Genomic DNA, 57,671 nt, shown 5'->3' with positions numbered 1-57,671 from the left:
CATCATGGGCCAGCGCCTGAAGCGCAGCCGGAGTGGTGGAGCGCACCGAGTCTGCCAGGCCAATGACGCCCAGAAGCTCCTGGGGAGTCCTCACTACCAGCGCCGTAGCGCCCTGAGCAGCTGCAGCCTTGACGGCAGCCTGCGCCTCGTCGCTCAGCGCTCCCTGCTCGGCGGCGAAAGCCGGTTTGCCAACGGAGAGTTCCAAGCCCTCTACCTGCCCCGTCATGCCGTTGCCGGCCTTCTCGGCCACCTGGGCGGCCACCAACGTGGGCGCACCCTCGTCTTTGGCGGCCTTCACCACAGCTTGAGCCAAGGGATGGGTGGAGTTGGCCTCCAGCGCCGCTGCCAAGGCCAGCAGACGCTGGCGCGACACCCTCTCGCTCAGCACCGCCACCGACACCAGTGCAGGCTCGCCCTGAGTCAGCGTGCCGGTCTTGTCAAAGGCGATGGCGTCCACCTTGGATCCAATGTCAAAGTAGGCGCCGCCCTTGACCAGCACGCCCAGATGGGCGGCGCGGCTGATGGCCGACACAAAAGACACCGGCGTAGAGATCACCAGCGCGCAGGGGCAGGCGATCACCAGCAGGGTAAGGGCGCGCCAGATCCAGGCAGACCAGTCGGGCATAGGCATGCCGAGAAGAGCAGCCACCACGCTAAGGCACACAGGGACCCCTAGGCCCACCGCGCAGGCGATGGCCACCACCGCCGGGGTGTAGACGGCAGCAAAGCGATCTACGAAGGCCTCATAGGGGGCCTTCTCGGCCTGGGCACCCTGGACCTGGGAGATGATGCGGGCCAGCGTGCCGCAGTCGGCGTCGGAGGTGACGCGCACATCCACCGCAGCGATGGTGTTGAGGGTGCCTCCAAAGACCTCTGCCCCCTCGCCTTTGTCCTGAGGCACAGACTCGCCGGTCACTGGCGCTTCATCAAAGCTGGAAGCGCCCGCAATGACGGTGCCGTCCAGGGGAACGCGCTCGCCGGGAAGCACTCGGACGACCTCGCCCTCCTCGACCTGATCAAGCTCCACATCCTTGGTGGTGCCGTCGGGACGCACCACATGGGCAATATCGGGCGCCAGCTGCGCCAGCGACTCCACCGAGCCACGGGTCTTGCGCATGGACCAGCCTTCGAGCCACTCGCCGATCTGGTCCAAGAAGATGACCACGGCGCCGTCTCTAAAGACATCCAGGTCTAGGTTGCCGTAAGCCCACTGGACAAAGCCCATGACGAGGGCCCCGGCCACTGCGATGCCCATGAGCAGGTTCATATCTGCGGTGTGGCGGCGCAGGCTGGCGACGGCCATGGGCCCTACAAAAGCCAGGCCCGCCAGAGCGGCCGCCAAATAGCAGCCAAGAGCGGCCAGCGAGGCAGCAAAGCCATACTCGGCAACAAGACCGCCCAGAATCCCAACGCCAGAGACTGCCATCAATGCCAGCTCGCGATGGGTCTCAAACCAGGAGCGCTCGGCATCCAGGCGGTCTGCCTGAGCTTGGGTAAGCTCCAAGTCTTCTCCGCAGGAGCGCACGCAGGAGAGCACGGCGCGCTCCACATCCACTGGAAGGGCGGCAGGATCGGCCACCACTGCCAGGGTGGCCGTCGCATAGTTCACACTGGCGTCTTTGACGCCAGGGGTCACCCTCACAGCGTTTTCCACCGCTTTGGCGCAGCTGGGACAGTCCATATCCAATACCTTGAAGATGAAGGTGGGTTCTTCTTGCAGCTGATGAGCGGTCGCTGCCTGATGGTGGTGACGATGCATCCCTGCGTGCTCATCCGCGCACGACCCGTCCGAGCAATGCCGTTCTTCATGAGCCTCTAGATCGCAGGCCTTAGCAGCTCCGCACGCCTGAGCCTCCAGCTCGCTGGGCTGGGAAGATGTGTTCACACTCATAACCTACGCTCCGATCTTCATCTCATTGGCGTGCTCCAAGCCCACAGCGATGAGCATGGCCACATGGTCGTCTGCCAGCGCGTAGATGGATCGTTGGCCCTCGCGGCGCTGAGTCACCAGTCCTCGATCCCGCAGAAGGCGCAGCTGATGAGAGATGGCCGATTGAGACACCGAGCAAATCTCCTGCAGCTCCCCCACTGACCGCTCCCCCACCATGAGCGCCGACAAGATTTGGAAGCGCGTGTAGTCAGAGAGGGCGTCGAAGATTTGAGTGGCGGTATAGACCACCTCTTCATCGCCCAGAAGATCCGAAAGCTCCAGGGGCTGCGCCAAAGGAGTCGGCGGGGTGAGGGGGAGTTGAGAATCGCTCATAGGGTCTCCTTGAGAACAATGGGCACGAGCAGCCAGGCTGCCGGGCAGCTAGTTTTGTGATCATATGTGCATCTGCTCATATGCTCACAGATAATCTAGCCCTTACCCTCTCTCAATGCAAGGAAAACTTGGCACAACCCGCAAAAAGGCGACTCAGCGGCACTTCTCCTATACTGAGAAGCGCCACGCTGACCTGAAGGGAGGGAGCCATGAAGCCGCACGTTCCCGCGTCTCACGCATTGAACGACTTCAAAAGCCGCCTGTGCGCCTTTGGGGCCTTCCTGTGCCTTATGGGTTTTGTGGGCTGTGCCAATGCCTCGACCCCTTCTCATGGGGCTGTCGCCCCTCTGGCCTTTTGGTCTCTGGCCATCCTTGGCGTCCTCTTGGGCGGCGCGGCGCTCTTCTATAGGGCGCGGCTCTCTGGCCAACCTGTCCCCAACGCATCATCAGGTGGCGCCCAGGCGCTTGACCCCCTGGCGCTGCACAGGGTCCAAGAGCTTCTGGAAGGGGCGCCCGCACTCCAAGAGGACTCCTTCGACCTCACCTCTTTCTTCCAGCAGCTGCTACAAGCCGCAGAGCCCCTGACCTTTTTGAAAGATGCCCTGGGAGACATCCGCACCCGCGAGGCTAAGGCAGACGGTCTCTTTGAAAATCCCGAGCACGCCAGCGCCCCCAGCGCCTACGAGCGTTTCTTGGCTCAAGAGCTGGAGGATGCCAAGCTGCTCGAGGCGGCTTCACAGCCCATACCCCTGCGCTTCGTGGCCCAGCCTACCCGGCATCTGGTGGGCTACCGCATAGACCTGGCCGCCTACCCCTTCAGCTATGAGGTGGCGGCCCAACGCCTCACCGCCGCCCTCAACCGGCTGCTCATGGCGCATCACCATTGCAAAAACAGCCCCTCCCCTACCTTTGAGCAGCTCTTGCAGGCCGCCACTTACCTGGAAGCCATGCCCCAGCGACAGTTGCGCGCCCTCGTCGACCCGGCAGCCCAAGAAGGCGCCTACCGCGAGTGGGACGCCCGCCATGCCATCGCTTGGGGCTTGGAGCGCCTGCGCACCCCCTATCCCTTCGAGGCCCAATTTCGCCTGAACCTCCAGGCAGGCCTCGCCGCCTTTGCCATTCCTGCCACAGATCCCGAGGTCATGGCCTCGCGCCGTTGGTCGTTCGATCTTGACCGCCAGGTGAGCGCCACTGCCTCCATGCGCACCCAAGCCTCCTTGGACCTTTGCTGCAAAGAAGCGCTCACCTGCGCCTCGCTGGCCTTCGCCCTCTGCCCTCAGCTTTCCTTTGTGTGGGTGCAGGGCTATGTAGACAACCCTCAGGGCCACTCCTGCCTCCTGTGGGCCAAGCTCTCCCGCAGGCAGATGAAAGAAGCTCATTTAAGCTCCTCTCAAGACGGCATCGACCTCTTTTGCCGCCTAGGAGGCACCGTGGGTTGGGACGGCGCCCAATGCACGCCAGTAGATGCCGGCTTCTCTTTGGAGGACCCTCAGCTCTCCCCCGCCTGGCGCACCCAGCGCCCTGAGTATTCCTGCCGAGAAATACCTGCTAGCTATCAAGGGCCTCTCAAGGCTCAGGAAGTGGCGGAGCTAAGCATCGATGAAAGCCAGCTGCGCTCCTCGCTGATGGAGCGGATCCTGCCCAGCTTGGGGCCTCGCTGCCAAGATGCCGTCTCCCAAGTGCTGGCGCTTGGCGGCCAACATCCCGAGCCCACGGTGGCCCAGGCGCGCACCCGCGTGGCCCAACACCTGGTAGAGGGCGAGCTCGACGTGACCAACGGCTGGGAGGTGCTGGCAGACTTTACCAGCCCGGACCCCGTGGAGCAGATGCTGGGGCACGCCATGGGCTCGCTGCAGCAGGAAGGGATCCCGGCTTTGGTGGCACGCCTTTCTCGGCAGCTCAAAGAACACCAGGCATCTTTAGAGGCTGCGGTGGACGACGGGCGTCCCTGGCGCTGTTTCGCCAACTACGCCGAGCGCAGCCTTTACAACCAGTTTTATGGCGACTTGGAGCCTGCGCCCCATTTGGCGCCGCTCTCCCATCTCCGGGGGCAGCTGGCCTTGAGCCTGCTGGAGAGCCAACAGGGCCGCCACGACCAGGCGCTGCTGTGGGCGCTCGATGCCAGGGACCTCGCCCCGCTCTACCCGCCAGCCCAGCTGCAAGTGGCCAGGGCCTATCTGGAACTGGGCGACGGCGCCATGGCAGCCCAAACGCTCACAGACCTTCTGGCTTCCACTTATGACCCGGGGGCGGCCGCCCAGGCCTATCATCTGTTGAACTCGGCGGCTATGGCTCTGGAAGACACCGAACTGGCGGTGGCCTGCCTGGCCATGGCCACCACCTATCCCACGCCGGTGGCGGCGCTCTCGGCCGTCTTTCTCTCAGGGCTTGTCGCCTCCCTCGACGATCCTGACGAGGCCGGGCGCATGATCCTGGAGACGCCGCGCATTTTAGAATCCCATCAAATACCTAAAGCGCCCACCCAAAAAGTTTTGGACGCCCTGCGTAAGGGAGCCCAGGCAGCCACCAATGCAGAGATCTTCTCGGTAGCCACCGACCTCACCGCGCTCTTAGCCCAGCTAGAAAGCGACCAAGTTATGCTTTCAATCTCTAAATCTATGGCCCTTTAAGAAGGCTCGGGGTCTTTTAGAGCATCACTATTTCATCTTCTATGCACCCTTTTGCATAATTTTGTGATATGCAGGGAAAAAAGCTGGACAAAAGCCACACAAGGAATTGGCATAGCTCAAAGCATCCTTAACGAAATTGAGGAAAATTAGGGGAATAGTAGAGATACCAGCCACGAAAGGGTGCGCACATGGTATCGATGCCCGTAAATTCCCACGACGCCCGAGAGGACGCCGGTTCCCTGCGCGCTACGTCGCCCAGCCTCTTCAACGCTGAGCGCGCGGCTCAGCGTCTGGTGGCAGACATCTATCCCATTGAGTCCCTCAAGGCCCAGGTTCACAGCCTTTGCGCCAGCGCCGCCCAAGATCCAGTGGCCCACTTCTTTTGCGAGTCCCTTAAAGACGCCGGGCTCTATGAGCTGCCTGACGACGCTCCTGTATGGGCTTCTTGGAACCGCATCTCCCACTTGCCTTGCTTAGACATCCAAGGGCGGGTCACTCCCGCCACCGTCAAGGGGGTGCGCAGGGTAGAGACCGCGCTCATCCGCAGCGTCTGGGCTTTTCGCGTGGCGATGTTCCAGGGCGTCTCTGACCCCGCGTTCTTCTATGAGGTGGCCACTCAGATGGACTGCCATCTGGCAAGCACCCTGGCGCCGGATCTGCATCCTGCCAGGACCCCTCAAAGCGAGTGGCAGTGCCGCTCCTCTGTGGCACAGATGCTCACCTCGCTGCCCATCTCTTTTCGCACAGACCCAGACTTTCGCCTCAATCGCGCCCAAGGCCTCATGGCCTTCTCCTTCACTGCCCCAGACCCAGAGCTTGTTCCCCGACGCCTTACCCCCACCGGCGAGGTAGCCACGTTTCCCGAGCGCGCCAGCTACGCCGCCCAGGTGAGCTGCAGTCTGGCACTGGCGCTCTGCGCCTTGGGATTCTCGATATCCTCCGACATCTCCCAGGTGTGGGTGGAGGCCAGAAACCCTGCCGACCCCGCATGCCCCTGCCTGCTCTCAGCAAAGATAGACAGGGCCGCATTTGATGCCGTCGATTTGGACAACTGCGATGCCCGCGAGGTCCTCGCGGGCTGGAATGCCGTCCATTTGGCTGCCGATAAGAGCCTGGCCCCCATTGCCGCCACCTTCTCCTTAGCCCATCCGGCCCTGAGTCCCAAAGATTGTCAGCGGGCTCCCCTACAAGCATCATCGCCCCTAGAAGGCTCACAAGCCCAAGGGCTCGGCACTTCCTGTGAAGCGGACCTTGCTTGTTCCAGCGACCCCGCTCGCGAGCTTGAGGCAGAGACTCTGTGCAGGCAGCTCACCGGCTCCTGCGCCCACGACGTCCATGTGATCCTTGCGGCTATCCACAAAAGCTCTGACGATCTGTTTTGCCAGGCAGGCGAGCATGTGGTGCAGTCCCTGATCGACGGCACGCTCGATGGCGACGATCCTGATGCCCTGATGGAAGCCTTCATGGGCGTCGACACCATCGCCCCGCTCCTCAGAGAGGCCCACCGCCTGCTCTGCACCCCTGACGCCAGCCCCAACCGCCTCAAGCAGCTCAAAGACGCCATCTATGGGCAGCTGCTGGCCCGGGGCGACCTCAATCAGCCAGATACTGCCAATGAGTGCTATCGCTGGTTTAGCACCTACGCAGAGCGCCAGCTCTACAACTGCCTCATCTCAGACGAACGCCAGGTGCACCTGGTCTCCAACCTCTCCTTCCAAGCATTGAGCATCCTCACCCGCCTGGCTATCCGCCTTAAAGACTTCGATCAGGCGCTTGCTTGGGGTCTGCGCGCCGTAGGCATCGCCCCTCTCTATGCCACTGCGTCGCTGCGTCTGGCTCGCATCTTGAGGATGACCGGCGATCAAAAGGCCGCCAAGACTACCCTGTGCTCTGCGCTCCTCTGGGCCCATGACCCCGAGGCCATCGGTGCCCTCTACTTGAGCCTTGGCTCGCTTTTGGCAGACATTGGCGCCACACAGCAGGCGCGAGCAGCCCTCAAAAAGGCTGCCCATCTGGGAGTCACCGTATCCGGCGAAGCACAGGTGCGCTTGTCCAACCTGGAAAAACTCCCTGCCCATGTACCCCATGCACAAAGTGTCGGGGACTACCCAGCGGCTGCCGTTGCCCAAGGCACGTCCTTCTCGGCGTCCGGGGACGCTGCTGCGCCAGACCCTAGGGATGGCTCAGATGCCCCCAGCCTCGCCGACGAGGAGATCTTGGAGTCCGCGGGCATTCCTCTCGCCCCTACACCCCAGGTAGACGCCGCCGTTGCCCATGGCGCAGAGGCTGCGGTGGACGCTGGCCTCTTTTGTGTGGGCCGCGACCTGGCAGGCCTTTTGGGCCTTATGCGCCAAGATCGCACCATGGTCTCCATGGTGAAGTCGCTGGTGTAGCGAGCCTGGGTGCGGCTCGAAGGACACGCGTGCCGCCGCTCCCGTTGGCACTCCGTCTCGCACGCTTTTGGACAGCAAAAAACTGCAGGAGCTTGTCCTGAGAGGCAAGCTCCTGCAGCTCTGGCGGTCACTTGGCGCCTTTAGACGCACGACATAAGCCTTAGCCCAAGGGTTAAGCGATTAGTCCAGATCCAGGTTCATGAGGCGTGCGATAGCATCGATGTAGATGGCCATGGAATCACGGAGCAGCTGCTCGGACACGCCCTCATTGGCGCCGTGCATGGGCCCCACCCAGTCAGGGGTAGGCACGCCGCGCTCCTCGGGGCCAAAGGAGGCCGCGTTCTTGAATTCGCGGGCATAGGTGCCGCCGCCAATGGTGAAGGGCTTCTCGTTCTTTCCGGTGTGGTCGTTGTAGGTTTGAATGAGCGTCTGGATCTCAGGGCTCGAGGGGTCCACATAGAAGGGTGGGAGCATGAGGTCCACGGTGAGCTTGCAGCCGTAGCGCTCGCCCAAAGGACGCACGCGAGCCTCGATTTCCTCGCCAGTGATGGACTTGGGGAAGCGGGAATCGATGGTCTGCACGAAGCTGCCGTCTTGAGTGCGCACGGTGCCACCAATGCAGGTGAGGGGCTCAAACACGTCGTCGGTAGCGGCGATGTCCAGCGTGGAGCCGTCTGTGGAGCCCATGATGAGGCGCTCCAGCTCCATAAAAGGCGCCTGGTCGGGGCTGTAAAGGCCGTTATCCCAAAGATAGTCGACGAGCATGCCGATGGCGTTGCGGGTGCCCTCGGGCAGCGAGGCATGACCGCCAATGCCGTGAGCCGTGAGTTTTACCAGGCCGTCACCAGCATCCTCGATATCGATGTTGTCTGCTGCGGGCAGATCCGCCACAGAGGCGCGGATCACTGCAGTGGCCAGCGCAGGGATGGCGTTGCCTGCCGTGCCGCCGTCCAGCTCGACGATGGTGCCACCGGCCACAGGCTCAGAAGTGAAGGTGGCGGAGAAGCCCCCCTTCTCGCCGCAGCATACGGGGAACTCGGCATCGGGGGTGAACAGGAAGGCCGGCTGCTCAAAGTGCTCGTTGTAGTAGTCGACGTCGCCTAGACCGGTCTCCTCGTTGGCGCCCACGATACAACGGATGGTATAGGGCATCTTTTGGCCGCGCTCTGCAAAGAAGTGGGCAGCCCAAAGGGCAAGCACCAGCGGTCCCTTATCATCCAACGTGCCGCGGCCCAGCAGGTAGCCGTCCTTTCTCACCATGGTGAAAGGATCGGTGTCCCAGCCCACGCCCACGGGCACAATGTCCACGTGGCCAATGACGGCCACTTGCTTTTGAGAGTCGCCCGGCAGATCGGCATAGCCAATGTAGCCGTCGCAATCGTGAGGCTCCATGCCCAGGCGCTCAGCGATGTTGAGCGTGGCGTCCAGAGCTGCCTTAGGACCAGGGCCCCAGGGGGCGCCAGGAGCCGCCGCATTCAGATCCTCTACCGAGTCGATGGACACCAGCGTCGCAATGTCTGCGAGCACCTCGGGCCATACGCGCTCGACATAGGCCTCAAGCTCTTCTTTGGTGACAGAGATCTTCTCCATACCAATCCTTCCATTTCAAAGATCGGCCCGCCTCTTCTCAGGGCACGCATCCGATCACCACATATCCCTTCTACCATAGCCTTCCCACAGCTCCCTGAAGCTTTTGTATACTGCCTTCAGCATCTTCCCATCGGCAGAAGGCAATGTGCATAACGATGAATCTCACTCCCCGCTCCCAGGCTACCGCTCGCTCCGCTTCTCATAGGCTGGCTCCTTTGAGGCCCGCCGCTGCCGAGAAACCCCGCCCTCTGTCCCTGGACGGCCTGCGCCCCAGCTCCTTCGCCTTTGACGGCGCCATCTTTGACTTTGATGGGACCTTGGCCAATTCATGGAACGTATGGCACCAGGTCGACGACCTCTTCTTGGCCCAACACGGCTTTGAGCGCCCCACTGACTTCTCCAAGCAGATGGCCGGACGAAGCTTTATTGAAGGGGCTCGCTGGGTGGTTGAGACCTTTCGCCTTAAGGAGACTCCCCAGGAGGTCTGCGACCAGTGGAATGCCCTGGGCCAAAGGCTCTACAAAACCCAAGTCTCCCTGCTTCCCGGCGCGCTAGACTACCTGCATGCCCTCAAAGCCGCCGGCGTGCCCATAGCCCTGGCTACCACCAACGATCCCGAGGTGCTCTCTTCGCTGGCGCACCTTATCGATTTCGAGAGCCTCTTCGATGCCCGCCTCTACGGCTGCGACGTCGCCCGAGACAAGCGCTTCCCCGACATCTACGAGGCTGCCGCCCGCAGGCTCAACATCTCTCCGGCGTCCACCGTAGTCTTCGAAGACATTCCCCAGGGCTTGCAGGTGGCCTCCTCTGCTGGCTTCACTGCCGTAGGCGTCCTCAACGAAGATCCCGAGCAGCACCAGTCTGAGGTGCGCCAGGCCGCCCACCTCACCCTCTCTCACTGGGACCAGCTCCTCTGACGCTTGTTGCCCCTGACCGAGAAACCCTTGCCTCGCGCTCCCCGTTTTTCGAGTCGCAGAACCCCGCAGAAAGAAGGAATTGTGCTTGTCAGTTGCATGGTGGTAGGAATTGGCGGCTTTGTAGGCTCTATCCTGCGCTACCTTTGCTCTTCGCTGGCTCCCTCCGCTCCCTTGGGCCTTCCCACGCTCCTCATCAACACAGCGGGCTCCTTTGCGCTTGCCGCCCTTACCACCTGGACGCTCAAAGGGGCGCTTGGCAACGAGCAACTCTCCCTCATGCTGCGCGTGGGCCTCTGCGGCGGCTTCACCACCTTCTCTACCTTCAGCGTCGAGGCTCTGCAGCTGCTAGAGGGAGACAAGCCCTACCTAGGCCTCATCTACCTGATACTTTCTTGCGTCTTGGGCCTGGGCGCCGCCTATCTGGGGAGCGTCCTGGCCCGATAACGCCGATTCCATCGCAGTGCGCACCTGCTGCTCCAGCACCTCCACCGCCTCTTTGGAAAGCCGTCCGTGAGGCACCGCAACAGGTTCGCCAATGTGCACCTCGAAGGCCGGGCGCCCCAAAAGCCTGTTGATGCAAAAGCGCGTTTGCTGCTTTAACACCACCGGCACCAGCGGGGCTTTGGTCATGGCCGCCAGGCGAAAGGCTCCTGTTTTAAAAGGCAACAAGCCCGGATGATAGGGCTCCAAATCCCCTGAGGGGTAGATGGCCAGCAGGTCGCCCGCCCCTAGCACCTCTTGGGCGCGCCTGAACATCAACCGGGTCTCGCTCAGCGTCTCCCCAGTAAACACTGAGCCCAAGTGCGCCACCAACGGCCCATAGACGGGCGCCATGCCATTTTCTGGCAATGTCAAAAAGTGCACCTGATGAGGCCACAGCGCGATGGCCACCATAGGGGCATCCAGCAGACTTACATGATTGATGCAAAGGATGCATCCTTTGAGGAGGCTCTTATCGGCAACTTCCGAGGTAACCCTGAGCCCAAACCAAAGCTTGCAGTGGAGCCTTACTATGGGCAGCACCAGCCGATAAAAGCGACGGTCTGCGGCTGCGCGTTGAGAGGTAGGCTCTTGGTAGAGGGCCTTGGCGCGCCGCGCTTTGAGGGTCGCCGTCAACCTCTTTATGGGGTTAGGGCGCGAGAAGATGCCAAAAGGCCGGGCTTTGACAAGCGGACCCATAACCTTAGGAAACCTCCTCATGTGCTGGAGCCTCGCGTACAAAGGTATTGGGCACCACCATGCTGATGGGCACCTTGCCGTAGGCCGACAAATCATCAAAGATCGCATGCTCCTCCATAGCAAGGAACTCTTGGATCACTTTTGGCAAGCGCAGACTATCCGCCTCTTTGAGATAGGCGGGGCGCCAGGCAGCCATGGCCTCGGGTTGGCTCAACCAACTGTCTATGCGCGCTGCCAATGCCGAGGCATCTTTAGCGGGAAAGAGGCTCTGAGGGCATAGGGCAAACTCTGAGGGAGCGCTCAAGGGAGCCTCGCCGATAATAGGGATGCACCCTGCAGCCACTGCCTCGATCACTGATATGGCCTCGATATCTGCGACCGACGCATGGAGGTAGAGAGGGCAGCGATGCTCCAGCGCGATGAGGGCATCGTGGTCAAGAAAGACAAAGTGGCAGCGCACGCCCTCCTTTTGAGCCAGCGACTCCAGCCGTCTCCTTTCAGGACCCGCACCGCAGACATAAAGCTCCACCTGATCGCGGTAACGGGACCTCCCCACGGCCTCAATGATGGTGCGCTGGTTTTTCTCGGGAGCCAAACGGCCCACAGTCACAAGCGGAATGAGCCCTTCCGGCTTTTTAAACAGCAGCGATTGGCTTGCAGCGCCGGCGCCGTCGGCCACTTGGGCGATGGGCTCGTAGGGGCCGTTGATCACGCTGTCAGGCAATGGCTGGAACTCTTGAGGCACGCCGTTGGAGATCACCGAGAGCCGAGCTTCATAGTGATGGTCTTTGAGCTGCCGGGCAATCATGTGGCTAGGGCAATGGATGTGGCGCACCTGACCGTACACCCAGCGGCGAAAGAGCCTAAAGACGCCATCGCACACCAAAGGCGCAGCTCCAATACCCGCGTTATAGGTCACGTTTTGGGGTTGGAGGTGGAAGGCCGCCGAGACAGGCACCTCATGGGAGCGCGCCCAAGCCAATGCCTGCTGCTCTAGGGCGAAAGGCAAGAAGAGATGCACGATGTCGGCATCCCAAAAGGCGCTGTCAAAGACCTCGTCATTGGGGGAGGCGAAGGTAAAGCCGTTATGCTTGGCGACGGCGGAGACCAGAGGTATCTTGTGCTCTGGCACAGGATAGGCATCTTGCCCGGATGCCTCGCAGCCTACCAGTCGCACTTCGTGGCCCGCCTGGCGAAGCGCCTGAGCATAGCGCAGCGCAGTCACACTCGTTCCGTTCGAATGGACGCCCAGAGAGTCCATTACGAAAGCAATGACCATGGTTGCACCTCGGCTTTCCTCACAAGTAAGTCCCTTTTTTACTTACTTGCCTATACCCATCTTGGGGAGAAAGCCGGACTCGCCCATCCACTGAAATGTAAGCATGGGGGCTTCGACACCCCGCCTGACCAGAAAAAAGGCCCGCCTCTCCATGAGATGCGGGCCTTGGGTGTCTATCAGGCGAGTGCCGGATTAGAGCTTGTGAACGTTGGAAGCCTGGAGCTTGCCGTTCTGACCGGTGGTGATGTCAAACTCGACGACCTGGCCCTCGTCGAGGGTCTTGAAGCCGTCCATCTGAATCTCGGAGTAGTGCACGAACAGATCGTCGCCGTCCTCACGAGAGATGAAACCGTAGCCCTTGTCCGGATTAAACCACTTAACAGTACCCTGAGCCATGACGTGCCTTTCTATCTGTCGCCTCCTGGAGGCGACGCTGGTGCGCGCTGGGTGGCGCGCTTGTACAACACTGGCCGAGAGCTCCTCTCAGCACAGCAAGAGCTAGTGTACCTGATTGGCTCGCCTCCTTGGCTACCAATCTGGCCACCAACGACGCCTTTGGAAAGAAAAACGGCTCTTTTGGCTCAGACACCTGCAGCTACACGGATACTGCAGCGATCTCTGACACCTTAAAAACCCTTCAACTTTTGCCGGAGAGGCGCATCTCCCTACGAGATCTTCACTGAAAATCTCCTGATAATGATAATGCCACATCTATCGATGTATTGGCACCAGAGCTTTCGCTAAAGGCTCTTCTCGTAACGCCCTAGAAAAGGCCGAGAATGACTCCCTCGTCGGTAACGTCGATTTTCTCGGCTGCAGGACGCTTGGGAAGACCCGGCATAGTCATGATGGCACCTGTGAGCGCCACCACAAAACCAGCACCGGCATCCACCTTGACCTCGCGCACGGTGATACGGAAGTGCTCTGGGGCGCCAAGCTTGGTCTGATCGTCAGTGAAAGAATACTGGGTCTTGGCGATGCAAACCGGCAGAGAACCAAAACCGTTTTTCTCCAGCTCTGCCAACTGACGAGTGGCCCCAGGCGTGAAATCGACGCCGTCTGCGCGGTAGATGCGTTTGGCCACTGCCTCGATAGCGCTCTTGACCGGAGTGCCCGTGGCGTAGCAAAAATCGAAATGGTTGGGCTCATCCACCAGGCGAAGCACCTCTTGCGCCAGCTCCTTGCCGCCAGCCCCGCCCTTGGCCCACACCTCCGAAAGGCGTACGTTGACGCCCTGGGCCTTGAGAGTATCGGCCACCAGCGCAAGTTCTGCCTCGGTATCTGTGGGGAAGCGATTGATGGCAACCACGCAGGGCAGGCCATAGACGTCCGTCATGTTGGAGACGTGGCGGGAAAGGTTGGGGATGCCTGCTGCCAGCGCATCCAGGTTCTCCTCGCCCAACTGGTCCTTGGGCACGCCGCCGTTGTATTTGAGAGCACGAACCGTGGCCACCACCACTACCGCATCGGGCTTGAAGCCACCCATGCGGCAGGTGATGTCCAAGAACTTCTCCGCGCCTAGATCGGCTCCAAAGCCAGCTTCGGTAAGGGCGATGTCTCCATAATGCATGGCCATACGCGTGGCCATCACAGAGTTGCAGCCGTGGGCGATATTCGCGAAGGGGCCGCCATGCACAAAGGCGGGAGTGCCTTCAAGGGTCTGCACCAAATTGGGCATCAGCGCATCTTTGAGCAGGGCAGCCATGGCTCCCTGAGCATGAAGGTCGCCTGCGGTCACAGGCTTCCTGTCGAAGGTATAACCAACCACAATGCGAGACAGGCGCTCTTTGAGGTCGCGGATGGAAGAAGACAGGCAGAGCACTGCCATAACCTCGGAAGCCACCGTAATGTCAAAGCCGTCTTGACGCGGCATACCATCGGCCACGCCACCAAGGCCATCCACCACGTTGCGCAGCTGGCGGTCGTTCATATCCACGCAGCGCTTCCAGGTGATGCGGCGAGGATCGAGGCCCAGCTCATTGCCTTGCTTGATATGGTTGTCCACCATGGCAGCCAACAGATTGTTGGCGGTGCCAATGGCGTGAAAGTCTCCAGTAAAATGAAGATTGATATCCTCCATGGGCACCACCTGAGCATAGCCGCCGCCAGCAGCCCCGCCCTTAATGCCAAATACAGGACCTAGGGAAGGCTCGCGAAGGGCAACCACCGCATTGCTCCCGCACTGACGCAGCGCATCTGCCAAACCGATAGTGGTGGTGGTCTTGCCTTCCCCTGCAGGGGTGGGGTTGATGGCGGTAACCAACACCAGCTTGGCCTGGTGACCCGGATCCTGCTTTAAAACCGAATAGTCCACCTTCGCCTTATCGCGTCCATAGGGAATCCAATCCCTCTCGGGGATGCCCAGCTTGTCTGCGACAGCGGCAATAGGCTCGGTCTTTGCAGCTTGAGCGATTTCGATATCTGACAGCATAACGCTCCTATCTCGCACAGGTTAGCTCGACAGAACACCAGCACGCCAATGGAAGATCCCCCCCCATTGGCACCTATTACTCAGGTTATTTTAATGGATGGGAGCCAACAACCTACAGGACTCCGGCCGCCCTTAGATGAAGCGGCCTTGGGCGCGAGCGTCTTGAATCTCTTTGTCCAAATCCTTAAATTGCTCAGGCACGATTTGATTGTTGAAACCAAAGCCCAATGCCACTGCACGAGCTTGCTGGCGCCTAAGAGCGGCGGTTTCCTTGTCGCCCCTCTGCGCCTCCGCATCCCCCAGACGCGCCAAGACATAAGCCACCGAGTCTCCCAAGGCGTCCCCATTGCCTCCTAAGGCAATCATGGTGACCAGGGAATCTGGAGAGAGCGACAAAAGCATATCGGGATCGAGTTCTAAAAGCTCTCCCAATGCCTCCTCCACTTCGCCAATGGACTCGGTTTTGCGCAAGATGACCGCGTCTTTGAGATACACCTCCATCTGCTTGGTGAAAGACTCAATGAGCTTAGAAAGATAGTCACGCTGAAGCATAGGGCGCTCCTTAAGGAGAAGGCGATTGGAAAACCACAAGGAGTCTAGTTGGTAGGCGGAGTTATACCCATATGCTCAAAGGCCGCCAGAGTGGCTTGGCGCCCTTGAGGGGTGCGGGTCATGAGGCCATGCTGGAGCAGAAAAGGCTCATAGACTTCCTCCAGTGTAGAGGCATCCTCGCCCACTGCGCTTGCAATTGTGGAAAGACCAACGGGACGGCCCCGGAACGTCTCGCAAAGAGTGGACAGTATCTTGCTATCCATCCAATCGAGCCCCAACTCGTCAATCTCGAAGAACGAAAGGGCGTCGGCAGCGACATCCCAAGTGATCTCCCCAGAGGCGCGCACTTGAGCGTAGTCTCGCACGCGCTTGAGCAGACGGTTGGCCAAACGAGGGGTACCTCGACTGCGACTGGCGATCTCCGCTGCCCCCTGCATGTCGATATTCACTCCTAGGATGCCTGCTGAACGGTTGACGATCTGTGCCAACTCTGCGTTTGTGTAGTAATCGAGTCGGTAAGAAATGCCAAAGCGATCGCGCAGAGGGCCAGTGAGAAGGCCTGTGCGCGTAGTGGCTCCCACCAACGTAAAGGGCGGAATCTCAAAGCGCATAGACCGGGCGCCGGGGCCATCGCCAATCATAATGTCCAGATAGAAATCCTCCATAGCCGAATAGAGAATCTCTTCCACGTTATGACTGAGACGATGGATCTCGTCGATGAAAAGAACATCGCCTTCGCTCAGATTGGTAAGCGTGGCAGAAAGCTCGACCGGCCTAGTGATAGCAGGACCGGAAGTAGTGTGCAGAGCACCGCCCATTTCGTTGGCCACAATGGCGGCCAACGTGGTTTTGCCTAAGCCTGGAGGGCCGGAGAAAAGCACATGGTCTAACACCTCACCACGAGATCTCGCAGCGTCGATGAGCACACGAAGGTTCTCCTTGATGCGGCTTTGGCCACAGTAATCTTCTAAGGTTTGGGGACGCAGGCTGCGGTCGATATCCACATCTTCTGGCGCAAGCTCAGCCGAAACGCTTCTGCGCTGGCCTGTAATGCGATTGTGAGCACTGCCTGCAAAGAGATCCGAGTCGGCGTCTGCCTCCCACATTACAGCCCACCCCCCACTCGTTTGAGGCCATAGCGAACCGCCTCTTCAAAAGTCGCGTCTTGAGGCAAGCCTTCGAACACTACATCTGCTTCTTGCGGGGTAAGCCCCATACCCAGCAGCGCCTGGCGAGCCTGTGCCACCACGGCCGAACCTTGGCCTGCATCTGCCGCAGTGGGAGCAACTGCACCTATGGGCAAGGGGGCAGCTTGCATGAGCATTTTAAGCTCCGCATCCTTGGCAAAAAGATCGAGCAGCTCTGGCAACAACCGTGTGGCAGACTTCTTGCCAACCCCAGGCACCGAAGTAAGCATATTCACGTCTTGGGCGGCCACTACCGCCGCGAGTTGCTTTGGCGAAAAACTCGAGAGGATCTTAAGCGCCAATGCGGGGCCTACCTTGGCGATGGATATCAGTTTGTCAAATACAATGCGCTCTTCCTTGCCAGAGAAGCCGTAAAGAGTCACTGCATTCTCTGTGACGCGCATGCGCACGTACAAGGTGACCCCCGAGCTGCCTTGTACCGGAAGATCTGAAAGCGTGGTGCGCGATACCAATAACTCGTAGCCCACACCCGCCACATCCAGAACGATAAGAGAGGGAACCTCCGGGCTCGCCTCCACCAGCGTTCCGCAGAGCCGTGCAATCATTTACATGCTCCTCTCGAGAGCTTCCCCAGGATAGCGCTGAAAACCTACTACTGCCTCGTGAGCCCGTTGTGCCCTGCGGTCGTTTTGCACAGTATGGGCATGGCACACTGCGGCGGCCAAGGCGTCGGCACAGTGATCTGGCTTAGGGTCATGATCGAGCGCCAAAAGAATGCGCGTCATAGTAGTGACCTGATGCTTGTCTGCGGCACCAGTACCGGCTACAGCTTTTTTGATTTGCATAGGAGTGTACTCCCCTACCGTGCACCCGCCGCACGCACAGGCGACCAGGGCCGCTCCCCGCGCGTGGGCGGTTGCGATGGCGCTCTTGGTGTTTTGGCCAAAGAAAATCTGCTCGATGGCTACCTCAGAAGGGTGATAGCGGTCTATCACCTGCCGGATTTCTTTATAGATTGAGTGCAAACGCACATCCATGGGCTCCTCTGTCCCTGTAGCGCAGCACCCATAGGCGCGTGCGCGGCAGAGAGACCCTTTGGTTTCTATGACACCCCAGCCCGTGTGTGCCAAGCCAGGATCTATACCAAGAATAACCACTACGCCTCCGAACAACCGTTCTATGGTGCAGTAGTCTACCACACAACCCCGTCAGTACCGGAACACAGGATGCCCAGACGCGCCGCCTGCCTCTCATGGCACTTGCAGCCAAAAGCCCCAAAGGTCAATCAGCAAACCTTCTGGGGATCAATTGGATCTAGTTTTTGGAAAAGAGGCCTGATCCCCAAAGGTCATCCCCGTTGGTAGAAAACCCCCCGGATGAGGCAAAATCCTGCAGATAGCTGTGGAGATTGTGCGGGAGATCCAAAGACGCGGGATCTGCAGCGTCTTCGAAAGCCCCCGCGAGCGTTTGGAGGCGCTCCATAAGGCTCATGATATCTGCGTTGTTCATAGCGGTGGAAAGGCCGGCAACCACTTCTGGCATCGAAGACACATGGGCGGTGCTAGATGCTCTATGGATAGCGATCGGAGTGCGGCGCTCTACTAAGGCGCGCTCCGAGATAATGGGGCCTGCGGGGCAATTGCGGCGAGATAGCTCGCCTTTGCCAACCGCACTCAAGATACCCAAGGTCTCCTCGAGGTTGCCGCCCTCACGCACTACATCGGTGACAGACTCGCCTCGCTCAATGACACTTAAGAGCACCGAATCCAGCTCTGAGAGCGTACGGGCGTCTGAAAGCGCATGCGCGTCGGCCACTAAATCACGGGGCACATCAAGGCGAGCCAATACCGAGCGCGGAATCACTGGGCTTTTACCATTGCGGTCTGAAGCCAGTGCCAAGATATCTGTACGGTAGACATCCGAGAAGGGCGCAAACGATGCAGCATGATAGCAGTCTGGATCTTGCTGAAGAGCCAGTGCTGTCTTGTCGACTGCAGTAAGCATGAGCAAACCGGGGCCCAAGATCTGAGGAGCAGCGGCCCGAGCCAAGAGCCGGATCACCGCAAGTGGATTGCTGTCTATAAGCTCAGCAGCCTGCTTAAAATCCGACTTATTAACTTCTTCTGCATGAATCCTAAGGTTGCGCGCCAGATGACGGGCGTCTTTTAACGCATCTTCGTCAGCAGAGGGAACGAGAAGGCCCCATACGCGCATAGGTCCCAGCGCATCTACTGCGAGCGCAGCAAGCACTGAGGTCAGAAGGTCGCCGGTAAGCAGGAGGCCCACCCCGCGCACCCCTTGTTTATCCACAAAATCACGGAGTGCCAAGGTAAGTGCGCCCCATATCATGCGCATGCGCTGATAAGGCGCAGGAGCCAAGGGTTCCTCAAGCGGCCCTTCTGACAGAGGCTCAACTTCCACAAGCTCCATGGCCTCTTCGAAGTTGGGAAGCGCTGCAGCGATTTCCCCCCAGGGGGAAATAACAAAAGAGCCACCCGAATAGACGATCTCGTCCTGCGCGCCAATGGAATTAACTCCCACCAGCCAGCTGTTCGCTTTTGTAGCTTCCCCAATATAGAAGCCATCACCCAACGTTGCGCCCATTGAAGTGGCCTCATCGTCTGCACAAAAACCGCTGAAGGGCAGGTAGATGATGACATCTGCATTCTCTGAGCCGGCACTATAGGCTGCGAGGCCCTCAAGATCAAGGGCGACCCCAAAGTCTGTATCCTGCTGCACAAACTGCATCACAGGCTCACCCTCTGGCATGTGTCCATGAGCCTTGAGGTAAGCCACACTGGCTCCCATACGCAAAGGAACGATTTTCTTATCGTGGATGTAGGCCACCTCTGGCACAGGCTGGCCAGAGCTCTCGAAGAGAAACGGCACTAGGATGGGCACAGAGGCGCGCTCTGCCAGCTCGTCGAGCACCAAGGCAATGTCTGTCTCGACCCCTTCTTGATTGAGCAGAGATTGAGGGTTGAATCCCGTAAGGGTAGTTGCAGGAAAGATTAGGAGATCGGCCCCTTGCCGCTCGAAGGTGGAAGCAGCAGAGAGCATACGCGCTATAGTCTCCTCATAGGCGCACATGGTTGCATTAATTTGTACTAATGCGATATTCACAACTCCCACCTCCTCTTGTCGCCTATAGGATACACCACAATACTATCCGCAGGTATGTGGGGTATTTTATTGATCTATCGTCATGTATTGATAGATGTAAGAGAAGATCTCGCTCACGGTTATGGTTGTCCCCTTATTTTATTGTTCATGTTGGTACATTTTGATTATATATTCACACTTGATTTCATAATCAGTATTAGACCATCAAAGGCACCTTCTATATCTGAAGGGCATCTATTATTCGTATCTTGTTTATTAGATATGTTTGTCACCAAGAACTGGTGAAGCTTAGACTGTTAGGCAACCTATGGCCCATTCACTTATCGACGTTGCCATATCAAAGAGTACGAAGGAAAGAGCCGCGACCGTTCGCTCGAAGGCTGCTGAGTCTGCCCAAATTCATAGTAGAAAACCCACCGCATTGAACCTCGACTACTCAGTGGGCAAAGCATAAATACTATAAGTTTATTCATCTAAAAAACGTCGCAACATGAAAAGAGGATTCTAGCGAAGGCAGCGAATCAACACACTAACCGCAAAGCCTTTAAGCAAGAAACCTGCTGGGATAGATGATAGCTTGTTCGTCCCTCTATTTTATGCAGGGATTGTGAAACTATATAAAAAAGCGGGCAAAGCGAGGAAATCGCCAGCTTTACCCGCTTTAAATGCAAAAGCGCGCCATCTATACCTTAAAAAGAGGCTCCCGGACTACTTGGAGACCTCCGCCTTCCAGAGACCATGGAGGTTGCAATAGGCATACACAGTGCCATGCTCGAGGTTCTTGCCGCAGAAACGTACGTGAGGAGCGTCCTCGGGAGTAAGGTGCTTAATGGCGACATCGCCGTTGTCGGCCACCAGAGCCACCCACTCAATAAGGTGCTCGGGCGTCATAGGATGGTCTACAGAGCCTACGTTGACCTCGATATGGTTGCCATCCCAAGCAATCGAAGGCACGTGCTTCTCGGTAGCGGCATCCACGGAATCGGCTACCAAGAGCTCCATGGGCTCGCCGCAGCACTGAGGGGTCACGCCCCCATCGACGATGGTGTAAAAAAGATTGCCGCAGTGGTTGCAGCGCCAAAACTTAACATCAGCCATGATGTCTCCTTTCGAAAAACGGCACAAGAGATCCTCCTGTGCTCTCATGTAGCTTACCTACCCAAAGGGGCCAGATATTCGGTGGCAGAGGAGAAGCCAAAGAGTTCCACAAGTTGGCCAAAGGGCAAAGGCTATGCCCATGACTCGCAACGAAGCACGCCTCTTTTGCCCCTAGCTCTTAGTGGCGGCCGGCAGCGGCTCGATGCGATAGAGAGCCATGTCGCCCTCAGAGAGGACCAGCTTGAAGCCTGGGGTATCAGGGTTTATGGATGCGATGCCCACCCAGTCACCCACTCGATTGCGGTCGTAGTCTGCATAGTTGGCGCCGTAGGGGCCCTTTGCAGAGAGTTGGAGCACGTATTTGGCATCCAAGTCTTTCACCGCCTGCTGTACCTGAGGATTTGTAGCGTATTCATTGAGATGCAAACGAATGGCCTGGCTCTGTGCCGAATCTTCGTCGGTGATCTCTCGCTTATAGAGGACATTCACGCCATCCACCGGGTAAGCATACATAGAGCCATCGAGAGGGATGTTGAGAATCAGATCCTTCGCGCCCGCGATACGCTTCACTCGTTGCATGAACTTCGCATCGTTTTGGTTATAGAACATTGAAGCGTCTGGATCCGACACCCACTGCAACTCTCTCTCCTGCCAAGCAAAGGCACCACCAGGCAGATCTCTCGAAGGGCCCAAATAGATGTGGTTCTCATCCTTTGGATATTCGTTGATGGCAAAGGCTTCCCCGTAGTTGCCTGTCGCAAAAAGAACGCATACCACCAGCGCCACCTTGGGAAGAAGAGTTTTCCGCACTCCCCTTTCAGTGGTCCGATCTCGAATTGCAGTTATGGCCTTGATAAAGCCACGATAGACGGCATAAAGGCCAAAAGCCGCTATCACCGATGCCCAAAGACCCACTAGCGCAGCCGTTCTGTCTGGATCGGTGTAGAAGAAGCCCGCAAACACCTTCTTGATATCCGCCGTTCCAACCGCATTCGCAAAGAATATTGCGACTAGCGCTCCGTAGGAGAGAGCAATCCATCCTGTACCCTTATGGGTAACGCACCAGATGAAGCCGACAAGCACCACCGCTGCGAGCACCGGTTGAACTACCTCGATCCTCAATCCCAAAAGAGCTACCTGTTTGAGCGCCTCTGACACAGGGATCGTCCACTCCCAGAGAAAGCCTACCGTAGCGGCAAAGACGGGAGAGAGCAGGCAGGCGACCCAAACGCCCAAGCAAAGGGCAATCACACCAACCTCTAAGCCGAGGAATTTGAAGAGTGACGAAGGTTTTTGAGGGAGACTTCTTCCCCACGCAGGGATAAGACCGCCTATCACATAGCAGCCGCCTATCACACCGCAAGCAATCGCCGCATTGGGATGCAGATCAACGAGCCCTATCAGAGAAACAAAGAAGAGCGCCAGCGCCGCCCTATTGAGCTCTAGCTTGAAGGAGCCGTCTTCAGTCTTGGAGTGCACCGCTGACACCAGGAGGCACACCACGAGAGGAACAAGGCAAAAGGCCACCACATTGGGGTAGTTCTGATGAATCACCAGCGCTCGCAGCGGAAAAGCATAGCTGGCCCCGCACGTGACAGACCCGCATAGCAGGAGCTGTTTGTCGCTTCTGCTGATTTGAGAGAGAAGCACGCAGACTCCCAAAGGGAAGGCCACTGCGCAAAAGATCGCGTTCACTGCGTTTTGAGCCACCAAGATGGGCGCCACCCCCGAAGCAAGAATCAGAGCCGCGAGGTTGTGATAGGCCACAGGATAAAAGCCTGTATACGCCGAGACACCCGAAGTGCCGTCAGAGAATGGCGCTTGATTTGCACGCACGTTGGACCCATACATCATGGAGTGCACAGGGGAAGTCGTAGCGCCGTCAACCATGGCCTTTATGCGAGTGAGATGGGCAGAGTTGTCGTTATATTGCAAGAACCAGTCAAAGCCGCCAGCATTATTGAGAAATAGCCCTACGAACAACAGGGTCCCAAAAACCGCATAGAGCGCCATTATCGGCAAAGAAGGCTCTTGAATCTCGACGCTCCATGGGTGTGCCTTTCTGATCAAGAAGATCGCAGCACTTACCACCAGCGCAAGCCCCAACACCCCCGCTGCAAGCGGAGCCACACCATCTATAGAGGCAAATCCCAGAAAAAGGCTGACAACAAAGTAGAAGAAGACAGAGGGTCCCGGGGCAAGACAGAGGGCTGCGCGATATCCCACTCCGCTCGCAACACAAAGGAGCAAGCCTGGAACCACCAGCAAGCAAAGGCCCAAAAGAAATGCAAGGATGAACGACACCACGAACTATTCCTTTCTCAGGACAACCTGTTTAAGGCGTCCCCAGAGCTCGCACCAAATCAAAGAGACGGCCAGTGCCACGAAAAAGACCACAAGGCCTCGCACGACCGTGTTTTGCAGCCATTGATAATGGGGCCAATAGAGCCTAAGGCCAATCCAATTGATGATAGGCATTTGAATGAGATAGACGCCCAGAGAGGCCCCCGACACTTTTGCCAGCACTCGCTGGGAACCCTCCTTCAGGCTTTGCAGGCGAGGCTCAAGAGCCTGGGCACACAAGAATACGGCAGCAGCTTGAACCATGCAGAAGGGAGAGTTGATAGAAATCCAATAGGGGTTGTACTCGGCGGGAACTGCATCGAACCCAATAAAGCCGTTAGATCCTGCAGAGACGGCAGCCATTGCCGCTGTCGCTGCCAGATAAAGCAGGAGCATGGCCCACCAAGGTATAGAACGATTTAGGTAACGGGCAAGATAGAAGCCACCAACATAGTAGAGAAGGGCCACATTGGCAAAAGCTGCCCAGCCAAAGAGGGGATCTAAATAAGAGCGGTCAAAGCCCAGTGTTGCTGCCAGTGGGATAAACACAGAGACCAACAGGGAGCATCCCATGACGTACTCAAGTAAATGTTTGCGTTGAGCTGCAAGGGACAAGAGAGGGGTAAGCATATAGAGGTAGATGATGGTATATAGAAACCAGTAGGTATCGTTGATGGTGTTTGAAAGCAGTCCTTTTATAAAGCCTTTGACGGTGAGCGTTGCATTTTCTGCACCCCAAAAGCTCAAAGGAAAAAGGCCGTAGAGCAAATAGCACACCGCGCTACCAAACAGCAGCACCACTCCTACTCGCTTAACGCGCTTGATGAAGAACGTTTTGGTGTCGTATTTGGATCGATAGTCCAGAAGGTTCATCCCGCTCACCGCAAAAAAGACAGGCACTGCAAAGATGAAGGCCGCTTGCAAAAAGAACGAGGTGAACCACTTTGGATCCCCTCCCCCTTGAGGAGCGAGCACATCAAGGGACACATGGAGCATCACCACTGCAAAGGCAGCGAGAATGTTCAACCCATATACAAACACCAGACGCTTCTTGGCCATGAGGTCCTGCATTTCTACCGTTTCACGCCCCTTGAAAACGGGGGCACACCTGATCTGCGCAGCCGAGAAGAGAGCCTCGCTGCAGCGGTGAGACATAGTACCTGAGACAGATGAACAGCCTTAGATTAGTCCCACCATAGAACAGATGCCCACAATTGCGGCGATCACAATGATTACTGCAAGACATGCCTCGCTTTTGGTAAACACTTGCTCTTTTCGGCGCGCCCAAAGATAGATGGGAAACCCTATGACAAAGATGGTGCACGCGACCACAAGCAGCTCGATATTGGCCTCATAGATGAGGTAGCAAGAGAACAAGGTGGCTGCCAAGCCAAAGGCAAGCCCGGTAGAACGGCGGACGCAAGAGGACCAAGGGCCGCGCAAGGCCAGCTTGAATAGGTAGAAGCTGCACACCAAATAGCACGGCATGGCCATCACGGCAGTGATGTTTACCATGACCTGCCAGGCGTTGCCTTGCACAAAGTGAGCCAGCACAATAAGACCCTGCACCACCAACGTGGTGGCCAAGAGCGACGGCACCGGGGCGCCAACACGGTTCTCTTTGCAAAACACTTGGGGAAAGACCCGATCTTTTGCGGCATAGAACGGCATCTGGCCCAGCATTACCGTCCACACAAGCCAGGCAGACAGCACAGAGATCACGATGCCCACGTTCACCAGCAAAGCGCCCCAAAGACCAAAATGCGAGGCAAGCAGTGCTGCCATCGAGGGATTGGCCATAGCGCCGATCTCATCTTGCGTGAAAGAGCCATAAGGAACGATAGACACCAATACATAGAGCACCAGGGTGACTGTAAAGCCGATCATGGTGGCGCGCGACACCGCCTTGGCGTTGACCGCCTCGCCAGAAACCACCACGGCGCCCTCGATTCCTATGAAAAGGAAGAGGGTGATCATCATGGTGCTTCCTACTTGGTCGAAGAACTGCGCGCGCTCGAGGGTGGCCGCCCCCTGGCTTCCCAGAGCATGCTGGGCAAAGAAGTCGCCGGAAAAACAAGAGCCCATGAGCAGGATAAACAGGACGATAGGCACCACTTTGCCAATGGTGCCTATGGCGTTGATGATGGCAGTGCTCTGGGCGCCTCGACAGGCCAACACGAACATGAGCCAGGTAATGCCTGAGGAAAGCGCAATGGAGGCCCAATTGGTGCCGTCGCCAAAGACCCCCGGGAAGAACAGGTCCAAGGTGGAGGGCAGCAAGATGGCATAGACCACCATGGCGAAACAGTTGCAGACCCAATAGCCATAGGCCACCAGGAAGCCCATGAAGCGGCCGAAGCCTTTCTCGGCATAGGAATAGATGCCATTTTTAAGCTCGGGCTTTTCGATCGAGAGGATCCTGAAGACATTGGCCAAGCAAAGCATGCCTAGGCCGGTGACGATCCAGGCAAACAGCACGGCGACGGCGCTTGCACCCTGCGCCACAGATTGAGGCAGGTTGTAAACGCCGCCGCCCAACATGGCTGAAATGACAAGGCACACCAGGCCGAAGAGCCCCACTCGTTTGGGCTGAGCAGGCGTCTTCGCCCAGGAGTCATTTGAAGCCACAGCTATCTCCACTAACTAAAGTCGATCTCGTGCTTGAAGATCCTCGTTTGGATGAGGTAATAGATTACACCAATAAGCACCCAACCCCATCCGATGAGAGCGATGTCGAAGTCGATAGAGAAGAAGATGGCGCCGGTGACCAGGGCACCCAATACCGGGAAGACAAGCGAGCGCAGAACAGGAAGCTTTGTCTTCTTGCGGATAAAGGCGTACCAGATCACACAGAGATTAAGCAGGCAGTAGGTAGACAGCGCGCCAAAATTGGAAAGCTTGGCCACCTGAGTCATGCCCAGCGGGATAAGGAACAGGAGCATCACCAAAGAGAGACCGCAGACAAAGAGAGTGGCCACCTGAGGGACGCCGGTCTTCTTATCCATGATGCCCAGCTCCTTGGGAAGGGCGCCCGAGCGACTCATGACATAGAGCACGCGTGAGATGGAGGTGGTGGCAGTAAGACCGGTAAAGGCGCCCAGAGCGATGGCGTTGGCCACAGCGCACACCACGCCAAACCAGGGGCCTCCTACCGCGCCAGCCAGAAGATAGAAGCCCGTGTTCTCATGACCTGCCATGATGGAGCCGGTGGGGTCTACCCAGGTGGCCACGAGGCACATGCCCACGAACATGCATGCCAAGATGATCACGATGAGGAGCATGGAATGGGCGGGGCCCTTCTTGGGATCCTTGGCCTCCTCGGTGAGGGTGGCCACGCAGCCGAAGCCCACAAAGGACATGGCGCCCAGCGAGACAGAGCCCATCATGCCGCTGAAGCTGAACTTCTGGGGGTTGAAGAGCGCAGTGAGGCTAAATCCCGAGGTCTCAGGATGTTGGAAGATGTAGACCACGCCAAAGACGATGAACATGGCGAAGACCACGATCTCGCAGATGAGCGCGATCTTTTCTACCTTGATAGCGTTGTTGAGGCTGCGGATGGACAGGAACGTGACAAATGCCAAGAACAGCAAGCACCATCCCCACACCGGCACCTGGGGCACGTATTGGTTGAGCGCCTGGCCCGCCTGGATGAACATGAGGTCGGGGGTGACCAAATACTGCAGCAACATGAGCCAACCTGCCACAAAGCCCACCGCCGGAGCCATGGTCTGGGAGGCATAGGTGTAGATGGAGCCCGAAGAGGGGAAGAGCGGGATCATCACGCCAAAGGAGAACACCGTGAAGAGCATGCCCACTGCGCCGATGAGGTAGGACAGGGCCGGCATGCCGCCAGACATCTGGAAGATGGAGGCATAGAGGGCGAAAGGTGCGATGGGCACCATCATGATCATGCCGTAGGAGACCATGTCCTTCACGGTGAGCTTGCCGGACAGCTCTTTTTTAGAAGGCGTGGTGGGAGGCTTGCCGCCTGCCGTCTCTGCATCGTGGTGATATTTGAGCCCCCGCTCAGAGGGGGTTGCGGCTACCTGTTGCGGGGCAGCCGCCGCGGGCGACGCCTTCGCGGTGGCGGAAGGCTGAGACCCTAAATCGCTCTGTGTCATAGAGCCCTGCTTTCGTTGGACAGAATCGAGTACTGACAATCCGGTAGACGCTACTTCGTAGTGGAGGATGGGGTGCTGTCGGAAGCCGAGGGGCCTTCCTGAGCGCCATCGGCGTTCTTATCGGCAGCCTTGGACGCCTCTTGCTCGGCAGCCAACGCCTCTTTGGCGGCACGCTCAGCCGAAGCCAACTGGGAGTCGGCCTGGATGCGGTTCTTCTCGGCTTGGATACGCACCTCTGCCTGAGCAGCGGCAGACTGAGCAGAGGCCAAGGCAGCCTCATCCTCTTTCTCAGCGGCTTGGGCAGCGCGCGCGTCGGCGGCTGGATCCTGAGGCACCGACTCCTGGGCCACCATAGCAGCCGAGGCAGCAGGAACATCAGGAGCCTGCTTGACGGCCACCTCGCTGGACGGGGTTGCGGCCTCCTCTTTGAGCCCCACATCGGCAGAGGTGCCGATCTTTGCCGCCTTGGATATCTGAGGCGGTTGGCTTAGCGGGATGCCTCCGCCAGCGACGCCGGCGGCATCGGCCGCAGGCTTCACGGGGTGATTGAGGGCTGCAGGGTCGTCGTCGGGGACAGTACCCTTTTGCGCCGCTTTGATGGCTGCCTCAGGCAGCTGCTCGTTGGGATTCCAGAGCTTCTTGATGGGCATGCCCATGGGGTTCTGGCCGTCGGCCAGCATGTCGGAGGGAACGTTGGACAGTACTTTCTGAGGCTTCTTGAGGCCCTCGACCTCCCAGGTGAAGGGAGCGAACTGATTGGATGCGTCCACCCAGTCGTGCTTGCGGGAAGCGCGATAGATGGCGAAGCACACACCAAGCACCACGACGATAAGCGCCAGGATGACGCCCACGTAAATGGCGGGGCTTCCCACCTCTTGGGAGACCTGGGCAGGAGGAATGATGGCCAACACGATGCCAAAGGCGCAGGCAGCCAAACCAAGGCCTGCCACCAGATAGGCGCCCACCTTGCCGCCGGGCACCTTGAAGCCGCGGGGACGGTTGGGTTGGTCGCGGCGGAGCCTCAAGAAGGACACGAACATGAGCACGTAATAGAGCATGTAGAGGATGGTGACGGCCTGGGTGATCAAGATCACGAAGCCCTCGATGTTGGGGATGAGGAAGCACAGGAACGCAATGACGGTCATGAATGCCATCTGCAGGTACATCAAGCGGCTAGGCATACCGTGCTTGTTGTTGGACTGCAGGGCCTTGGGCAGAAAGCCCGAACGACCCGCCTGGCCAAGCATGTAGGAAGGGCCGGCCATGTTGGTGACCAGCGATGCCATGGAAGCTCCCAGGCCTGCCCACACGAACAGGACGTAAATCCAAGGCGCCCCGAAGCACTGGCCGAGGATCTTATAGGTCTGGTTGAGGCCGTAGACCAGGTTCATTTGGGACTCGGGCGTCACAATGGCAATGACCAAAGTGCCCGCGATGAAGATGACGAGCGTAAGGATCATGCAGATGAAGATGGAGAGCGGGAACTCCTTTTGGGGGTTCTTGAGCTGTTTGATATGCGCAGCATTCATATCGATGCCTGCATAGGAGAAGAACACGCCGGCGGCCAATGAAAGCGTAGAGAGCTTGATGCCGTCACGGAAGGGATTGAATGCCTCGGGGCTCACCTCCACATTGGGGGTGTTGCCCTGAGCCAGCCATACGATGCACATGACGATCATGAAGGCCAGAGGGATAAACGTGCCGATAAGCACGCCATACTTGGTAATGCGGGCGAAGGCCTTGACACCCTTGGTGGAGATCCAGGTGAGGACCCAATAGTAGGCAAGCCATGCCAGGATGATGAAGAGCTGGAACTTGGGGTGGTTCATGAAATTGACGGCCCAGTCCCAGTCAGGCGTGTAGAAGCCGATGGTGGTGGAGGCGGTGGCTACGCCGGATCCAAAGTTAATGGCCGTTTGGAACCACAAGACCAGAAGGCAGGTAAAGGCAAGCCCGGGACCCATGGCCTCGCCGACCCACCTAAAGATGCCGCCGCGCTGACCCCAGCCGCTGGCGAGCTCGGCCGCCACAAGGCCTGTGGGCAAGAAGAAGACGATGGCGCCGATAACAAAGAGCGTCACCGAGGAAAGGCCGTAATAAGCCTGTTGCACGTCATTGGCCACCGAGCCAATGATGGTGACGTTCATCATGACCAGAGCCATGAGAGAGATATACTGACCGGATTTATCGGGCTTGGGCGCAGCCGTGACCGCTTTGGAGTGCCCTGCCACCTTATCGAGATGATGGTGTCCGAACATCAGAGGACCTTTCGTTTAAAGACACGAAAGGCGGAGAAGCTTCCTTGCCCCTCCGCCCCACGCAGGCTTAGTAGGCAGACACGGGGTTGAAGGTGCACCAGAAGGGCCAGACGATAGGCTCGGTATCCAGCACCTTTTGCAGCTCGTCGGAGAGCAGAGACTTCTTGATGGCCACCTCGTAGACGAAGTTGTCGAACCACTCATCGCCGCAGACGTAATAGCCGTTGTGGCCGACCTTCTTGCCATGGACCTCGGTGCCCCAGGAGTTTTCGATCTTCCACTTGTCGGGTTTGCCGTCGACCAAGTTGACGCCGGCGATCATCATGGCATGGGTAGGCAGGCTTTCGCGAGTGAGGTAGCGCTGGGCCTTGTCCATGGAGAAGTCAACGCCAAAGAGCTCGTCGAAATCATAGAGGTCCATGTCCATGACGCCGGCCTCTTCATCGCAGTGCTGCAGCACGTCGCAGCCAAACCAGACAGGCTCGCCGCTCTTGAGCTGGTCGATGACCAAGCCCTTGAGGGTGTCCATATCCACATTGAGATAGAGGTTCTCGCGCTCGGGGATCTGATCGGAATCCTCGATGGCATAGAGGCGCTTGTAGGGGTTGTCCTCGCCAGGGACATTGATGACGCCAATGTAGTCATCGAGGTCGATACCCACATACTTCTTGTAGAACTCCAGGGGGGTGAGCCCATAAACACCATGGAACTGCTTCTTGGTATCGGTGTACTCGAAATCCACCTTTACCGGAGGCTCGCCAAAGGCAACGCACAGCATGCGATAGACCTCGTCGAGCATCTGAGCCTGGACTTCCTCGATCTTCTTACCATCCACGCCTTCGCGCACCAGCGAGCGGATCTTGAGACCGTCCTGGCGCAGCAAGTGGGAGAGCTGGGTGTTGATCTGGGCGGTGTTGTTGGTGCAGGCGGTCTCAACCATGGCGGCATGAGGCACTACGCCGTACTTCTTGATAAGGCCGCAGACCATGTCCCAGTCGCCGCCGTCCTGCATAGGGGCACCAAAGAGCCAGGTGACCTCGCGGTCATCGAAAGGCTTGCTCGCAGTGGCTGCCACATGCTCCAAGAACCAATTGGCGCGCTCGAGCTTGTTGTAGAAGGCCAGATAGGCCTGGGAGAGCTCAAAGGTGCCCTGGGGCAAATCCAGGGTCTTCTCCACATGGAAGCGGCAGAAGTTCAAGCAGGCGAACATCCAGCAGCGGCCGGATTGCTTCTGATTGGCCACCGCCTGGCTGTCTACGTCGATAGAGAAGGCAAAGGCAGGCGTAGAGAGGTCTTTTGCCACCTGAGAGTTCTCAGAGGCGGCAAGGATGCCGTTTTTGGTGACCGCATTCTCTGCCACATGCTGGGTTTTTGCCTTGCTGTAAGACTGCGACATCTTGGCGATGGCTTCTTTAGTAAGTTTCATAATACATATCACCTTTACCGGTTTTGGTGTGAATAATTATGATTACGCCAGGGCGGGTCGACACCCGGGCGGAATTGCCTATTCGAAGAGCGTCCAAGGCTCGCTGGGGCGGCTCTTGGTATAGCCCTTCTGCCAATTCCAGAGAGGATGCTGCTCAAAGAAGGCGTCGGCATCGAACTCCACGCCGTCTGCGCGGCCGTAACGGCCCCACATGCGCATGGCGCGGATATCGTCATAGCCGGCAGCCTTGCCGTCGCAGGAGCCTGCGGGATAGAAGGGGACGTTCCATACAGCGTTGGGGTCGTCCGCCCAATACTGGGGATCCACGTCGTAATGGCTGCAGATGGTGCGGCTGGAGGGGTTGTTGTAGCCCACGTAGACGTCGTAGGTGTCTGCCAGCATCTTCTTGGCCAGCTCGCAGTCGATGGCGCCGGAATACTGATCGATAAGCTCCATCCACCGCTGGCGACGGGCCCCGGTCTGCTGGCGAGGGTCGTTGAATCCGTTGTCCTTGCACTCCAGGTTGCGGATGCGCGGGTCGAAGACCGCATTGCAGCCAAAGAAGCAGCCGTCGGCCTTGCGCTCCAGCGCCTGGAACTTGAGCCCCTGCTCGTATCGGGCGATCTCGCCTGTGTTGGTGTCTGCGATCAGCCACGCATTGGCGTAACCGCCGTTGTTGCCCTTGTCGATGATCTCCACGAACTCGTCGATGGTAGTGGCGAATTGAGCGGCCTCGCGAACGCGCACATACTCTGGGACGCCCGACTCGTCATAGCCGTTGAACCCCGCCAGCGTGGTCTCGGTGATAGCGAGACCTGCCGAGGTCACGTAATAGTCGGTCATGGAATCCAGATAGCAAGGGACCGTTTGCATCACGATGCGGTTCCCCTCGTTGGGAGTAATGTCCAAGCAGACGTTGAAATACTGGCCGCTCCAAAAATCATCGAAGGACTCATGGGCCAGCACTGGATGGCCGTCCTTGGTGGCAGAGCCGGTGGCGGCGATGGCCGAGCAGTGCGAGGCGCGGGGCACCATGACGTTGTTGGGCATGGCGCCAATGACTTTGGCGGCATTGAGGGGCCACCAATAGCCGGTGACCTCGTAATAGGCGTTCCAGCCGATAAGATCATCCACCGTTTGCGGGACCCCGGCGGCACTCAGGCCGTCGGCCATGCCTTGAAGCTCGTCGAGATAGCGCTCAGGGATCTTGTCCTTATGAAGGCGTACCGCCTGTTGACAGAACCAGTCATAGGTCATGCCGTAGACCTGAAGCGTCATGTACTTGTAGACCCTCTGGGCGTCGGCATACTCGTCGGCGAGCAGATACCCTTCTTGAAAGCCACATTCATAGGGGGTGCCAACGACCTTCACATGATGCCAGCCATTGACATCTTTTCGGCTAGCCTTCTCGAGCATTTTCTTTTGCTCAACGCTCATCTCACCCATAGAGACCTCTTTTGCATTGGGTTCAACGGTTTTCGATGGGATATATATCCACGGTTTTCGCAAGTAATCCTTTTAATTACTCTGAAAGACCCGCTCCATAGCGCTGCTACATCAGCTAAAACAGGTACTGCTCCCCTTTCTACGACAACCTGCGCAAAGGCCCATGCACACACCGGTTTAAGAGTGTTTTTGGCACTGGGATCCCACGGGACCGCGTTGCGCTAGAAGGCCGCCATGGAGAACAGGCAAAGCGCGGCCAGCGCTGCGCAGAGCACGCAGCAGACGATGACTTTCTCATATCGTTTGAGAGTGTCAGCTTGACCGTTGGCCTTGAGGCCAAAGAAGAACAATGGCAGCCCCAAAGCGAAGATGATGGAAGCCAACATGAGGTTTTCGAGGCCCGCCGCGAAGATGAGGATGACGCCAAAGAGCGACCCGGCAAGCCCTATGACAAAGGCGCGCGACCTCGATACCAGAGCGTGCGGCCACCCCTCATAGCTCACCGCTTGCTTTACCAAGAACGCGCAGCAAAAGAAGTAGGCCGGCGTGGCCATCACCGAAGTGATCGAAACCAAAGTGTCCCAGGCGTCAGGCCCCAACACGCAGGCGAACACAAGGAACAGCTGGGTGACCGCCGCGCTCCACAAAAGGGAGTGTCCTGGCGCACCGTAGGCGTTGCGCTCTTTGAAGAAGGCAGGAAAGATCCCGTACTCAGCAGCCGAAGTGGGCATTTGTCCCTGCAGGCACATCCACACCAGCCAGGAAGACAGAATGGCCACCACGATGCCCGCAGACACCAGCATCCTTCCCCAAGGCCCCACAAGCCCTTGGAGGATGGCAGCTGTAGAAGGAGAGCTCATGGATGCGATCTCATCCTGCGTAAAAGTGCCATAGGGCACCAGTGACACCAAAATGTAGAAGACCAAGGCCACAACGAACGCGATGCCCACTGCCCGGCCCACGGCCTTCTGGCTCACCGCGTCACCCGAGACTACCACGGCGCCTTCGATGCCGATAAACACCCACAGCGTGGTCATGAGCGCCGAGAGCGCTTGGGCCACCACCCCGTCAAAGGTGCCTCCTGAAGCGCCTGTGGCAGCTGCATTGTAAAAGGAATCCTGAAAAAGGCCCCAGTCAAAGGAGCCGATACATACCAGCACTAAGACCACGATAGGCACGAACTTGGCGATGGTGCCCACCAGATTGATGGACGCCGCCGTCTCAACGCCCCTGCGCGCCAATGCATAGATAGCCCACACCACCGCAGACGCGCCCACGCAGGCTATAGGGGTATTGCCAACCCCCAGCGCCGGCACAAGCGGAGAGAACGTCGCCATGATGAGCACGCCATACGTGGCCATGGCGCAACAGGAGGTGCACCAATAGCCCAGCGCGACCAGGAATGCCACAAGTTTGCCAAAGCCGGTGTCGGCATAGGAGAAGATTCCGTTGGTAAGGTCTGGCCTCACCTGCGCCAGAATGCGAAAGGTGGTGACCACAAACCCCATGCCCAACCCCGTTACTAGCCAGGCGATGAGCGTGGCCGCAGGGCATGCCAGGCCCGCAAGCGTCGACGGCAACGAGTAGATGCCCCCGCCCACCATGGCAGAGACGCTAATAGCCACAAGCCCCAAAAGGCCCACCCGGGCTGGTTGCATGGGTTTCTCGGTAGCAGTACGGCGAGACGACACAGAGGCTCCCTTCACATGACCTCGAGAAGGCAGCCATGACGCCCCTCCCCTCCAAGGATTACTTCCCAAGAGGAGAGGGTCGCAAGGACAGCAAAGGCCAATCACTCAGCTCTTTCAAGAACCCGAGAAAGGCTTAAAGCACCAAGGGCCTCCGTAGGCGCAGGCGCCTCGGGCAAGGACGGGCTCAGAGTCTGCGCGTCCAAGTGCAGAGAGACGGGCGAGCGTCAGGCGATCATGACGCGGCCGGCGGGCTCCACAAGATAGGCCACCTCGGCATAGAGCTGGACAGACCCCGCATCCACCTTGAGGGGGACTCCCAGTCGCAGCGGGACGTCCTCTCCGGAATCCACGAAGAGCTCCACGGAGTCCAGGCCGCGGTGGCGGTCGAGGATCTGGGCGAAGCGGCTGACGAACCCTTCGTCTAGCTGCTCGCTTGCCATGAGCACCTCGAACACCTTGGGCTTGTTGGCACGGTCGTCTAGCTGCAAGGTCTCGATGGTCTTGGCGATGAACTGGTCGCCGCGGTCGGAGCGGTCCACACGCCCCAGCACACGGATGAAGATGTCGCCCTCCACCTCGTCGGTGATGAGCAGGTCGGCCGCCTCCTTGTAGGTCTTGGGGAAGGCGATCACGTCGATCTTGTTCTCCAAGTCCTCCAAGGTGATGATGGCCATGGGGTCGCCCTTTTTGGTGGTGCGTTTCTGGACATCTGAAGCCATGCCGGCGATCCAGATCTCACGATCGTCGCTCACCTGCTTGATTGTGGCGATGCCGTCATCTCCCATCTGCTCGTAGCCGTTGAGCACCTCGCCAATGGAGTAGCTGCGGGCCTTAGTGAGGGCGTACTCGTAGGGCGCCAAAGGATGGTCTGAGACGTAGATGCCCAGCACGTCCTTTTCGAAGGCGAGCTTGAGATTGCGATCCCACTCTTCACCGTTGGGCTCCGGCAAATCTTGGGAGAAAGCTGCGTCCGAGGCGTCGTTGAACATGTCGAAGAACGACACCTGGCCTGCGGCGCGGTCTTTCTGACGCTTGGCGGCGGCATCGATGATGTTGGAAGGGTCGGTCTTGTCCACAAAGCCCATCATCTGCTTGCGGGGGTAGCCGCAGGAGTCGAAGGCGCCGGCCTTGATGAGGGCCTCGATGACGCGGCGCCCCACCTGGGAGGTGTCCACGCGGTCCACGAAGTCGTGGAGCGTCTTGAAGGGGCCGCCAGCGGCGCGCTCTTGAAGGATCACCTCAGCTGCGCCTTCGCCCACGCCGCGGATGCCGGCCAAACCAAAGCGCACGCCCTCGTCGGTGGCGGTGAACTCGGTGCCGGACTCATTGACGTCTGGAGGCAAGACGTCGATGCCCTCAGAGCGGCAGGCGCTGATGTAGTGGACGATCTTCTCGGTTTTACCCGTATAGCTGGTGAGCACCGCCGCCATGTACTCGCGGGGGTAGTAGGCCTTGAGCCAGGCCGTCTGCATGACGAGGATGGCGTAGCCTGCCGAATGGCTCTTGTTGAAGGCGTAAGAGGCGAACTCGAGGACGTCGTCCCAGATCTTCTGGGCCACCTCGCGCTTGTAGCCGTTCTTGATCGCGCCGTTGATCCAGTGGTCGTAGGTGGTCTCGTCGGAGCCGTCGTCCCAGTGAAAGACCGTGCTGGTGAGGAGCTTGATCTTCTTCTTGGCCACGGGCTTGCGGATGCGGGAGTCGCTCTCGCCGGCCGAGAAGCCGCTCATCTGCACCGAGATCTTCATGACCTGCTCCTGGTAGACCATGGTGCCGTAGGTCTCGTCCAGGATGTCTGAGAGGCGCTCGTCGTAGAAGGCAACTGGCTCGCGGCCGTTCATGCGGTTGATGTAGGAGTCCACCATGCCGGCGCCCAGGGGGCCGGGGCGATAGAGGGCGATGAGGGCCACCACCTGGCGATACTCCTTGGGCTGCATGGACTTGATGGTGGCGGTCATGCCGCCGGACTCCACCTGGAAGACGCCGGCGGTATGGCCTGCGCCCAAAAGCCTGTAGATAGCCGGGTCATCGAAGGGGATCTTCTCCACGTCGATGTCCACGCCGGTCGAGCCGGGCTTCAGCGTGGAGCGCACCGCCTCGGGGGCCGCGGCGGCACTAGCGGCGTCCGCATTGTTTGCCAGGATGTTTTTGAGGGCCTTGGAGATCACCGTGAGGGTGCGAAGGCCCAGAAAATCCATTTTGAGCAGGCCCATGTCTGCCACCGAATGGCCTTCGTACTGGGTGATCTCGTACTCGCTCTTGGTGTCCAGCTTGGTGGGCACGTGGTCGTTCACCGGCGTGGGAGCGATGAGCACCGCGCAGGCATGGACGCCCTCGCCGCGGGTGAGGCCCTCGATGGAGAGGGCAGTGTCGATGACTTTGTGGGCCTCGGGGTCATGGGCGTAGGCATCGGCGAAGTCAGGGCTGTAGAGGTCCTCTTTGCCGGGAGTCTTGTTGAGCACCATCTTGAGCTTGGCCTTGGGGTCGCCAGAGACCATCTTGGAGAGCTTCTGCCCCACATACACCGGATTGTCCAGCACGCGGTTGGCGTCGTTGATGGCTTGCTTGGCCTTGATGGTGGAGAAGGTGATGACATGGCATACACGCTCGGGGCCGTAGAGCTCGCGCACGTGCTGCACGACCTCCAGGCGACGCTCGTCGTCGAAGTCCATGTCGATATCGGGCATCTCAGAGCGCTCGGGCGACAGGAAGCGCTCGAACATGAGGCCGTTTTCCAGCGGGTCGAAGGAGGTGATGTTCATGGCATAGGCTACGATGGCGCCGGCGGCCGAGCCACGGCCGGGGCCAACGCCAATGCCGTTGTCTTTAGCCCACTGCACGTACTCCTGAACGATGAGGAAGTAGTCGGCGAAGCCCTTCTCGCAGATGACCTTGTACTCGTACTCGAAACGCTCCAGGATGGACTCGCCGCCAATGCTGCGCTCGCGCCAGTCGTCGCCGTAGCGCAGCGCCAAGCCGCGCTCGCACTCCTCGCGGAAGCGCTGCTCCGAGGTCTCCCCTTCTTTCAGGCCAGGGAACTTGGGCAGGTACATGGACGACCAGTCCAGCTCGAAGTGGCACTTGTTGGCGATCTCGACAGTGTTGTCGCAGGCCTCGGGGCACCAATCGAAAAGGGCGCGCATCTCCTCCTCGGTCTTCATGTAGAACTCGCCCTCGCCAGGAGCCGTTTGAGTCATGCGCATGCGGCTCTCGTCGTCCAAGGTCTTGCCCATGCCAATGCACTGCACCACGTCCTGGACGCCGGCGTCGCCGCGCAACAGGTAGTGGAAGTCATTGGTAGCCACCACCTTGACGCCTATGGTGCGGGCCATCTCCACCAGCGTCTCCGAGAGCCGGCGGTCGGTCCAGCCGTCGCGCACCTCAAGGTGGTGCTCCTGGAGCTCCAGGTAGAAGTCGTCTGCCCCAAAGGTGTCGCGAAAGGTCGTGGCCCAGCGCAGCGCCTCGCCGGGGTTGTTGGCCATGATGTTTCGAGGAATGATGCCCGCCACGCAGGCCGAGGTGCAGATGACGCCTTCGTGATGCTCCTGGAGCATCTCCAGCGTGACGCGGGGCTTGTAGTAGAAGCCCCTGGTGGCCGCATCAGAGACGATCTTCATGAGGTTCACGTAGCCGGTCTCGTTTTTGGCCAGCAGTATGAGGTGGTAGAGCTCGGGCTTATGGTCGCGGGACAGGGTGGAGTCCGGCGTGAAATAGACCTCGCAGCCAAAGATGGGCTTGATGCGCGGCTCCGGCTTCACCGTGTCAAGGTCTTCGCCCCGCTCGTGGCAGGCCATGTCGCGCTCCCACTGGGCATGGCGCACGACATCTGCCGCGTCGGGCTCTTCCACTGCACGGCCTTTCGCCAGGTTGTCCTTGTCGTGGAACCACTGGTCATAGTCTGGTTCTTGATGATTGATGGCATCGGTGGCCAACGCCAGCTCGGGCACGCCGCACATGTTGCCGTGGTCGGTGATGGCCACGGCCGGCATCCCCAGATCCACGGCCCTTTGCACCATATCCCCCACACGGGTCGCACCGTCCAGCATGGAGAAATCGGTGTGGTTGTGAAGGTGAACGAACGCCATAAGACAGCTGCCTCTCGATAAAAAAGGAGTCACATTGCGCTTGGGACTATTGATAGTACCTGACTCACCACAGGTCTCGAGCTTTTGGCAGAAGGTTTTTCTCGGCAGATTCTATGACGTTGCCGCCAGGTGATTCTATTTTAATTCTTATATTTTCTCCCCTGCCGAGAAACCCCTGCGTCCCGGCCTGTCGCCTAAGGGGTGGATGGCAACCTATCGCGCCTGTGCGCCTCACGGGCTTTGAGGCGCCATGAGGTTGTCGCGCCAAGAATCCCTTGATTGGGGGACAAACCTTGACACAGCCACAAGGTTAAGGAGCGCCGATGGCCCAGGCGGACACCCATACACTTCACAGCGCAGCCAACGACGTGCTGCATACCACCAATGTCGCCGAGCATCGCTTTGTGGACCTTTCCGAGGCCGACCCTTTAGCCGCCTTCTGCTTTGCGGTGGGGGTGCTGGCCATCGTCGTCATCATCGCCGCGGTGGTGTCGCCCGCGCTCAAGAGCCGGTTCAAATGGCTGGGCACCATGGGCGGCAAGTTTTTCCTGGTCATTGTGGGGGCGTTCTTCCTGCTGCTGCCTATCGCCATCCATCTGCCGGGCGCCTCAGGAGCGCTGTGGCCCACCTTGGCTCAGGCGATCCCCGCAACGTTTTACTACACCGTCAACATCACAGGCCTTTCGGGCGAGCTGGAGCTTTGGACGCCGGTGATCTATTCCATGCTGGGCCATGGCCTGTTGGCGACCCTCTATTACCAAGTGCTGTGCTTTTATACCGTGGCTGCCCCCATCATGCTGGCCTTGACGGCGGTGGATCTTATCGCCAACGGCATCACCGGGGCCGCCCTGTTTGTGGAAAGCCTCAAGAAGAGCGTCTTTCGCCGCCATATCTACGTGTTCTACGGCCTTAACGAGAGCACCTGCACGCTGGCCATCGACCTGTTGAGCCAGGTGCAAAACGTGTCCAGCCCCATCAAGTCCATCGCGCACCCCCTGCGAAGGGAGGCCAAGAAGCCCTCAGTGCCGCTGCTCATCTTTTGCAACTCCCAGAGCAACGCCGAAGACAACGGCCTTTTGGCCCAGCAAGTGCGCCAGGAGGCCTATGGGTGCGCCACGGTGCTCTTCACGCCGCTGGCCATCGACGTGATCCCCAACCGCCTTTCCTACCTGGCCCAGACCCGCTGTCCCACCTATTACCTCATCATCTCAGGAGACACCAACGAGAATGTGCGCGCCGCCTTGGAGCTCTGCGACTCCTTTGGGTCTCAGATGGCTCAGTGGGAGATGGACCGCCGCCGATGGGACCTCACTCGCATCGGCGAGAAGCCCAGCCTTTGCTCGCGCACCAAGACCTATGCCCGCAATATCCACGTATGGTGCGCCCATTCGAATCCCGACGATGGCCTGGTGTTCGACGCCCTTCCCCAACGCCGCGCCCCGTTGGAGCTCATCGACCGCCTCGCCCGACACGATCGCAGCGAAGCCGTCTCGGCCAAGCAACATCGCCGTGCCGCAGCCGCGCTCGCCCCCTTGATGGAGCGCGTGCGCAACCTCATCGAGGTGCGCCTTATCTCTGAGGAACGGGAGGTTATCTGGGACACGTTGGTGGCGCACCCTCTGACTTCCGTCCTCGACGATGTGGACCTGTCCTCTCAAATAGTCCCCGTCCAGCATCTCTATGTAGTTGTGCTGGGCCTTGGGGCGTTTGGGTCAGAAGCCGTGCGCGCCGCCTTCTGGCTTGGCCGCCTTCCCGGCGTGGAGCTGCGCATCATAGGCATAGACAAAGAGGGGAAGGCTGCCGCCAGCCGACTGGCCGCCCTCTGGCCCTCCATGATGGCCGAGACCACCAGGCAGGGCCAGCCTAGCTGCATCGTTTCCATGCCTCAGAGTCCCTCTGACTCTCACGACCCCTCTTCTGCCGTTTCCAGCGCCTCTCACCCGACCGTCCAAACTGCTGGCGCGACGAATGGAGGTGCCGCGCCTTCTGAGGCAGCCCCAGAGCCCTCTGCGCCCGCTGCCCCAGAGCCCTCTGCGCCCGATGTCCCCACCATCTCGGTGATAGAGATGGATGCCGAGGGCGAAGAGCTGCGGCCTTTCCTTCGCGGCCAGACTCAAAAGGCCTGGTTCCAAGGGCCTGACGGCTTGACTGACTGCGAGGTCTCGCTGCCCCAAAACGCACGCCTCTACTTCATGGTGTGCCTAGGGGACGACGAGCGCTCCGTCGACGTGGCGCTACGCTGCCAGCGCGAGCTGGTAATGCGCGTCCTGGACGGCCAGTTGGATGCAGGCACCCCGCCGCATCTCAACCCGCTGGTGGCAGTGCTGGTGCGCAACCAGGAGATGCTGGAATCTGTGGACTGCGCCCTGAGGGCCCACGAGCACTTCTCGGTAGTGCCCTTCGGGTCCACCGCCCAGGCTTTCTCGTTCGCGTCGATCATCGCGGCGCCCTGGGAGACGGCGGCCATCCGCCTCCAAGGCATCTACCAAACCATGAATCACCTCGTCAAAGAAGACCGCACCCCCGTCACCCACACCGAGGTCATGGAGGCCTACAACGCCTTCGAAGTCACCAAGCTTTCCAATAGGGCCGCCACTCGCTTCACCCCTTACCGCCTGTGGTGCGTGGGGCTCAAGAGCGACACGCCCTATGTGAGCGAAGCCTTGGAACAGCAGTACCTTCTCAAGCTCGACGTGCCCCATATCCACGAGCAGGTGCGCACGCCCCATAGCGCCGCCCGACGACTTCTCTGCGGCATCCACTACAAAGAGACAGGCACCTCGCCTGCAGCCTGCCAAACCCGACGCACACAGCTTGCCTCAGCCGAGGCCTCCCTCATTGCCGAGAAGCCCGTGCTTTCTCAGATGGCAGCCCTAGAGCATGCCCGGTGGTGCGCGTTTATGGCCGCCAACGGCTGGCAGCCCATTCAGGGCGACATGGAGGAGCTGGTGCGACTGGCTTCTTTCATGGGCCTTGAGCAGACTCCAGAAAAGCCCTTCCCCCACCGCTCCATACACCTCATGCGCAACTACTACCTGGAGCATGACCTGGTCACCTATCGCAACCACGGCGCCGACTGCCGCGATGACCCTTTCGCAGCCGATCGCCTGGTGACAGTGGCGTCCATTCACGCCATGAAGGACCCCCGCACAGAATAGCGTGCCTGCCAACAGTCAAAGAAGGGCATCCCTGCTGGAAGGGATGCCCTGTTCTCGTATCTTGCACCCGACTCTCAGGCTCATGTTCGAAGGCGCCCCCAGCTCTTCAAAGCTGAAGGGCGCCTTGCAGGTGGCAATGGATGGTTTTCTCGGCTTCATGGAGGCTCTGTGCCTCAGCAGGACGGCTTAGCCCATAGCGCACGTAGCGCAAAGCGCACGCAGCACCAACTTGGCAATAGAGACGTGCTGCTTAATCGGCCACGTTGCGGATCATAGTAGCCATGGTGCGCGCGCTCACGGAGAGCTCGGTGTCCTGAACCCCTTCGAAGAGCGAGTTGAACATGCGCTGTTCGAGCTCGGCATAATGAGGAGCCTCACGACGAGCTTTGCGGGTAGCCTCTACACGAAGCGCGCGGCCGTCGATGTGCGAAGGACGCAGCGTCACATAGCCGGCACGTTCGAGGCCAGAAACGAGCTTTTTGACATTCTGACGCGAGTAACCCATGTACGACGTGATGTCAGCCAGCGAGATCTCTGGCGAGCGAGAAGCCAGGACGATTTTGAGTGCCTCCCATTGACGGAAGGTGATGTCGCTGGACTCCGTTTCGAACAATGCCGGGATACGAGTGGTGAGCAGGCGGGTGCCCTCGACGATGAGACGGGCAGCGCGTTCTTGCTCTTCTTGCAGTGCAGCGTCTTGCATTGAGACCCCCTTTTTCCCTCCTACTGACTGGTTCTCCGAAAAATTGAGAAGTTTCCGCAGCCATTCTAACATACCGTTGTTAGTCGATATGTTATCTAGGTGCCAGTATATCTGCAAGGCTTTTTCTGAATTTTTCTTTAATGTATCGATTAATGGCAATATGTTCTGGCGAACGGCATAACCGCAGCGCATTGGGGTCAAATTCAGATTCTAAAATGATATTTTTGGCTTTCTCCCCTCAATAACTAGCAACAATCGGTCCTTGTGAACGAGTTCCCTAATATTCCAATAAACAGGAATTTCTGAAAGTTTTCTGACAGATTATTTGATCTAACAGTTCTATTGATATCGAAATGTATTAGTTCATTTCTGTTCCTATGGCATCTCGATAGAAGACAGTTCTAAATGATACTATTTCACTTTATATATTTGAATATTTTGTTTATTTGGTTGGTATAAACACCGAGTTTAGACGGCATTTCATTTAATAATTCTCACGCGTTAATGTAGCAACGAGCGTAAGGAATGAAACGACAGGATATTCCTAGTGACTGATATATCAATACACTTTATTGGGGGAGTTTTCTCCCCCAGACATTTAGCTCTTAAAACTCTTTTCTCAAAAGCCAATGATCGAGGTGAGTGCGCAGTCCCCACAGCCTTACTCTTTGGCCGAAGCGTTAAGGGTGTCAAGCACCCAGCGATATCCACCCACATCGCCATTGAGAAACTTCGAGACCCGGCTCACGGTAGTAGAAGACGCCCCCGTAACCCTTTGGACCTGAGCGTAGGGTTGCCCTTCATCCAACATCTGGGCAACCTGAAGGCGTTGAGCCATGTCAGATATCTCGCGGCTGGTGCATAAATCCACCAACAGCGCCTGCACCTGCTCTTGAGTATGGGCTGCCATCACCGCTTCTACCAGTACTTGGACGTCAGGCTGAGACAGCTGAGCTTCGCGCTGGGGATCCATCTGCTGCTCCTAGGGTATAAGACCTGGGTTACAATTCGTTTTTCTATGGTAGCGCGACGGGATTGTCCTACTGGTGCAAACCGAAAGGAAATCATTGTGAGCTTCATCTTGAAATGGCTGATAACCGCTATCGCCACTATCGCCGCCATCAATCTGGTCCCAGGAATCATTGCAGTAGGAGGCCCCTGGATTGGGCCTATTGCCTGCTCGCTTATGCTGGCACTGATCGATGTGTCCATCAAGCCCATACTGCAGGTCTTAAGCATCCCTATCACCGTGATCACTCTGGGCATCTTCTACCTCATCGTCAATGCCCTGTTGCTAGAGCTTGCCAGTTGGCTTTCTACCTCGGTTCTTGGTGTAGGCATCTATATCGAGAGCTTTGGCGCAGCCTTCCTAGGTGCCATCATCATCTCCATCGTCTCAGCCATTCTCTCTTCTGTAATGGGCGCCTAGGAGAAGCAGTGAGAGCTTTTTCGCACAGCTGAGATGTGCCCTCTTCCACTCAGTTTGAGTGGGTCGCGTCTATAAAGCTGCGGTCGAATGACGACCCCAATATCTATGGGTCCTGTGTGGCCTGCCCAACTGAGCAGGCCACGCACAACGTGCCATTTGTGCTCTGCTCTCTGCGCCTGGCACAATGCGTTCTTTGTGCCCAAGGCTCGGTGTTTTAGAGGGGGCCAATGTACTGTCCTTGACTGCACCCTAGTTGCGCGTGCGTAAGCTTCCCTTCTAAAACAGACTAACAGGACAAAAAGCGTGCTGTGAATTGGGACGTTGACGCAGGTCAACGTCCCTTTTTTGGGTGTTTAAATCTGGAAGGCTATTTTCACACGGGGACCCTGACAGAGGGTGTGCTGGCAGAGGCCCTATCACCCCAGATGAAGGCTGCAGAATCGAGCCGTTACATCCTAATGGCAGGAGGGCTCGATGAAAAAGGTGATCTATGGAGTCTGCGGGGCCAAGATGTAGAGGAGCGACAACGCTTGCGACTACTAAGTACATTTCTTCCGTACATCTCCTTCGGCACGCGCCTACTAAGTACAATTGAATATGAAACCAACTCTGTGAGCTTGGGTGATGTGATACTTAAATATAAAGTGACGCAGATTTTAGGCAAAATTGGCCTACTAAGTACTTAGTAGGCGCGAATGCATGGAATGGTACTTAGTAGGCATGAAATGCCGCTCAGTCCAAACCCCATCTGCCCTGCGTCCCCATCTCGCAGGTGGATCTGCTTTTGACTTTCCAGAATTTACCTGGGGGCTTTGCGGTTTGAAAGCATCTTTACTTTCAAACCGCCCCCCTTCTGGCCGCAAAGAGTACTAATAAATAATAAAGGTAGATTTGGCCAACAGGTTAGGGAGTGTTGACGCAGGTCTGACACAGGTCAACACCCCTTATCACAGCACACGTTTTGTCCTATAGGCCAAACATGGAGCCACTGCGACAAGAAAAAGCTGGCTTGGTTGCCCAAGCCAGCTTTTTCATGACACGAGTGCTCAGTAAAGCCCCTTAGGGGTTCTACTCCTTAGAAGTATCAGGCTCGGAAGCAGCAGTCTTCTTTGTCCTAGGAGTCTTTGCGGCAGGCTTCTTTGCACCTGTCGATTTTGGCTCAGAAACCTTAGCGGTACTCTTTGCCTTGGATTTTGGCTTCGTAGAAGTGGATGCGGCTTTTGTCGTGATAGCAGGTTTGCTTGGAGAAACGGTCTTGGCTGCAGCCGTCTTTTTGGCTGCCGCAGGTCGGGCAGCGGTCTGTTTTGCAGTAGACGACTTTGCCGTCTTTGAGCTGGGCTCCTCAGCTTTAGGTTTAGCTGCAGGCTTGGCTGCCTTTTGACGAGAAGCTGCAGGTTTGGCAGGTTTGGCGGGTTTGGCGGGTTTGGCAGCCGCTGTTTTAGCAGCTTGACCGGGTTTGGCGGTTGGGGGTTGAGTGGTCGCCGGGCCGTCCGCGGACTTGGCAGGCTTTTCAGAGGCAGCCTTCTTGGCCGCAGGCTTAACCGGCTTAGCGGAAGCGGCTGGCTTAGCGGGAGCTTTGACGGGAGCCGAAGGTTTTGGTTCAGCTTCTCCTGCGGGCACAGCCTGGGCAGGCTCCTTCTCAGAAGCTGCCGCCATGGAAGCCACCAGCAGCTCGTTGAAGCGTTTGGGGTTGCCGCTGCCCTTGGCGCGCTTCATGCACTGGCCCACCAAAAAGCCCACCACACGGCTGTTGCCGTCGCGGAACTGCTGGACCTGGTCAGGGCATGCAGCGATCACCTCGTCCACGATAGGCTGGAGGGCGGAGTCGTCGGTCACCTGGCGCATACCGCGCTCGTCCACGATAGCCACGGCATCTTTGCCGCTGGCAGCCATGAGCTCCACCACCTCGCGCCCCTGTTTGGCCGAGATGGCGCCTTCAGACAGAAGGCCTGCCAGCGAGACCACCTGGGCAGGAGTGAGGGCAGTGTCGGCAAAGGTGGAGCCTGCGCTCTTGAGATAGCCGGCCACGTCGTTTACCAGGAGATTGGCAACCTGGACTGCGAGAGCAGGCTTTGAGGCCACGGGTTTCTCGGCAACGGAGGCCTCAAAGAAGCTGGCGGCCTCGGGAGAGCCGGCAAGCTGGGCGGCATCGGCGGCTTTGAGCCCATACTGGGAGACGTAGCGGGCGGCCTTGGCCTCGGGGAGTTCGGGGAGCTCGGCGCGGCACTCGTCGATGAACTCGTCGGAGAGGTCGAAAGGCGCCAGGTCGGGATCGGGGAAAAGACGGTAGTCGTCGGCGGTCTCCTTGACGCGCATGACCACCGTGCGGCGGCGGGAAGGCTCCCAGTGGCGGGTCTCTTGGAAGACCTCGCCGCCCATCTCCAGCACCTCGGCCTGGCGGCGGATCTCATACTCCAGGCCGTCGTGAAGGCTCTTGAAGGAATTGAGGTTCTTGAGCTCGGTCTTAGTGCCCAGAGCAGTGTCGCCACGGCGGCGAAGGCTCACGTTGCCGTCGCAGCGCATGGAGCCGTTTTCCATAGAGCAGTCGGAGATGCCCAGGGCCAGGAAGGTGCGGCGCAGCTTCTCCATGAAGAGGCGGGCCTCCTCGGGGGTGCGCAGGTCAGGCTCGGTGACCAGCTCGATGAGCGGGGTGCCGCAGCGGTTGTAGTCGATAAGGGACTCGGTGGCGCTGGTGATGCGGCCTTCCTCGCCGCCCACATGGATCATCTTGGCAGCGTCCTCCTCCATATGGATGCGCAGGATGCGCACGTGGGTGGAGTAGGAGCTCTTATCGGCAGACCAGGTGACGTTCTTGGAGTTAGCCGGGCGCTCCTTGGCGCCCTCCCCTTCCACGGTAAGATCCAGGTGACCGTGCATGCAGAAGGCCACAGGGCCCTGGGTGGTTTGGAAGTTTTTGGCCATGTCCGGATAGAAGTAGTGCTTGCGGTAGAACATGGAGCGCTTTTGGATCTCGCAGTTGGTGGCGAGACCCGCCTTGACGATGGAGCGGATGGCCTGGCGGTTGGGCACAGGCAGGGCGCCGGGCATGCCCAGGCACACGGGGCACACATTGGTGTTGGGCTCGTCGTCGTGGCTCAAGCGGCAGGAGCAGAACATTTTGGTCTCAAGGGTGGTGAGCTCGGTATGGATCTCCAGGCCAATGACGGCCTCCCAGCTCTCTAATACTTCTTGCAGCGACTTCATGCCAGGTAGCCTCCCTTTCCGGCGAAGCGAGGTGCCACCGGCAGCGCGCCTGCGGCTTTCTCGAGGGCGTGGGCAAAGGTGATGAGGGTGCGGTCGTGGAATGCCGGCGTCTGCAGCTGGGCCGAGACCGGCATGCCAGAGTCATGCCCTAGCCCCACCGGCACCGAGATGGAGCCGTTGCCGGCGATGTTGGAGGAGATGGTGAACATGTCGGAGAGGTACATCTGCGTGGGATCGCTCATCTCGCCAAAGTGGAAGGCGGTGCGGGGAGCCGCGGGCATAAGCAGCGCGTCCACCTGGTCGAACGCCTTCTTGTAATCCTGGGTGATGAGGGTGCGGGCCTCCAGAGCATGAACGTAGTACTCGTCATAGATGCCGCTGGAAAGCAGGTAGGCGCCCAAAAGCTGGCGACGCTTGGCCTCGGCCCCAAAGCCGTGGGCGCGGGAAAGCGATGACTGGGACGCCAAGGTAGCGCAGTTGGGCTCCTGATAGCCGTAGCGCACGCCGTCGAAGCGCGCCAGATTGGAGAAGGCCTCGCAGGGGCCAATGACGTAGTAGGCCGAGATAGCCGCGTCGATATGGGGCAGCTCCACCTCTTTGAGCGTGGCGCCGGCCGCCTCGAAGGCGTCCATGGCGGCCTGCATGGCCTCGCGCACCTCGTGGGTGATGCCGGTAGCCTCGATAAGCGCAGGCATATAGCCTACGCAACGGCCCTCGACAGGATCGTCTAAATGCTCCAAGAAGTCCAGGTTCACGTCTTGGCTGGTGGAGTCCATGGGATCGCGGCCGCCGGCGGTGAGGGCATTCATGGCCAGCGCCACGTCTGCCACCGTGCGGCCGAAGGGTCCCACCTGGTCCAGCGAGGAGCCAAAGGCCACCACGCCGTAGCGGCTCACCGCGCCGTAGGTGGGCTTCATGCCCACGACGCCGCAGAACGATGCCGGCTGGCGGATGGAGCCGCCGGTGTCAGAGCCCAACGCCAGCGTCACCTCGCCGGCAGACACCGCGGCAGCCGACCCACCCGAAGAGCCGCCCGGCACCCGCGACAGGTCCCAGGGGTTGTGGGTCTGTTGGAAGCAGCTGGACTCGGTGGAGGAGCCAAAGGCGAACTCGTCCATGTTGGTCTTGCCCAGAGGGATGGCCCCTGCGGCCAGCATGCGGCTCACGCAGGTGGCGGTATAAGGCGAGTCGTAGGACTCCAGCATTCGGCTGGCGCAGGTGGTGTGCGAGCCCTCCATGTTCATGTTGTCCTTGAAGGCCACAGGCACGCCAGCCAGAGGGCCCAGAGGCTCCCCTTTGGCTCGAGCAGCATCCACCGCCTCTGCCCGCTCCAACGCCAAGTCGTAGGTGATCTCCAAGAAGGCGTCCACCTCGCGGTCGCGCTGCACGCAGGCGTCCAGGGCGGCCTGGGCCACCTCTTTAGCCGAGAAGGAACCCTCCGCCACGCCGCGAGCGATCTCTTGAGCCGAGAGCGTATCCAGATTTGCCATTAGCGATCACCTGCATCCTCGTCGCCGGCTGACAAGATCTGCGGGACGCGGAAGTAGCGCCCCTGCGTGGCCGCCGCATTATAAAGGGCGTCTTCCAGCTCCAGGCTGGCAGCCACCTCGTCAGGCCGCATTACGTTCACAAGGCCGCCGATGGGATGCGACGTGGGCTCGGCCTTCTCGGCAAGCTCTTTGATGGGCTCGAGCATCGCCACCGCGTCGTTCATATAGCTGGTCATTGCCGCGAGCTCCTCGCTCGAGAGCGCGATCCGGGCGTAGTCGGCGATGCCGCGAACATCTTCTTGGCTTAATGCCATGCTCCGTCCTTTCCTTCTCCGATGCGGAGCCCTAAGGCCCCGTCTCACAGGGCCTTAGGGCCCTTTTCGCGATTGCACAAAGACAGTCTAGTGGAGGCCTTCGCACCCCCTGGCCCAGAGCGGGCTTTGTTCACCTAACTGTGAAGATGCCACATCTATAAATACCGATAAAAACTCTCACCTTGTCGAGGGCCATTTCTGAGCATCGACGTGCCTTTTGACAAAAATGACTTTTAGATGCTGTGCAACTTTGCAGCTAGAGGTGCCTGTTGGGGGACGCGTTGTGAACTTTATCGGGGGAATGGGTCCGTTGGGTTGGGAGATGGGTGGCGAGGGGCTCCAAGGGGGCTATTGTCTAAGACATGATCACTGGGCGTGTGGCCCGCTGTGGGGCCAACGTCAGGGAGAGCTCATGAAAGGAGCTTCACAAATGAGTGAAATTATTGATGTCTATGGTCGCGAGGTCCTCGATTCGCGCGGCAACCCCACCGTCGAGGTTGAGGTCACGCTGATCGACGGCTCCACCGGCCGCGCCATCGTTCCTTCCGGCGCTTCCACCGGTGCCTTCGAGGCCGTCGAGCTTCGCGACGGCGACAAGGACCGCTACATGGGCAAGGGCGTTCTGGCCGCCGTTGAGCATGTGAACAATGAGTGCGCCGACGCCCTCATTGGCCTGGACGCCTGCAACCAGCGCGCCGTGGATGCCGCGCTTATCGCTGCCGATCCTACCGACAACAAGGGTACCCTGGGCGCCAACGCCATCCTGGGCTGCTCTCTGGCCTGCGCCCGCGCTGCCGCCGAGTCCGTGGGCCTGCCCCTCTACCAGTACCTGGGCGGCGTGAACGCCCACGTGCTCCCCACCCCCATGATGAACATCCTCAATGGTGGCGTGCACGCCGACAACAACGTGGACTTCCAGGAGTTCATGATCGTGCCCGTGGGCGCCCCCACCTTCTCTGAGTGCCTCCGCTGGAGCACCCAGGTGTATCACACCCTCAAGAACGTCCTCAAGAACTCCGGCCACAGCACCGGCGTGGGCGACGAGGGCGGCTTCGCTCCCGACCTCAAGAACAACAAGGAGCCCCTGGAGTACATCGTCGAGGCCATCAAGAAGGCCGGCTTTGTGCCCGGCGAGGACTTCATGATCGCCATGGACCCCGCCACCTCCGAGCTCTACGATGCCGACACCAAGACCTACAACCTCAAGGGCGAGGGCCGCGTGCTCACCTCTGACGAGATGATCGACTACTGGGCCGAGCTCGTCGAGGAGTTCCCCATTGTCTCCATCGAGGACGGTCTGGACGAGGAAGACTGGGAGGGCTGGCAGAAGCTCACCGCTCGCCTGGGCGACAAGGTCCAGCTCGTGGGCGACGACCTCTTTGTCACCAACGTCAAGCGCCTGCAGAAGGGCATCGACATGGATGCCGCCAACGCCCTGCTGGTCAAGGTGAACCAGATCGGCTCCCTCTCCGAGTCCCTGGACGCCATTGAGCTGGCCCAGCGCAACAAGTACGCCTGCATCGTGTCTCACCGCTCCGGCGAGACCGAGGACACCACCATCGCTGACCTCGTGGTTGCTACCAACGCTGGCCAGATCAAGACCGGCGCTCCCGCCCGTACCGACCGCGTGGCCAAGTACAACCAGCTGCTCCGCATCGAGGACGAGCTGGGCGACTCCGCCGTCTACGCTGGCCGCAACGGCTTCAACGTACTGCGCTAAGTCTCTGCCGATAAGAACTCCCTAAAGCGGGGGTTTGCATCATCAAAGACGCTTTATGGGGGACCCGTGCATAAAGGGATGCGCGGGTCCTTTTAAATGTGCAGATCTTTTTTGAAGCCCTCACGTCATCTTTGTTGGAACCGAAAAAGCCTCCCTCTGCACGGAGCCGAGAGGGCTCTCTAAGCAGGAACGTAGAGAATCCCTGGCTGGGAGATGGGGGTGGAAAAGGGTCTCTCGATCCCTCTGAATTAGTGCTTCATTAGTGTCAATAATACGTAGCTAACGTAGCAGTTTTCTGTATTAACTACAAAATAATGTAGCTAATGCAGTATCTTTTCAGAGGGTGACGCACCTTAGTCTACACTAGCTGTCAGCCTTCTCACCGTCTGGTCGCCATAGGCCTATTAGTCACAGGCTTAGCCACAGGCGCGCTCCTGTGCAGCCGCCTGCGCCTGCGTCTCCTCTACTTCCAGCGGTTTTGCCGGAGTCGCCGGAGCGATGCCCACAAAGAGCAGGCCCACGCAAGCACTCACGATAGAGGCCCCAATGAGTACTGCCTGAACGCCCCAAAGATCAGCAAGGAAAGGTGCGAAGAACAGCGGGATGACACCGGCAAACTGGAGGCCTAGAGACATCACCGACATCACTCGGCCCGTATAGGCCAAGGGCGTGCGGCGCTGCACCAACAGGTCGCGAGTAGGCGCCAGCATGCCAAAGCCGAAGCCGGTGACCAGCTGGCCGATGGCTGCAAACTGCCACAGCGACGTGCCCACATAGATCACAGTGCCCACCCCTACCACCGTGAGCATGATCGCACAGCTCTTGATGGTGATGCGATCTTTGGGCAAGCGCACCATCACGGCCGAGCCAAGCACGCATCCCACTCCCATAGCCGCTGTGAGCCAGCCCAGAAACTCAACGGGCACCCGCAGGATGTCGCGATAGAAGATGGACTCCAGCGAATCGAAGGCTCCAAAAGCGAAGTAGCCAAAGAATCCCAAACAAAAGAGGATCGCCAGGAAACGGTCTTTAAAGGTGATTGAGAAGCCCGCCGCCAAAGTAGCCAGTTTGGCCTTGAGACCCGGCTTTTGGGCGTGAGCAGGCTCCGCCGCCGGAGCCGCGCCCGAAATCATCTGAGCCGAAGGCGTATAGCGCTGTTGGATGCCAAAGACCACCGCCGCACCGGCGGCAAAGAACGCGGCCGATACCAAAAAGACTGCCGACAAAGGCAGCACCCGGGTAATGGCAGCCCCCACCATGGGGCCGGCGATAATGGCAACGTTGGTACCAAGATAAAGAAGGCCGTTGGCGTCTTGCAGGCGGTTTGTTGGCACCACGTAGGGCGGCAATGACGAGAACGACGTGTTGGCAAAACCCACCAGCATGCTCCAGAAGGCAAAAAACGCCAGGAGCACGCCAAAGCTGCCGGCAAAAAGGCTGTAGGTGATAAAGACCGCAGCGGTGAGGATAAGGGCGCCCAGGAGCGTTTTCCTGGGTCCTATGCGGTCTACCAGAGGTCCTGCGCAGGCAGTACCCAACACAATGAAGAGGTTGCCGGTGAGCATCATGAAGGAGATGCCAAAGGCGTCCGACCCCAACGCATAGGTCGCAGTGCCAAAGACACCCACGAAGTAGCTGCACTCGACGCCCATGCGGGCGAAGAGTCGGGCGAGAAAGAGCTGAAGGTCGGCTTTTGAGGTGAATCTCTGAGTGAATGATGAGGCAACGCGCCTCGCTACGTGGTTCATGGGAAGCTCCAAGGTGTTAATTGCAAATGTGATTTGAAAGATGGACAAAGCGCACTTAGGGACAGGTCACCTAAGGTTCGAACACCCACCCAGCACACATTGCGCATCACTCCGTCTTGTTGAGCTTCATCGAGCGTGTCCTTGGGGCTCTTGGCGCTTGCAGGGAGCGCTGGAGTTATTGGCGGACAGCTCAACTCACTGTACTTAAGCATCTATGGATGTGCAAGAGACAGACGGGGCGCCGAGATAGGAAAATGTGGATTGATCAGCCATTTGACAGGGCGCGTGCGTTTTGGCGAGAGCTTGCATGAACGTGTTTAGGCGATGTTGGTTAAAAGGGTTTTGATGGGGTGGAATCGAAGGCTCCGCATCTCTGTATTGGTCCTAAATCGAAGGGTTTTAGGCCCTCAAAAAATAGCTACATTAGCTACGATCTTAAGCAGATGATACTAACGTAGTAACTTTTCAGAGGGATGCAGCACCCTATTGATCCCCCAAGAATGACTCACCACCTGCTTGGCACCGCTCATCCCACCAAGCTCTTCCTAGGTTTCACGACAGATATAAGGTTTCCCGCAGATTCTCATATATTCCTACTCCAAAAGGGGTATTTTATTCCGGTGGCATTGGGACACCACGTCGAGTCCCACCACCTCACCCCGGCGCCCCTCATCGCACGCCGGCGAAACGCCCTTGTTTGGCAGCCCATATCGGTTGCCCCGAGCCCTAGGAGCACTCATGGCAGAACCGCTGCTCTCTGTATCCAACCTCTCGGCCTCTGTGGACGAGAAGCCCATCCTGCATCAAGTGAACCTCACTGTGGATCCCGGCACATGTCACGTGCTCATGGGCCCCAACGGCGCAGGCAAGTCCACTTTGGGCCATGTCATCATGGGCGACCCGGTCTACCAGGTCACTCAGGGCACCATCACCTTCGATGGCCAAGACCTTACAGACGAACCTACCGATAAACGTTCCCTTGCCGGCTTGTTCCTCTCTTTCCAGGCCCCGGTTGAGATCCCGGGCGTGCCCCTCTACAGCTTCCTGCGCACCATCTGCCAAAAGCGCCCGGAGCTCAAGATGACCGCGCGCCAGTTCCGCAAGCGCGTGACCGAGCTCGCCCAGACCCTGGACATGGATCCCTCCTATCTCACCCGTGAGCTGGGGGTGGGCTTCTCGGGCGGCGAGAAGAAAAAGGTGGAGATGCTGCAGTTGCTGCTGCTCCAGCCCAAGCTCGCCGTCCTGGACGAGACCGACTCCGGCCTGGACGTGGACGCCCTGGGCGTGGTGTCTCGCGGCATCCAGGCCTATCGCGAGAGCTGCGACGGCTCCCTCATCGTCATCACCCACAACACACGCATCCTGGAGCGCCTCCAGGTGGACGAGACCCACGTCATGGTCGACGGCACCATCGTCGCCACCGGCGGCGCCGACCTCATCCCCTACATCGATTCCCACGGCTTCGAGGGCTATGAGGCTCAGGCACAGCAAGCTGCCGAGAAGGCCGCCCTTCTCGGCAAGGACGAGATGGCTCCTTCGCATACCACCGGCAAAGAGGAGGCCTAGAGTCCATGGCAGACATCACTCAGGCAGATCCCAGGTTGACGGAGGGGGCGCAACGCACGCGGTCCCAAGTTGCCGATGTGGATCGCAGCCTCTACGACTTTGTGAAGAGCGAAGAGGGCTACGAGCGTTTCTCGGATGGCCTTTCGCCGCAGATCGTGGAGGAGATCAGCCGCAAGAAGGACGAGCCCCAGTGGATGCTCGACCTGCGCCTGCGCTCCCTGCAAATTTATGAGAGCACTCCTATGCCCGCCAATTGGGGACCCTCCATCGCCGGGCTGGACATGGCGAACATCTCCACTTATGTGACCAGCGGCGCCAAACAGGCAGACTCCTGGGACGAGGTGCCGGAGGACATCAAGGACACCTTCGAGCGCCTGGGCATTCCCGAGGCCGAGCGCACCAGCTTGGCCGGTGTGGGCGCCCAATATGACTCCGAGCTGGTCTACCACAACATGCGCGAAGAGGTGGCAGAGCTGGGGGTGGTCTACTCGGGTATCGAGGAGGCCCTCCACGGCCCCTACGAAGAGACGATCCGCCAGCACTTCATGAAGCTGGTCCCTCCTACAGACCACAAGTTTGCCGCACTCCATGGCGCGGTATGGTCCGGCGGCTCCTTTGTCTATGTGCCGGCCGGGGTCGAGGTGAGCTTCCCGCTCCAGAGCTACTTCCGCTTGAATGCCGCTGGCGCGGGCCAGTTCGAGCACACGCTGATCATCGTGGAGCCCGGGGCAGACCTGCACTTTATTGAGGGCTGCTCGGCGCCTAAGTACAACGTGGCCAACCTCCACGCCGGCTGCGTGGAACTCTTTGTGGGCGAAGGGGCGCACCTGCGCTACTCCACCATCGAGAACTGGTCCAAGAACATGTACAACCTCAACACCAAGCGTGCGCGGGTTGAGGCCAACGGCTCCATCGAGTGGGTTTCGGGCTCCTTCGGCAGCCACGTGAGCTACCTCTACCCCTCCAGCCTTTTGGTAGGAGAGCGCGCTTCCTGCGAGTTCACCGGCATCACCTTTGCCGGCGCAGGCCAAGACTTAGATACCGGCTGCAAGGTGCACATGGCGGCGCCTCATACACGCGCCTCGGTCTCTACCAAGTCCATCTCTAAGGGCGGCGGCATCTCTACGTTCCGCAGCTCGGTAGTAGTGACCCCTCGAGCAGACGACGCACGAGCCTCTGTCTCCTGCCAATCGCTCATGCTGGATGACCGCTCGGTCTCCGACACCATCCCGGCCATGGACGTGCGCAACTCTTCGGCCCAGGTGGGCCACGAGGCCACCATCGGCCGCATCTCCGACGACACCATCCTCTACCTCATGAGCCGCGGCATCCCTGAGGACGAAGCCCGCACCATGGTGGTGAACGGCTTTGCCGAGCCCATCTCCAAAGAGCTCCCCCTGGAGTATGCCGTCGAGATGAACAACCTCATCAAGCTTGAGATGGAAGGAGCCATCGGCTAATGGCAGACGCAACTGTAGCCCAGCTTACCTCGGTGGATCCGGCCCCGGCCCAAACCTGGAACTGGCTCAAGATCAACTCCGGCACCCTGGAGGTGCCTCTCTCTGACGCCCTGGCCTCCATGGACGGCCATCAGCTCGCCCAGCTGGCAGACACCCAAGTGCCTCCTGAGGCCCAAGGCCTGCTTTTGGGCGTGGGCACCCAAGCCACCGGCTGGATCGACGGCGACGCCACTTCCCGTCAAGTGGTGCGCGTGGGCGCCGGCGAAACCCTGGATGAGCCGGTCACCATCCTTTGCGAAGCCGCCCAGGGCGACCGCGTCCAGACCACGGTGGTCTTGGAGGAGGACAGCTCCTGCCAGATCGTGGCGCTGGCCTTAGGCAAAGAAACCGACAAGGGCACCTCCGGCCAAGCGCTTCGCATCGTGGCAGAGCCTGGCGCCAAAGCCACGGTGTACCTGCTCATCGCCCAGGGAGACAACCAACAGCACATCGACGGGGTGGGGGCTCTTCTCGGCGAGGACGCCACGCTGGACATCCATCACTACATCTTGGGCAGCCAGTCTTCGGCTACCGGCGTGTTTGTGGACCTGGTGGGTCAAAACGCCTCTCTCAACGCCACCCTTTCCTATGTGGGCCGCGCCAACCAGACGGTGGACATGGCCTACCAGGTGCTCCATCACGGGCGTCGCACCTCGACGCTCATCGGCGCCAACGGCGTGCTTTTGGGCAACGCCCACAAAACGCTGAGGGCCACCATCGACCTCTCCCGAGGCTGCAAGGGCGCCGAGGGCACAGAGACAGAGACCGTGCTGCTGGCCGGCGACCAGGTGGTCAACAAGACGCTGCCCACCATCCTGTGCTCCGAGGACGATGTGGCTGGCAACCACGGCGCCACCATTGGCTCGCTCTCGGCTGAACAGGCCTTCTACCTCGCCTGCCGCGGCTTGTCCGCCGCAGATGCCAACGACCTTATGGCCGAGGCCATCGTGGACGCCGCTGCAGCCGCCCTGCCGCCCCAAGCCTCCGAGGCCGTCATCGCATGGGCCCAGGACAACCTGGGTGACGAAGGGGCGGAAAACGCCCGAGCGGCCGCTCAGCTTGCCCGCGAGTTCTAAGGCGCTCGGCTTCGCGCTCCTCGCAAAGCGCCCACGCCGCCCCACGGTCGCTCTTCTCCCCTCTTGCCTTTAAGGAGGCGCTCTATGACTTCTGATTCCTCTTCTATCCAAGCCCCCGCCACCTCCTCGGATGCTGCCAGCAACTCCACTCAAGTGGCCCCGGCCGCTCCCAGCCCCGCGGAGCCTACCTCTACGCAGATGGGACCCCGCACCCAAAACGCCGCCCCTGCGCAGGATGCCTTGACCTATGCCACCGCCTGCGACTCTTCAGTGGGCTCCCGCGGCCCGGGTGACTTGGCAGAGACGGCCCAGCTTACGGCCTCTCCGCGCTTATCGGCAGAAGAGGCGGCGAACATCCAGATCAACCCCTATAAGGCCGACTTCCCGCTCTTTGCCGCAAAGCCCGGCACCTTCTTCTTAGACTCCGCAGCCACCGCCCAACGCCCTGCCTGCGTCCTAGAAGCCCAGGAGAAGTTCTACGAGAGCACCAACGCCAACCCGCTGCGTGGCCTCTACGAGCTGTCAGTCGAGGCCACAGAAGCCATCGATGCCGCCCGCGCCAAGGTGGCCCGCTTCATTGGCGCCGATGACCCTCGAGAAATTATCTTCACTCGCAACACCACCGAGTCGCTCAACTTGACAGCCCGCTCCTTGGGCGACCTGCTGCTTCGCCCTGGCGACGAGGTGGTCATCACCGTCATGGAGCACCACTCCAACCTCATCCCCTGGCAGCAGATCTGCCGAGCAGCCCACGCCAAGCTGGTCTACATGTATCCCGACCAGGAGGGGCACCTATCCGACCAAGAGATTGCCGAGAAGATCGGCCCCCGCGCCCGCATCGTCTCGGTGGCCCATGTCTCCAACGTGCTAGGCATCGAGAACCCAGTGAAAAAGATCGCTGAGCGCGCCCATGAGCAGGGCGCCGTCTGCATCGTGGACGCCGCCCAGTCTGCGCCTCACATGAGAATCGACGTCAAAGAGCTGGGTTGCGACGTGTTGGCCTTCTCGGCCCACAAGGTCTTTGGCCCCATGGGCATCGGCGTGCTTTGGGCCAAGATGGACCTGCTCGAAGCCATGCCGCCCTTCCTTACCGGCGGCGAGATGATCGACTCAGTGACCGAAACCGAGGCCGTCTGGGCCCCCGTCCCCGAGAAGTTCGAGGCCGGCACCCAAGACGCCGCCGGCATCCACGCCACAGGGGTCGCCCTGGACTATGTGGACGCCGTGGGCATGGACGCCATCCAGGCCCGCGAGCAGGCCCTGGTCACCTATCTCTACAATCGGCTCGCCAGCCTGCCCTACGTCACCATCTATGGCCCCACCAACCCGGTCAAGCGCCACGGTGTGGTGGCGTTCAACCTGGACGGCATCCACCCGCATGATGTCTCCAGTCTGCTGGATACCAAGCATGTATGCATCCGCGCTGGCCACCACTGCGCCCAGCCTTTGCTGCTGCGCCTGGGAGTGGACAACACCAACCGCGCTTCGGTTGCATTCTACAACGATAAATCCGACATCGACGCCCTTGTCGATGGCCTTGACTTTGTTTGGGGGATCTTCAATGGGAGCCGCTGATCTTTACACACCCGCCCTGCTGGAGCACGTGAGCCATCCGGATTACAACTACGAGCTGGAGGGCGCCACCTGCTCCCATGAGGGCATCAACCCCAGCTGCGGCGATGACCTCACCCTCCATGTGAAGCTGGGAGACGACGGCGCCATCGAGGACGCCTCCTGGACCGGCGTGGGTTGCGCGGTAAGCCAAGGCTCTGCCGACATGATGAGCGACCTGGT

Annotated in this window: 39 protein-coding genes and 1 pseudogene (2 of these 40 cut by a window edge); 12 read left to right on the top strand and 28 right to left on the bottom strand. The window is 59.1% G+C overall.

The window, feature by feature from the left end; genetic code table 11:
- Both E5334_RS03000 and E5334_RS02995 read right to left on the bottom strand, forming a co-directional pair.
- Positions 1-1,891 carry the 5' portion of a heavy metal translocating P-type ATPase gene (locus E5334_RS03000; protein ID WP_136012106.1) on the bottom strand. Its footprint begins 497 nt before the window's first position, so only the first 1,891 of its 2,388 coding nucleotides appear in the window; the start codon lies at positions 1,889-1,891; the stop codon falls past the left edge of the window.
- Between the two features lie 3 nt (positions 1,892-1,894).
- Positions 1,895-2,263 (bottom strand): ArsR/SmtB family transcription factor, encoded by a 369-nt coding sequence (locus tag E5334_RS02995; RefSeq protein WP_136012105.1) that lies wholly within the window; start codon positions 2,261-2,263, stop codon positions 1,895-1,897.
- A 209-nt stretch (positions 2,264-2,472) separates the two neighbouring features.
- On the opposite strand from E5334_RS02995, the gene E5334_RS02990 reads away from it, so the two are divergent.
- Together E5334_RS02990 and E5334_RS02985 are read left to right on the top strand one after the other, a co-directional pair.
- Entirely contained in the window at positions 2,473-4,893 is a 2,421-nt protein-coding gene (locus E5334_RS02990) for a tetratricopeptide repeat protein (protein WP_136012104.1), read from the top strand.
- Between the two features lie 188 nt (positions 4,894-5,081).
- Positions 5,082-7,286: a tetratricopeptide repeat protein gene (locus tag E5334_RS02985; protein WP_136012103.1), complete on the top strand. Its 2,205-nt coding sequence runs from the start codon at positions 5,082-5,084 to the stop codon at positions 7,284-7,286.
- Positions 7,287-7,466: 180 nt separating this feature from the next.
- On the opposite strand, the gene E5334_RS02980 is transcribed toward E5334_RS02985, so the two are convergent.
- Entirely contained in the window at positions 7,467-8,876 is a 1,410-nt protein-coding gene (locus E5334_RS02980; RefSeq protein ID WP_136012102.1) for a Sapep family Mn(2+)-dependent dipeptidase, read from the bottom strand.
- A gap of 155 nt (positions 8,877-9,031) precedes the next feature.
- Here E5334_RS02980 and E5334_RS02975 point away from each other — a divergent pair, with 155 nt between their 5' ends.
- Both E5334_RS02975 and E5334_RS02970 read left to right on the top strand, forming a co-directional pair.
- Positions 9,032-9,793: an HAD family hydrolase gene (locus E5334_RS02975; RefSeq protein ID WP_167604275.1), complete on the top strand. Its 762-nt coding sequence runs from the start codon at positions 9,032-9,034 to the stop codon at positions 9,791-9,793.
- A gap of 81 nt (positions 9,794-9,874) precedes the next feature.
- Positions 9,875-10,237 carry a fluoride efflux transporter FluC gene (locus tag E5334_RS02970; protein ID WP_136012100.1) on the top strand — a complete coding sequence of 121 codons (363 nt, stop codon included), beginning with the start codon at positions 9,875-9,877 and terminating at the stop codon, positions 10,235-10,237.
- On the opposite strand, the gene E5334_RS02965 is transcribed toward E5334_RS02970, so the two are convergent.
- From E5334_RS02965 to dnaE, 19 genes are all read right to left on the bottom strand, one after another.
- Positions 10,160-10,972 (bottom strand): lysophospholipid acyltransferase family protein, encoded by an 813-nt coding sequence (locus E5334_RS02965; RefSeq protein ID WP_167604274.1) that lies wholly within the window; start codon positions 10,970-10,972, stop codon positions 10,160-10,162. The two genes, E5334_RS02970 and E5334_RS02965, sit on opposite strands and share 78 nt — an antisense overlap.
- Positions 10,973-10,976: 4 nt before the next feature.
- Positions 10,977-12,251, bottom strand: a complete 1,275-nt coding sequence (locus tag E5334_RS02960) for a glycosyltransferase (protein ID WP_136012098.1) — start codon at positions 12,249-12,251, stop codon at positions 10,977-10,979.
- Between the two features lie 192 nt (positions 12,252-12,443).
- Positions 12,444-12,647 carry a cold-shock protein gene (locus E5334_RS02955; protein WP_136012097.1) on the bottom strand — a complete coding sequence of 68 codons (204 nt, stop codon included), beginning with the start codon at positions 12,645-12,647 and terminating at the stop codon, positions 12,444-12,446.
- A gap of 367 nt (positions 12,648-13,014) precedes the next feature.
- Complete coding sequence (locus E5334_RS02950) at positions 13,015-14,682, bottom strand: formate--tetrahydrofolate ligase (protein WP_136012096.1); 1,668 nt, start codon at positions 14,680-14,682, stop codon at positions 13,015-13,017.
- Positions 14,683-14,814: 132 nt separating this feature from the next.
- Positions 14,815-15,234, bottom strand: coding sequence for a hypothetical protein (locus E5334_RS02945; protein ID WP_136012095.1), 420 nt, complete (start codon positions 15,232-15,234; stop codon positions 14,815-14,817).
- A gap of 44 nt (positions 15,235-15,278) precedes the next feature.
- Entirely contained in the window at positions 15,279-16,340 is a 1,062-nt protein-coding gene (ruvB, locus tag E5334_RS02940) for a Holliday junction branch migration DNA helicase RuvB (RefSeq protein WP_136012094.1), read from the bottom strand.
- Entirely contained in the window at positions 16,340-16,987 is a 648-nt protein-coding gene (ruvA, locus tag E5334_RS02935; protein WP_136012093.1) for a Holliday junction branch migration protein RuvA, read from the bottom strand. The genes ruvB and ruvA overlap by 1 nt, the downstream gene beginning before the upstream one ends.
- Entirely contained in the window at positions 16,988-17,539 is a 552-nt protein-coding gene (gene ruvC / locus E5334_RS02930; protein ID WP_136012092.1) for a crossover junction endodeoxyribonuclease RuvC, read from the bottom strand. It lies immediately after the preceding gene.
- Between the two features lie 157 nt (positions 17,540-17,696).
- Positions 17,697-19,505 carry a nitrilase-related carbon-nitrogen hydrolase gene (locus E5334_RS02925; protein ID WP_136012091.1) on the bottom strand — a complete coding sequence of 603 codons (1,809 nt, stop codon included), beginning with the start codon at positions 19,503-19,505 and terminating at the stop codon, positions 17,697-17,699.
- Positions 19,506-20,213: 708 nt separating this feature from the next.
- On the bottom strand, positions 20,214-20,603 hold the full coding sequence (locus E5334_RS02920; RefSeq protein WP_136012090.1) for a desulfoferrodoxin family protein: 390 nt from the start codon (positions 20,601-20,603) through the stop codon (positions 20,214-20,216).
- A 171-nt stretch (positions 20,604-20,774) separates the two neighbouring features.
- The gene (locus E5334_RS02915) at positions 20,775-22,865 is read right to left on the bottom strand and encodes a DUF6541 family protein (RefSeq protein WP_338041723.1); all 2,091 of its coding nucleotides are present in this window, start codon (positions 22,863-22,865) and stop codon (positions 20,775-20,777) included.
- 48 nt (positions 22,866-22,913) lie between these two features.
- The gene (locus tag E5334_RS02910; RefSeq protein ID WP_167604273.1) at positions 22,914-24,005 is read right to left on the bottom strand and encodes an acyltransferase; all 1,092 of its coding nucleotides are present in this window, start codon (positions 24,003-24,005) and stop codon (positions 22,914-22,916) included.
- 120 nt (positions 24,006-24,125) lie between these two features.
- Positions 24,126-25,574 (bottom strand): basic amino acid/polyamine antiporter, encoded by a 1,449-nt coding sequence (locus E5334_RS02905; RefSeq protein WP_167604272.1) that lies wholly within the window; start codon positions 25,572-25,574, stop codon positions 24,126-24,128.
- 11 nt (positions 25,575-25,585) lie between these two features.
- Positions 25,586-27,067 (bottom strand): APC family permease, encoded by a 1,482-nt coding sequence (locus tag E5334_RS02900; RefSeq protein WP_136012086.1) that lies wholly within the window; start codon positions 27,065-27,067, stop codon positions 25,586-25,588.
- Positions 27,068-27,117: 50 nt separating this feature from the next.
- A complete protein-coding gene (locus E5334_RS02895; RefSeq protein ID WP_136012085.1) occupies positions 27,118-29,325 on the bottom strand; it encodes an APC family permease in 2,208 nt (735 codons plus the stop codon).
- A 67-nt stretch (positions 29,326-29,392) separates the two neighbouring features.
- Positions 29,393-30,751 (bottom strand): C1 family peptidase, encoded by a 1,359-nt coding sequence (locus E5334_RS02890; protein WP_136012084.1) that lies wholly within the window; start codon positions 30,749-30,751, stop codon positions 29,393-29,395.
- A 78-nt stretch (positions 30,752-30,829) separates the two neighbouring features.
- Entirely contained in the window at positions 30,830-32,197 is a 1,368-nt protein-coding gene (locus E5334_RS02885; protein ID WP_136012083.1) for a C45 family autoproteolytic acyltransferase/hydrolase, read from the bottom strand.
- A gap of 221 nt (positions 32,198-32,418) precedes the next feature.
- Positions 32,419-33,888, bottom strand: a complete 1,470-nt coding sequence (locus E5334_RS02880; RefSeq protein WP_136012082.1) for an amino acid permease — start codon at positions 33,886-33,888, stop codon at positions 32,419-32,421.
- Between the two features lie 224 nt (positions 33,889-34,112).
- Positions 34,113-37,970, bottom strand: coding sequence for a DNA polymerase III subunit alpha (gene dnaE / locus E5334_RS02875; RefSeq protein WP_136012081.1), 3,858 nt, complete (start codon positions 37,968-37,970; stop codon positions 34,113-34,115).
- A 323-nt stretch (positions 37,971-38,293) separates the two neighbouring features.
- Here dnaE and E5334_RS02870 point away from each other — a divergent pair, with 323 nt between their 5' ends.
- The gene (locus tag E5334_RS02870) at positions 38,294-41,128 is read left to right on the top strand and encodes a hypothetical protein (RefSeq protein ID WP_136012080.1); all 2,835 of its coding nucleotides are present in this window, start codon (positions 38,294-38,296) and stop codon (positions 41,126-41,128) included.
- A 250-nt stretch (positions 41,129-41,378) separates the two neighbouring features.
- Here E5334_RS02870 and E5334_RS02865 read toward each other — a convergent pair whose 3' ends face one another.
- Both E5334_RS02865 and E5334_RS02860 read right to left on the bottom strand, forming a co-directional pair.
- On the bottom strand, positions 41,379-41,831 hold the full coding sequence (locus tag E5334_RS02865) for a MarR family winged helix-turn-helix transcriptional regulator (RefSeq protein ID WP_167604271.1): 453 nt from the start codon (positions 41,829-41,831) through the stop codon (positions 41,379-41,381).
- A gap of 661 nt (positions 41,832-42,492) precedes the next feature.
- Positions 42,493-42,804 (bottom strand): YerC/YecD family TrpR-related protein, encoded by a 312-nt coding sequence (locus tag E5334_RS02860; protein WP_136012078.1) that lies wholly within the window; start codon positions 42,802-42,804, stop codon positions 42,493-42,495.
- A gap of 96 nt (positions 42,805-42,900) precedes the next feature.
- Between E5334_RS02860 and E5334_RS02855 the strand changes: the two genes are divergently transcribed.
- A complete protein-coding gene (locus tag E5334_RS02855) occupies positions 42,901-43,260 on the top strand; it encodes a phage holin family protein (protein WP_136012077.1) in 360 nt (119 codons plus the stop codon).
- A 1,650-nt stretch (positions 43,261-44,910) separates the two neighbouring features.
- On the opposite strand, the pseudogene gatB reads toward E5334_RS02855, so the two are convergent.
- From gatB to gatC, 3 genes and pseudogenes are all read right to left on the bottom strand, one after another.
- Positions 44,911-46,464: pseudogene (gene gatB / locus E5334_RS02850) on the bottom strand (Asp-tRNA(Asn)/Glu-tRNA(Gln) amidotransferase subunit GatB); the annotation flags it as partial.
- Complete coding sequence (gene gatA / locus E5334_RS02845) at positions 46,461-47,954, bottom strand: Asp-tRNA(Asn)/Glu-tRNA(Gln) amidotransferase subunit GatA (protein WP_136012075.1); 1,494 nt, start codon at positions 47,952-47,954, stop codon at positions 46,461-46,463. The pseudogene gatB and the gene gatA, both read right to left, overlap by 4 nt.
- Positions 47,954-48,268 carry an Asp-tRNA(Asn)/Glu-tRNA(Gln) amidotransferase subunit GatC gene (gene gatC, locus E5334_RS02840; protein ID WP_136012074.1) on the bottom strand — a complete coding sequence of 105 codons (315 nt, stop codon included), beginning with the start codon at positions 48,266-48,268 and terminating at the stop codon, positions 47,954-47,956. The genes gatA and gatC overlap by 1 nt, the downstream gene beginning before the upstream one ends.
- A 430-nt stretch (positions 48,269-48,698) precedes the next feature.
- Here gatC and eno point away from each other — a divergent pair, with 430 nt between their 5' ends.
- Complete coding sequence (gene eno / locus E5334_RS02835; RefSeq protein WP_136012073.1) at positions 48,699-49,988, top strand: phosphopyruvate hydratase; 1,290 nt, start codon at positions 48,699-48,701, stop codon at positions 49,986-49,988.
- Positions 49,989-50,404: 416 nt separating this feature from the next.
- Here eno and E5334_RS02830 read toward each other — a convergent pair whose 3' ends face one another.
- The gene (locus E5334_RS02830) at positions 50,405-51,736 is read right to left on the bottom strand and encodes an MFS transporter (protein ID WP_136012072.1); all 1,332 of its coding nucleotides are present in this window, start codon (positions 51,734-51,736) and stop codon (positions 50,405-50,407) included.
- 738 nt (positions 51,737-52,474) lie between these two features.
- Here E5334_RS02830 and sufC point away from each other — a divergent pair.
- From sufC to sufU, 5 genes are all read left to right on the top strand, one after another.
- On the top strand, positions 52,475-53,302 hold the full coding sequence (sufC, locus tag E5334_RS02825; protein WP_136012071.1) for a Fe-S cluster assembly ATPase SufC: 828 nt from the start codon (positions 52,475-52,477) through the stop codon (positions 53,300-53,302).
- A 5-nt stretch (positions 53,303-53,307) separates the two neighbouring features.
- Positions 53,308-54,762 (top strand): Fe-S cluster assembly protein SufB, encoded by a 1,455-nt coding sequence (sufB, locus tag E5334_RS02820; protein ID WP_136012070.1) that lies wholly within the window; start codon positions 53,308-53,310, stop codon positions 54,760-54,762.
- Positions 54,762-55,877, top strand: a complete 1,116-nt coding sequence (locus tag E5334_RS02815; protein WP_136012069.1) for a SufB/SufD family protein — start codon at positions 54,762-54,764, stop codon at positions 55,875-55,877. Before sufB ends, E5334_RS02815 begins: the two co-directional genes overlap by 1 nt.
- Before the next feature lie 84 nt (positions 55,878-55,961).
- Positions 55,962-57,452, top strand: coding sequence for an aminotransferase class V-fold PLP-dependent enzyme (locus E5334_RS02810; RefSeq protein WP_275438889.1), 1,491 nt, complete (start codon positions 55,962-55,964; stop codon positions 57,450-57,452).
- On the top strand, positions 57,439-57,671 hold the 5' portion of the coding sequence (gene sufU, locus E5334_RS02805) for a Fe-S cluster assembly sulfur transfer protein SufU (RefSeq protein WP_136012068.1). The gene runs 283 nt beyond the window's last position; 233 of the gene's 516 nt are visible here — the first part of the coding sequence; the start codon lies at positions 57,439-57,441; its stop codon lies off the right edge, out of view. Before E5334_RS02810 ends, sufU begins: the two co-directional genes overlap by 14 nt.

It is taken from the genome of Muricaecibacterium torontonense (assembly GCF_004793925.1).
Lineage (GTDB): Bacteria > Actinomycetota > Coriobacteriia > Coriobacteriales > Atopobiaceae > Leptogranulimonas > Leptogranulimonas caecicola.
Note: the sequence above shows the minus strand (reverse complement) of the source record. Positions and strands in the feature narration are given on the sequence as shown.

Coding starts and splice junctions, on each gene's coding strand:
- E5334_RS02975 (WP_167604275.1), top strand. CDS start 9,032: ATGAATCTCACTCCCCGCTCCCAGGCTACCGCTCGCTCCGCTTCTCAT.
- ruvB (WP_136012094.1), bottom strand. CDS start 16,340: ATGTGGGAGGCAGACGCCGACTCGGATCTCTTTGCAGGCAGTGCTCAC.
- dnaE (WP_136012081.1), bottom strand. CDS start 37,970: ATGGCGTTCGTTCACCTTCACAACCACACCGATTTCTCCATGCTGGAC.
- E5334_RS02950 (WP_136012096.1), bottom strand. CDS start 14,682: ATGCTGTCAGATATCGAAATCGCTCAAGCTGCAAAGACCGAGCCTATT.
- E5334_RS02895 (WP_136012085.1), bottom strand. CDS start 29,325: ATGTTCGGACACCATCATCTCGATAAGGTGGCAGGGCACTCCAAAGCG.
- E5334_RS02890 (WP_136012084.1), bottom strand. CDS start 30,751: ATGAAACTTACTAAAGAAGCCATCGCCAAGATGTCGCAGTCTTACAGC.
- gatA (WP_136012075.1), bottom strand. CDS start 47,954: ATGGCAAATCTGGATACGCTCTCGGCTCAAGAGATCGCTCGCGGCGTG.
- E5334_RS02985 (WP_136012103.1), top strand. CDS start 5,082: ATGGTATCGATGCCCGTAAATTCCCACGACGCCCGAGAGGACGCCGGT.
- E5334_RS02965 (WP_167604274.1), bottom strand. CDS start 10,972: ATGGGTCCGCTTGTCAAAGCCCGGCCTTTTGGCATCTTCTCGCGCCCT.
- E5334_RS02995 (WP_136012105.1), bottom strand. CDS start 2,263: ATGAGCGATTCTCAACTCCCCCTCACCCCGCCGACTCCTTTGGCGCAG.
- E5334_RS02910 (WP_167604273.1), bottom strand. CDS start 24,005: ATGGCCAAGAAGCGTCTGGTGTTTGTATATGGGTTGAACATTCTCGCT.
- E5334_RS02955 (WP_136012097.1), bottom strand. CDS start 12,647: ATGGCTCAGGGTACTGTTAAGTGGTTTAATCCGGACAAGGGCTACGGT.
- E5334_RS02900 (WP_136012086.1), bottom strand. CDS start 27,067: ATGACACAGAGCGATTTAGGGTCTCAGCCTTCCGCCACCGCGAAGGCG.
- E5334_RS02920 (WP_136012090.1), bottom strand. CDS start 20,603: ATGGCTGATGTTAAGTTTTGGCGCTGCAACCACTGCGGCAATCTTTTT.
- eno (WP_136012073.1), top strand. CDS start 48,699: ATGAGTGAAATTATTGATGTCTATGGTCGCGAGGTCCTCGATTCGCGC.
- sufB (WP_136012070.1), top strand. CDS start 53,308: ATGGCAGACATCACTCAGGCAGATCCCAGGTTGACGGAGGGGGCGCAA.
- E5334_RS02980 (WP_136012102.1), bottom strand. CDS start 8,876: ATGGAGAAGATCTCTGTCACCAAAGAAGAGCTTGAGGCCTATGTCGAG.
- E5334_RS02810 (WP_275438889.1), top strand. CDS start 55,962: ATGACTTCTGATTCCTCTTCTATCCAAGCCCCCGCCACCTCCTCGGAT.
- E5334_RS02885 (WP_136012083.1), bottom strand. CDS start 32,197: ATGGGTGAGATGAGCGTTGAGCAAAAGAAAATGCTCGAGAAGGCTAGC.
- gatC (WP_136012074.1), bottom strand. CDS start 48,268: ATGGCATTAAGCCAAGAAGATGTTCGCGGCATCGCCGACTACGCCCGG.
- sufC (WP_136012071.1), top strand. CDS start 52,475: ATGGCAGAACCGCTGCTCTCTGTATCCAACCTCTCGGCCTCTGTGGAC.
- E5334_RS02830 (WP_136012072.1), bottom strand. CDS start 51,736: ATGAACCACGTAGCGAGGCGCGTTGCCTCATCATTCACTCAGAGATTC.
- E5334_RS02870 (WP_136012080.1), top strand. CDS start 38,294: ATGGCCCAGGCGGACACCCATACACTTCACAGCGCAGCCAACGACGTG.
- E5334_RS02860 (WP_136012078.1), bottom strand. CDS start 42,804: ATGGATCCCCAGCGCGAAGCTCAGCTGTCTCAGCCTGACGTCCAAGTA.
- E5334_RS02990 (WP_136012104.1), top strand. CDS start 2,473: ATGAAGCCGCACGTTCCCGCGTCTCACGCATTGAACGACTTCAAAAGC.
- ruvA (WP_136012093.1), bottom strand. CDS start 16,987: ATGATTGCACGGCTCTGCGGAACGCTGGTGGAGGCGAGCCCGGAGGTT.
- E5334_RS02945 (WP_136012095.1), bottom strand. CDS start 15,234: ATGCTTCAGCGTGACTATCTTTCTAAGCTCATTGAGTCTTTCACCAAG.
- E5334_RS02865 (WP_167604271.1), bottom strand. CDS start 41,831: ATGCAAGACGCTGCACTGCAAGAAGAGCAAGAACGCGCTGCCCGTCTC.
- E5334_RS02815 (WP_136012069.1), top strand. CDS start 54,762: ATGGCAGACGCAACTGTAGCCCAGCTTACCTCGGTGGATCCGGCCCCG.
- E5334_RS02960 (WP_136012098.1), bottom strand. CDS start 12,251: ATGGTCATTGCTTTCGTAATGGACTCTCTGGGCGTCCATTCGAACGGA.